The organism is Streptomyces sp. NPDC001732 (assembly GCF_053596315.1).
The window spans coordinates 113,910-168,785 of record NZ_JBSFFY010000016.1 but is presented as its reverse complement, the minus strand read 5'-3'; the positions used below and the strand labels follow the sequence as shown (position 1 = coordinate 168,785).

The window sequence follows — 54,876 nt, the reverse complement described above, 5'->3', positions numbered from 1 at the left end:
GCCACCGGCCTGGTCATCTCCGCCCTCCCCGGCGCCGGAGCCCTGTTCTGGACCCTGCCCGACGACAAGCTCCCCTCCTGGCTGCGCGACTCACGCACCGCGATGAAGGAGACCGGCAAGGCCCTGGTCGCCTGGGACGAATGGGGCAAGAACCCCGCACGCGCCGCCGGAGCGGTCACCTTCAACGTCCTGACCACCGTCTTCACCGGCGGCGCCGGCGGCGCAGCCGCCGGAGCCGGCAAGGCCGGCGCCGTCGCCAAGGTCCTCTCCGTCGCCGGCAAGACCGGCAAGTTCATCGACCCGATGACCTACATCGCCAAGGGCGCCGGCACCGGCCTCTCCAAGATCGGCGACATCACCAAGGGCCTCAAGGGCATCGGCACCATCGACATCCCCAAACTCCCCGACGGTTCGGTGCAGTTGCCCGATGGCCGCCTCCTGGATCCCAACGGGAACCTGGTCGCCCCGAACGGCGTGGTCGACACGACTCCGATCCCGCACGACACGGTCCCCGGCACCTCGGGCCTGCCGAAGTCCTGGCAGATCCAGCAGCCGGTACCGGCGGGCGTGCATACGGGGAACGGCATCCCCGACATGCCGTCGTACCCGCCCGGCGGCGGTTTCGACAACGTGTCGTACGGGCCGGGGAACCACGTCCCGGGCGGCAACCACGTCCCCGCTGTCAGCAGCCACGTTCCCACCGACCACTTCCCCACCGCTCCGGGGCACAACCTGCCGCCCAACGGGTTCCACGCCCCCGGCCACGACCTGCCCGGCAGCACCCCACACGCACCGGACACCCCGCACACCCCGTCCCACGACGGCCCCAACGGCCCGCACAACGACGGCCCGCACAACGGTGGGCACGACAACCCGTACGGCGGGCACACGGACGACGCGGTCGGCCACACCGACGACGCGGCGCACACGGGTGACCACGGCAACCCGGGCAACCACTTCGACCCGCACGGCACCGCCGACGACCTCGCGCACGGCGCCGACGACGGCACGCCGCCCGGCCACCACGACCCGGACGGGGCGGGCAGCGGCGGTTCGGGGAGCGACTTCACGTACAAGCCGCACATGTCGGCCGACGACTTCGACGACCTCACGACGGCCGAGAAGCACCGGGTCGCCGCGGCCGAGCTCACCGAGGGGACGGTTCCGTTCGCCGACGACTTGGCGGCGATCGAGTACGGCCGGGACTACTGGAACGACTACGTGGACAATCTGGACCCGTCCGCGAAGCAGGCCCTCTGGGACTACACCGGCGAGACGTTCCCGTCGTACCACGACATGAACGGCCATCTGCGCGGCACTCCGGGGTACGGGCCGAAGCCCGAGGTGCTGCACGACATCGCCGAGATGGACCGGGTCATGTCGACGCGTCCGGTGCCCGACGACATCATGGTCGTCCGGGGTACCGGTCTGGGCCACCTCAAGCTGGACTCCCCGCTCGACATGCTGGGCCAGACGTACCCGGACAAGGGCTACACTTCCACGTCCCTCGGCAACCACCCGGTGTCCGGCTTCGCCGGCAAGGAGGCGATCCTGCACCTTCGCGTGCCGAAGGGAACGCCCGCCCTGTGGCTGGAGAAGGTCTCCAAGTTCGACGTGTCGGAGCGGGAGCTGCTCCTGGCCCGCGGTTCCGAGTTCAAGGTGACCCGCGTCTTTATGGAGAATGGCCAGGTCCAGGTCTACGGCGAAGTCCTGCCGCCGAACAAGGGAGTGGCGCACTGATGAGCAGCGAGCAGCGGCCCAATCCGCGACTGAACGAGGATCTGATGTTCAACGCGGCGCCCGGGGGGCCGCCGCGCTACGGCTCCGGGTCCCGTGGCCCTGTCCAGTACCTGACGGTGGCGGACAGGGCCGGTGAGGTGATCGGCTACGTGTGGGCGAACGACGAGGACGACGCCGCTGGGTGGCTGGTCCGCAAGGCGGGTGGCGACGAGGCGTTCAACAAGGGTGCCAGGTGGGCCCGGAAGCTCCACGACGCGAAGGCCCGGGGGCTGGCTCCGACAGCGGCCCTGGCAGAGATGATCAAGGAGTCGGATCCCGCGAAGAGCAGTCACGTCGTGCCCGGCTCCCTGACCGAGGCGCCGAACGCCGATGCGGTCAGGAGCCTCGCCGACGCGAGCTGACCATGACGCGTGAATCGGGCGCACCCCGTTACCGCAGCACGACCGACAGGCCGGTCCACCACCTCACCGTCGCCGATGCCCGGGGCGAGGCCATGGGCTATCTGTGGGCGAACGACGAGGACGACGCGGCCGGATGGTGTCTGCGTCCGGCCGGTGACGCGGCCTCGGTCGGCGAAGGGGTCGGGTGGTCCCGGAAGCTGGACGAGGCCAGGGCGCGCGGGCTCGTGCCCACGGCCGCTCTCGCCGAGCTGGCCGGCGGTTCCGCACCGGGTCCCGTCGGCCGGATCGTGCCGGGCTCCCTGGCCACGGCCTCCTCGCTGGAGGCCCTGAAGGAGCTGGCCCGTGTCGTGACCGGGGCCGACGACCGGCGTCTGCTGGAGCGGCTCGACCGTGAGAACGCCGACGCGTGGCGCGAGTTGCGGGAGGCGTACGCCGCGCTCACGGACGAGGACCGCGACGTGCGGTGGTCCGAGGGCGGGAAGCAGCCCGACGGCACCCGGCGGATGAGGTATCCGCTGTACGGCGAGCGGCTCCGGCGGCTGGTGGGCGCGCTGTCCGCCGTCGGCGCGGTGACGCCCGCCTACCTGTGGCAGGACAATCCGCCGCCGGTCGCGCCCGGCGACGGCTGGCTGAGTCCGGCCGACGCGGTGCGCGCGGCCACGGCCGTGGTGCGCGGGGAACGGTTCTGCGACGGGACGATCGCACGGGCGGCGGGGGACGGCCTTCTCGACGCCGTGGCCGAGTCGTTGTGCGCCTGGTACGAGGCGGTGGCCGACGGCTCGCATGATGGTTCCCGACACGTACGGAATGCCTGTTCGCGGTAATCGCTCGTGCTCCGACCCGGGTTGTACCGGCCGATCGCGCATGCTCTATGTTTCAGGAGTTAATCAGGGGGATTCCCGTATGGTGCGCCGTCGGCCGGGCGACCGGGACCGACGCGACGTACGACCGACGCGACGTATGACCGACGCAACGTACGACTGAGACAACGGACGACGAGACGAATGGCACGGGATTACGACAGCCAGCTCCTGGAGTCGGTGGCGGTCCGCCGGCGCAGGATGCGGGACGCGCTGCTGTTCGGCGCGCAGCGGGCACGGCGCACGGCCGACGAGCGGCTCGGGAAGGTGTTCGCGGGAATCGCCATCACCGCCGTGCTGTGCGCGGGGTGCGTGGGATGGTCCTTCATCCAGAACATGATGGAGAAACAGAAGGCCGAGCAGCAGAAACAGCAGCGCCAGGAACAGCAGTACCAGCAGCCGACGAAAACGGCGCAACCGGATAAAACCGGGGAATCGACGAAGAATCCCCAGTGAATCGCTAATTCCGGAAAATAGATAAAGAGTTCCCCGCAAAAGGGGACGGAGAAGGCGCTAGTAGCATGGGCACGCCAAGCTGCCCGACTCCTCAAACGTCGCGATGATAGGTTCCCGTCAAGTGGTGAGCACAGCAACGACTTCCCGAGCGCAGCTCAGCCGGGTGACCCTGGTCGGTGAGCGACGCCGGGCCGATATCGTCCTGCCGTCCGATACTCCGATCGGGCAGCTGCTGCCGGACATTCTGCAGTTGCTGGACGACCGGGCTGCGGCACGCCCGATGACTCGGCAGTTGATCACTTCGGACGGTTCCGCGCTGCCGCACGACAGCACGCTGTCCTCGGCGGGGATCGCGGACGGTGCCGTGCTCCGGCTCGTCCGGGCCCACTCCGCACCCCCCGCCCCGGTGGTGCACGACGTCACCGATCTGGTGGCCGACGACCTCGATCTGCAGACCTGGCGCTGGCGCCCCTCCGCTCGTCGGACGAGTGCGGGCGTGGCCTCCGTGACCTTCGCGGTGGTCGCCGCGCTGCTCGCCCGCCGCGAGTTCGCCCTGGACGCCCTGAGCAGCGTCCTCGCGGTCGCCACGCTCGTACTGCTGGCGGCCGGTGCGCTCATCGCGAAGATCGGCCGGGGGAACCGGGGGCTGGCGACCGCGCTCCTGCTCGCCTCCGGCAGCCTCGGCATCCTCACCGCCTGGACCGCCGCGGACGCCTACGACTGGGCGGGCACGGCGCGGCTGGCCGCCGTCGCCGGGGCGCTGGCCCTGACGCTGGTGCTCCTCGGCTACTTCTCGCCGCTCGGCCGCGGCGGGCTCATCGGGGCCGCCGCCACCGCCGTGATCACCGTGGTGTGGGAGGCCGTCGCCGCCGTCCAGGACGATCTGGCCCGGCTCGGCGCGGTGATGGCCGTCTTCTCCGTCGTACTGCTCGGTCTGCTCCCCCGGCTCGCGCTGGCGGCGTCCGGGCTCACCGCGCTCGACGACCGCCGCTCCGGCGGCACCTCCGTCAGCCGGCACCAGGTGGGCAACGCGCTGGCGGCCACCCACCGCGGTCTCGCTCTGGCGACCGTGGTCACGGCGGTCTCCGCAGCGGCCGGCGGCTGGCTGCTCACCCTGGCCGACAAGCCGTCCGTGTGGACGGTGGCGCTCCCCTCGCTGGTGGCCCTCGTGCTGCTCTCGCGGGCGCGGGCCTTCCCGCTGGTCGCCGAGGTCGTGGCGCTCTTCGCCGCCGCGGCGGTCCTGGTCGTGCGTCTCGTCATGCTGTGGATGCAGCACGCCGGGGGCGCCGGGCCGCTCGCCCTGCTGTGCGTGGCCGCGGTGCTGCCGCTGCTCGTCCTGGCGGTGCAGCCGCCCGAGCACGTTCAGGTCCGGCTGCGGCGCATGGCCGATCTGGTCGAATCCATCGGTGTGGTGGGGCTGTTCCCGCTCGCCGTCGGTGTGTTCGGCGTGTACGGACAGCTGCTCAACAAGTTCTGAGTCGACTCGCAGGTGCTCCCGGCGGGGCAGCAGGGCGAAAAAGAAGGGCAGACATGCCGAACGAAGACAACTGGCAGGGAGATGTGCTGCGCGCCATGAGGAGCGGCGGCCCCGCCCGGGAGGGCGCGCAGGACCCCGGCGGCCAGGGATACGGCACCCCCGCGCAGGGCCAGGTCCAGGGGCAGCAGGCGTACGGCACTCCCGTGCAGGGCCAGGTCCAGGGACAGTCTGCGTACGGCGCCGCCCCCCAGGACCAGGCGCACGGTACCCCCGCGCAGGGCCAGGCGTACGGCGCCGCCCCCCAGGACCAGGTGTACAACGCCCCCGCGCAGGACCAGGCGTACGGCCAGGGCGGTCAGGCGTACGCCCCCGCGTCCGGTCACGGCGTTCCCGGGCAGAACGCCCCGGCCGCCGGTGCCGGGCAGGCGTACGGGACGCCCCAGCAGCAGGCCGGGTACCAGGAACAGCAGCAGGCCGCCGCGTACGCCGGATACCAGGAGCAACAGCAGGCGCACCAGCCCCAGCAGCACGCCGGATACCAGGGACAGCAGGCACATCAGCCCCAGCAGCAGGCCGGGTACCAGGAACAGCAGCAGGCCGCCGCGTACGCCGGATACCAGGAACAACAGCAGGCGCACCAGCCCCAGCAGCACGCCGGATACCAGGGACAGCAGCAGGCCGCCGCGCACCCCGAGTATCAGGGACAGCAGCAGGCGGTGGCCGCGCAGGCCGTCGGGCAGCCGCAGCAGGGCCGCCCTCAGGCCCCGGCGCAGTCCGCCGCGTACACACCGGGCAGCCGTTCCCACCAGACCCCCGACTCCCGGCCCGTCGTGGACCGGAGCCTGGCCGCGGTCGGGCTCAAGGCCCGGCGCGGGGAGCCGTTCGCGGCGCGGGCCGCGCGGGCCCTGCGGGTGAGCGTGTCCTCGTCGGCCGCGCGCGAGGTGGCCAGGACCACCGCCACCGCCGAGACGCTCCAGCAGCCCGTGACCACCGGCCGGCAGATCGCCGTCACCTCCATCCGGGGCGGCGCGGGCAAGTCCACCGTCGCCGCGCTGCTCGGCACCACCTTCGCGCACTACCGCCAGGATCCGGTCCTGCTCGTCGAGGCCGACCCGGCGCTCGGTTCGCTGCCGCTGCGGCTCGGCGCCGAGACGCTGCGCTGGACCACCGGTGACCTGGCGGGCATCATCGAGCCGCAGATGTCGCTGCTCGACATCACCGGCTACCTCGTCCAGCTCCCCGGCAACGCCTGGCTGCTGCCCGGCAGTCAGGGCCAGATCGGCGCGATGCTGGACAGCAGGGCGTACGAGCGGGTCATGGTGTCGCTGCGCCGTTACTTCGGCGTCACCGTCGTGGACTGCGAGACGCTGCCCGCCGAGGTCGCCCGGGTCGCGCTCTCCGCCGCCCAGGCCCGGGTGCTGGCCGCTCCCGCCACGCTGGAGGGCATCACCAGCACGTACGCGGTGCTCCAGTGGATGCAGTCGCTGCCCCGGCAGGTGATCGCCGGCACGGTCGTCGTGCTCAGCGAACTGGTGCCGCACCCCGGGCTCGACCTCGACGAGGCGACGAAGAAGCTGGAGGCCACCGGGGCGAGCGTCCGGGTCCTGCCGTACGACCGGCACCTGGCGGCCGGTGGCGAGATCCGCACCGAACTCCTGGCGCACGCGACCAGGGAGGCCGCCACCCGGCTCGCCGCGGACGTGTTCCGGCTCTCCCAGCAGCAGCACTGATCACTTCACCGATCGGCAGCACCACCGTTCCCCCGATGCCGATGCCGAGCCCGACCCCGAGTGACGGACGACGATGAGTACCCGACTGATCCACCGCCCGGCCAGGACCACCCGGCCGCCGGCCGCCTCCGAGGCGCGCACCATCGAGGCGCCGCCGAACCTGCCCGAGGGCAAGTCGGGCAACATCGCGATGTCGTTGTTGCCCGTCGCCGGTGTGATGTCCTCCGTCGTGATGATGACGGTCGTGCGCAACAGCCAGTTCGCCGGGCTCGGGGCGATCATCCTCGTCGTCACCGTCATCGGCTCCGTCGCGCTCGTCTTCTCGCAGCGCGGCAAGGCCCAGCGCACCCGTCGCACCCAGCGCGAGGCCTACCTCGCCTATCTGGAGGACCTGCGCGAGGAGTTGTCCGTCGAGGAGCGCGAGCGGGCGGAGCGGGCCGATGTGCTCAACCCGCCGCCGCACGCCCTGTACGACATAGTCCGCGACCCGGCCCGGCTCTGGGAGCGCCGCCGGCTCGACGGCGACTTCCTGCGGGTGCGCGTCGGCACGGGCGAGATGCCGGTGCGTGACCTGAAGGTCGCCCAGCAGGGCTCCTCGGTGCTCTCGCCGCCCGACACCTTCATGCTCAACGAGGCGTCGGCGCTGATGGACCGCTTCCGTACCGGCACCGAACTCCCGCTCACCGTCCCGCTCGACCGGGTCGGCAACATCAGCGTCATCGGCCCCCGCGAGGACTGTCTGCGCGTCGCGCGCGCCCTGCTCGTCCAGACCGCCGCCACCCACGCCCCCGACGACGTGGCGATGGCGCTCGCCGTGCCCGGTGACCGGCTGGCGGACTGGGAGTGGGCCAAGTGGATGCCGCACCTGCTCGACCCCGAGCAGTTCGACGGCCCGGTCGCCGCCCGCCGGATCGCCCCGTCCGCGCCCCAGCTCGCCCGCCAGATCGGCCCGGAGCTGCGCCGTCGTGCCTCGTACGCGGCCGAGGTGCGGCGCGGTCTGTCCGGCAAGGACGCGCTGTCCATGACATCCCGGCTGCTCGTCGTCACCGACGGGCACGGCGAGGACGCCGTCGACCTGCCGCGCCCCGACGACGCGGTCGGGCTGCGCGAGATGGGCGTCAGCGTGCTGCACCTGCTCGAACAGCGGGTCCAGGAGCCGGGGCACGTCAGTGTCCGGATCACCGTCGACGGCGACGGGGTGGTCATCGAGGACCTGCGCGAGCAGGAGCCGATCAGCGCCCACGGCATCGTGGACGAGGTCGGCATCCCGTTCGCGGAGGGCCTGGCCCGGATGCTGGCGCCGATGCGGCTGTCCGCCGAGTCGCTGGTGGACGCCCCGCTGTCCGGCCCCGTCGACTTCGCCGATCTGCTCGGCATCGACGACGTGGCGCAGCTCGACCTGTCGTACCTGTGGGCGCCGCGCGGCGAACGTGCCTTCCTGCGCGTGCCGATCGGCATCAGCGACTCCCACCAACCGGTGCTCCTGGACCTGAAGGAGTCCTCCGAGCTGGGCATGGGCCCGCACGGGCTGTGCGTCGGCGCCACCGGTTCCGGCAAGTCGGAGCTGCTGCGCACCCTGGTCCTCGCCCTGGTGGCCACGCACCCGCCGGAGGACCTCGCCCTGGTCCTCGTCGACTACAAGGGCGGCGCGACCTTCGCCCCGTTCGCGGAGCTGCCGCACGTGGCCGGTGTCATCACCAACCTGGAGAACCAGGCGGGTCTCGTCGAGCGGGTGCACGCCTCGCTCGCCGGTGAGGTCAAGCGCCGCCAGCAGGTGCTCAAGGACGCGGGCAACGTCGCCGACATCGGTGACTACGCGGCGCTGCGCGCGGACCGGCGGCCCGACCTGGACCCGCTGCCGCACCTGTTCGTGGTGATCGACGAGTTCGGTGAACTGCTCACCGCGAAGCCGGACTTCATCGACCTTTTCCTCTCCATCGGCCGCATCGGCCGCTCCATCGGTGTGCACCTGCTGCTGTCCAGCCAGCGCATCGAGGGCGGCAAGCTGAAGGGCCTGGACACCTACCTCTCGTACCGGCTCGGGCTGCGCACCTTCTCCGCCGACGAGTCCCGCACCGTCCTGGACACCACGGACGCCTTCCACCTGCCGCCGCTGCCCGGCTTCGGCTACCTCAAGGTGGACACCAGCCACTACGAACGCTTCAAGGCGAGCTACGTCTCGGGCGCGTACCGGGGCCCCGTGCAGCGGGACGATGAGCAGGACGCCGGGCCGCTGGCCCTGGAGTACGAGGCGTTCAACACCCTGGCCGAGCCGGAGACCGCGGCCGAGGAGCCGAAGGTGCGGCGCCGGGAGACCGGGCCGACCGAGATGGGCGTCATCGTCGACCAGCTGCGGGAGGCGGCCGGTCCGGTGCGCCGCATCTGGCTGCCGCCACTGCCCGGCGCCATCGCCCTGGACAAGGTCGCCGGGCCGCTGGACGTGGGCCCGCGCGGAATGCAACTGGCCGGGCGCAAGGGCCCGTTGCAGGTGCCGCTCGGTCTGCTCGACGACCCGACGAAGCAGTGGCAGGGCCAGTGGTACCTGGACCTGACGGTGGCGGGCGGGCACGTCGCGATCATCGGGGGGCCGCAGTCCGGCAAGACCACGCTGCTGCGCACGCTCGCCCTTTCGCTCGCGCTCACCCACACCCCGCAGGAGGTCGGCGTCTACGGCCTCGACCTGGTCGGCGGCGGGCTCCAGGCGGTGTCCGGGCTGCCGCACGTCGGCGGGGTCGCCGGCCGTGCGGACCGGGAGCGCGCGGGCCGCACCGTCGAGGAGGTGCGGGGCATGCTCGCGGTCCGCGAGGAGCTCTTCCGCGAGTACAACATCGACTCCGTGGAGCAGCTGCGCTCCCTGCACGCGGCGGGCCGGCTGCCCCAGTTGGCCTCGGCCGAGATCGTGCTGATCATCGACGGCTTCGGCGCGCTGCGCGACGACTTCGACGAACTGGACGACGCCGTCGTCGACATCCTCAAGCGCGGTGGCGGCTACGGCATCCACGTGGTCGCGGGCATGCTCCGCTGGAACGACGTGCGCATCGCCACCCAGTCGAACTTCGGCACCCGGGTCGAGCTGCGGCTGAACGACCCCAGCGAGTCGAGCATCGACCGCAAGCTCGCCCAGACCCTGTCCCCCGACGAGCCGGGCCGCATCCTCACCGACGGCAAGCTCTTCGCGCAGGTGGCGCTGCCCCGTACGGACGGTCTGGCGGACGCCTCGGACCTGGGCGCCGTCCTGGAGCACACCGCCCGCACGATCCGCGCCACCTGGAGCGGCGAGGTCGCCCAGCCGGTGCGGATCCTGCCGCACGTCCTGGAGCCGCACCTGCTGCCGGGGCCGGTCGCCGAGCCCAAGCGGGTGCCGATCGGCCTGGACCAGACGGCGCTCGCGCCCGCCCTGCTCGACCTGTTCCACCACGACCAGCACCTGCTGGTCCTGGGCGACAGCGAGTGCGGCAAGACGAACCTGCTGAAGACCGTCGCCCGCGGCCTCATCGAGCGCTACGGCGAGGAGGAGCTGGTCTTCGCCGTCATGGACCCGAGGCGCGGGCTGCGCGGCGCGATCCCCGAGGAGTTCCGCGGCGGTTACGCGTACAACCCCAAGATGTGCGCGGGGCTGGCCGCCGGGATCGCCACCGAGCTGGAGAAGCGGCTGCCGGACGACCGGGCGGACACCGAGGACCTGGAGCCCGGCAGCTGGGGCAGCGGTCCGCGGATCGTGATCCTCGTCGACGACTACGACGTGCTGACCACGGCGGGCCAGGCGCCCCTCGACCCGTTCCTGCCGTACATCCCGTCCGCCGTGGACATCGGGCTGCACTTCGTCCTGACCCGCCGCGTGGCGGGCGCCTCGCGCGGCATGTACGACCCGCTGATGCTGGGGCTGCGCGAGTCGGGGGCCTCGGCGCTCCTGATGGCGGGCGACCGCAGCGAGGGGCAGCTGTTCCCCGGCGTGTACGCGAGCCAGCAGCCGCCGGGACGCGGCGTGTTCATCCGCAGGGGCCAGCCCAACCGCCTCATCCAGACCGTGTACACCGCGGAGTGACGCACCGGGGGCGGTCCCGCACCGACGGGCCGCCCCATCGCGCCTCCGCCCCCCGGACGAAGAAGGAACGGCCGACCACATGACCAAGGACGTCATCGCCCTCACCCCGCGCATGCCCGACCCGTTGACCGTGCTCGCCGGTCTGCTCTCGGGCGGCCCCGACAAGCTGGTGGGGACGACGGGCGAGGACGCCGTCGTGCAGCTCTGCGACGAGGAGGGCCGGCCGCTCGTCTCCGTCGAGGCGCCGATGCTGGTGCAGGTCGCGGGCGAGGCGGAGCGGCTGCTCGGGACGACCGCGCCCCCGGTTCCGTACTGGTGGACGGAGGCCCGTGCCACCACCGGTGTCCAGGAGGCCGAACTGCTCGCGGGGACCTTCGCGGCCCGGGTCGCCACGCTGGCCGGGGGCTCCGCCTGGCCACCGGAGGCCGCACGCTCCCTGGGGGTGGTGAAGAGCGAGGGCGTGCACGCGGTGCCCACGCCCGCCGCCGCGCAGCCCGCCGTCGACGCCCTCACCGACAAGGTGGCCGTCATCATCCAGGACCGTCCGGTGATCGCCATGACGGCCTGGCTGGCGGACGCGTTCCGGGCCGCGGCCAATGCGGAGCTGGGCATCCAGATCGTCACCTCACCGGGCGCCATGCTCTCCCCCGCAGTGCGCAACAGTCTGAGCGGCTGGCCGTCGCGGTGGGTGGTGCAGGACGAGAAGGACGGCTACTACGACGGCCTGTCCGGTGCCGTACTGCGCTGGCAGCACGGCATGTTCGCGCCGGTCGAGTCGGCCGATGCCACCCCCCACGACCTGCGCACCCCGGTGGCCGCCGCCTACGGGGAGGTCACGGACACCGGTGAGCGTCAACTGGCCCTGACGTTCCGTACGGTCCACCCGGCGGACGACCGGCTGGTGCTGGGCGGGGCCCTGGAGTCGGTGTGGCGGGAGCTGACGGGCGCGGAGCCGGCCGGCTGGGGCACCGCGGAGCCCGCCTCCCTGCCCTGGTCGCTGCGGCGACTGACCGATGTCGCCTTCGAGCGGGCGCCCGAGCCGACCTGGTTCGTGGTGGTCGGCGGTCCGGACCGGCCGGGTCTGGCCACGGTCCGCGTCAGCCGTACGAAGGGCGGGGTGGAGGAGGAGGTCACGCTGGCGTTCGGCTACGGCCCCGGCGAGGAGCCGCCGTTGGAGGCCCTGCCCCGGGCGGCCGAGGTGCTGGCGACCCGTCATCATCTCCAGTCGATGCTCGTCCAGATCCGCAAGGCCCGCCGCGACCTGGCCGTTCCATCGCGGTTCGAGGGACCGGGCGTCCCGGTGGCGTTCGTGCTCGGCGCGGAGGAGGTCCGCGAGATGCCCGGCGACCGCGCCCGGCGCACCCCGCTGTCCGAGCCGCCGGTCCAGCTCGGCCCGGCGTCCCGTCCCGCGCTGTACTACCCGCTGCCCGGCGACCCGGCGGACCTGTCGGGCTGGCAGGACTTCGAGCGTCTGATGCGGCATCTGAAGGGCGCCTGAGCACGCCGGGCGCGCGGCCGGGCAGGTCCTGAGCGGCGCGCGAAGGGCCCCCGGGACGGAACGGAACCCGTCCCGGGGGCCCTTCGACATGCCTTTTTGCGCCATTGTGCGAGCGCCGGTCCGGCCGGTGAATGATCGCTCCGGCAAGACACGAACCGCTCAAAGCTGTTCACTGGATTCCGGCTATCAAGCAATTTCGGTCACAAACGACTTCCCTCCGTCGTCCACACAGGGTTGACTGGGAGTCACGCATGGTGATGCCACCGTCCTGCGCCAAGGGCGATTGCCACCACGGGCCCCGCGGGCCCGGCCCCGATGCCCCGAAACCCGGCAGAGGAGAGTGAGCAGGGATGACTGCTGCGTCTCGCACGGTGCGCCTTTGGCCCCGGTCGCCCGGGGCGGGCGGCCCGGCCCCGCGACACTTATCCGGCGCAGGCTCCGAATTCGGCCGGATATTCGCCCTTACCGTTCATCCGTACCGTTTCCACGAGGGGCACCAATGAGCCAGATCGCGCTGCCGACGTTTCATATGCCGTTCCAGAGCACCGGATGCAACCCGGGTATCGAGGAGACCAGGGAGGCCGTGTGGGAATGGGCCGAATCGAGTGGCCTCGTACTCTCCCCCACGGCGCGGAAGAAGATGATCCGGACCAGACCCGAACTCTGGATCTCCCTCATCTTTCCCAAAGTCTCGCAGCAGCACCTCGATCTTTTCTGCCAGTGGCTCTTCTGGGCCTTCCTCGTCGACGACGAGTTCGACGACGGGCCCGCCGGACGTGATCCGCGCATGTGCGAGGCGGCGATCGACCGCCTGGTGGCCGTGCTGGACGGCGGGCCGCCGCACGGGGCCATGGAGCACGCCCTCGTCGGGCTCAGGGCCAGGACGTACCGGGACCGCTCGGCGGGCTGGATCCGGCAGTTCCGACGGGACACGGTCGCCTGGCTGTGGACCTACTACGCCGAGGCCGTGCAGCGGGCCGCCGGACAGGTGCCGACCAGGGCCGAGTTCGTGAAGCACCGCCGGGACTCGGTGGCCATGCAGCCCTTCCTGGACCTGCACGAGATCGCCACCGGGATCGACCTCCCGGAATCGGCCCGGAGCCTTCCCGCGTACATCGCCCTGCGCAACGCCGTGACCGATCACTCGGGACTGTGCAACGACATCTGCTCCTTCGAGAAGGAGGCGGTGCTCGGCTACGAGCACAACGCGGTGTGCCTCATCCGGCGCGAGCACGGACTGACGCTCCAGGAGTCCGTCGACGAGGCCGGGAAGCAGCTCGCGGACATAGCGGAACGGGTGCGGCGCGCCGAGCGGGAGCTGACCGAGGAGATCGCGGCGGCCGGCATCGAGGGCCCCACCCGGATCGCGCTGGAACGGTGTGTGCGGGACTACCGGGGCCTGGTCCGGGGCGACTTCGACTACCACGCCCGCGCGGAGCGCTACACCCGTCCCGACCTGACGGAGATCGACGAGCGGGACTCCCTGTCGGAGTTCTTCGCCGCCTGACCGAGCGCCGCCCGTCCCGCCCGACCGGCCGGGACGGGCGGTGGGTTCGGCGATGCGGCCGATGACGGTGACACGCCCGCGGTGGCGGCGGTGTGCTTCCGCGGCGGGTCGAGCGCGGTACACCGTACTTCCCACGACCGCACCACAACACACCGCACCGCACCGCACCACAACACACCGCACCGCGCCGCATCGCACCGCACCGCAGAAGGGCCGAAGCCGTCCCATGACCGCCGCACCCCCTCCCGCATCCGGGACGTCGCCGCAGGCCGAAACGGTTCACGGAACCGTGCGTGGAACACTGGAGCGGGGCGTCCGCGTCTTCCGCGGCATCCCGTACGCCGCCGCCCCGGTGGGCGTCCGCCGCTTCCGGGCGCCGGAGCCGCCCGAGCCCTGGAAGGGCGTGCGGGAGGCGGTGGCGTTCGGCCCGACCGCGCCCAAGCGGCCGTACTCCCCGCCGCTGGACCGGCTGCTGCCCGATCCCGAGGTGCCGGGCGACGGCTGCCTCAACCTCAATGTGTGGACCCCCTCCCCGGCCCGTACCGGGCTGCCCGTCCTCGTCTGGATCCACGGCGGTGCGCTGCTGCACGGTTCGTCGGCCGTGCCGCTGTACGACGGGGCGGCGTTCGCCCGGGACGGGGTGGTCCTCGTGTCGGTCAACTACCGCCTGGGCGTCGAGGGGTTCGGGGTGTTCCCGGACGCGCCCGCCAACCGGGGGCTGCTCGACCAGCTCGCGGCGCTGGCCTGGGTGCGGGACAACATCGCGGCGTTCGGCGGCGATCCGGGCCTCGTCACGGTGTGCGGCGAATCGGCGGGGGCCGTCGCCGTCGCCGCCCTGCTGGCCGCCCCACGGGCGAGGAACCTGTTCCGGCGTGCGGTCCTGCAGAGTGGTGCGCCGACCGCGCTGCGGCCGGACGAGGCCCGCGGCACGACGGAGCTGGTCGCGAAGCGGCTCGGGGTCCCGGCGACGGCCGCGGCGCTGGCCGCGGTGGACCCGGCCGGTCTGCTCGACGCCCAGACCGGGGTGACGGCCGGAGGTTCCCCGCTGACCGGCGGGAATTCGTTCCAGATCGTGGTGGACGGCGATCTGCTGCCCCGCGATCCGCTCGAAGCGTTGCTGGACGGCGCCGCGGACGACGTCGATCTGCTGATGGGCTCGAACAGCGAGGAGTACCGGCTCTGGTTCGTGCCGAGCGGTCTGGCGGAGCGGCTGTCCCCGGACGAGCTGCGGTCGGCCCTGCTGAGGTTCGAGGTGCCGCCTGCCACGGAGCGCGTCTACCGCGCGAACCGGCCCGGGGCCGCTCCGGGCGAGTTGCTGGGCGCGCTGGCCACCGATCTGCTGCTGCGGGTCCCGCTGAACCGGCTGGCCGACGCCCGGACCGGCGCCCCGGGAAGCACCCACGTCTACGAGTTCGGCTGGCCGTCGCCCGTGCTGGGGCTCGGCGCCTGTCACGCGCTGGAGATCGGCTTCGTCTTCGACACCCTGGACCGGCCCGACGCGATCGCCCTGGCCGGTGCGGACGCCCCGCAGGAGCTGGCCGACGCGATGCACGCGGCGTGGGTGCGGTTCGCGTCCTGCGGCGATCCCGGCTGGCCGGGCTGGGACGCCACCCGTCCGGTGATGGGCTTCGGTCCCGGCGCGCCCGCCGTGGTGCGCGCCCCGCGCGACGAGGAACTGCGCGGCTGGGCGCCGTACCGGCAGAGGTCCTGACGGGCGGCGCGGCGGGCGGCCCCCGGCCCGTGGAGCCGTGGCCCGTGGGCCGGGGGTCCTCCGGGGCCGTCAGCCCTTGTTCTGCGCCGCCCAGAACTCCTCGAACGTGAGCAGCCCGTCGCCGTTGGCGTCGTGCGAGTTGATGACGGCCTGGGCCACCGTCTCGGTGACGTAGGGGTCGCCGAGCTGAGCCATCACGCTCTTGTACTCGGCGGCCGAGATGAGCCCGTCCCCGTTGAGATCGAACCGCTGGAATGCCGTGCGCGCCGACTCGATGTCCGCCACAGTTCCGCCCTTCGTAATACCTGGTCATTGCCCGACCGATTGCCTGACTGACGGAGGTCAGATTAACGGGCACGACGGCCGGCGGTCGCGGGCGGCCCGCCGTCCGGCCCGGACGCGGCGGTCCGGGCCGGGCGGGGACACCACCGGGCGGGCGGGACGGCGGTGGCGGTGCCCGGCCGTCAGCGGAAGACTCCGGTGTGGCCGAGCGAGTAGCGGCCGGGCTGCGGGTAGACGGCGAGGCCGTGCGGGCCGCTGTCGACCGGGATGCGGGCGAGCTGCTTGCCGGTGGCGGTGTCGATCGCGTACACCTCGGCGTCGTAGCGCCCGCTCAGCCACAGGACCTTGCCGTCCGCCGAGACCCCGCCCATGTCGGGGCTGCCGCCGCCGGGCAGGCGCCATTTCTTCGCCAGTTTGCCCTGCGCGAAGTCGAAGACGGAGATGGAGCCCTCGCCGCGGTTGGAGATGTACATCTCCTTGGAGTCGCGGCTGACGTAGAGCCCGTGGGCGCCCTCGCCGGTGCGCAGCAGCTTCGGGGTGGTGAACTTCTTCCCGTCCAGCACCCAGATCCCGTCGGCGATCATGTCCGCGATGTAGAAGGTCTTGCCGTCGGGCGACAGCTTCACGTCCTGCGGCATCGCGCCCTGGAACGGCAGCTTCTGCTGTCCGACGATCTTCATCTTCGCGGTGTCGACCTTGAGGAGTTCGCCGGAGAACTCGCAGGAGACGACGAAGTACCGGCCGTCGGTGGAGAAGTCGGCGTGGTTGACGCCCGCGCAGTCGACCGGGACGGCCCTGACGGTCTTCATGGTGTGGGCGTCGCGGAAGACCAGTTCGCGGTCCATCGAGGCCATCACCACGGCGTATTTGCCGTCCGGGGTGAAGTAGAGGTTGTACGGGTCTGAGACGGGCACCGTGCGGCCGGTCTTCCCGGTGGCCGGGTCGATGGCGGTGAGGCTGTCGCCGAGGTCGTTGTTGACCCAGAGGGTCTTCAGGTCCCAGGACGGGACGACGTGCTGCGGCTGACGGCCGACCTTGATGGTCTCGACGACCTTGTACGTGGCGGGGTCGATCACGGACACGGTGTCGGAGTTGGTGTTGGGGACGTACACCCGGGACGGGAAGTTCTTGACGACGGGCGAGAGCCGGCCCGCCCGGTCGGCCGCGTAGACGTCCTTGGCGTCGAGCACCGGGGGCATGCCGGGGAGTCCCGGCGACACGGGCGGTGTGACGCTCCTTGAGGCGGTGGGCGGTGCGGGGGCCTCACTGCCGACGGCCTGGACGTTCGATTTTCCGGCCGGTGTGCCGCAGCCGGAGAGCAGGGCCAGCAGGACGCCCCCGAGCAGGGTCGCGGTGTGCTTGGTGGAGGGAAGCATCAGGTCAACAGCTCCGTGGTCGTCACCGCGCGCAGTCGGCGGCGGTCGATTTCGGCGAGGAGGAGGGGCAGCGCGGCGACCGTGTCCGCGTAGCCGAAGTGCAGGCTCACCACCGATCCGTTGCGGATCTCCCCGGCCACCTTGCGGGTCACGGCCGCGGCGCCGGGAGAGGTGAAGTCGAGGGAGTCCACGTCGTACGAGAGGACATGCGGGTAGCCCGCCCGTGCGGCCAGCCGCCGGACGAGCGGGGTGGCGTACCGGGCGCGCGAGGGCCGGAACCAGGTGCCGATGGAGCCGGTGAGCCGGCGCAGCCGCCGGGCGCAGTCGTCGATCTCCGCGTACGCCTCGGCCTCGCCCATCGAGGAGATGTCGGCGTGGTGCTGGGTGTGGTTGCCGAGTTCGTGGCCGCCGTCGAGGATGCGGCGGGCCAGGTCGGGTTGTTCGTCGAGCCAGCTGCCCACGGCGAGGACGGTGACCCTGGCACCGGCCCGTTCGGCCCGGGCGAGCAGGGTCCGGGCGATGCCGGGATCGCCCTCGCCGTGGAAGGTGAGGGCGACGCGGGCGCGGTCGCGGGGGCCGTGGTCGATCTGCGCCGGCTGTCCGGGGAAGCGGCGCGGTGTCGGCGCGGGGCCCGGGGAAACGGACCGGGCGGCGGTACGGGGGTTCTTCGGGCTCGTCCCGCCACCGGTGCCGGTGCCGGCCGGGACGTCACCGGTGCCGGCTCCGGCCGGGGTGTCGCCGGTGCCGTCGCGGCCCGAGCATCCGGCGACGAGGGTACCGCCGAGGGCGGTCCCCGCTCCCGCGCGCAGGATGCCGCGTCGGTGCACCGGAGGGTCGGAGGCTTTCATGTGCAGACACACTAGGCACAAAATGTGACAAACCCAGCAATGAAGACATATGGCTGCAGCGAATGAATCATTCGCCAGATCCCATAGATATTCACGCTTTTACAGGCAAGTGACTCATCACACCTGCGATTCAGCCGCAAGTTGTTACGTTAAGTAGGTAAATACCCTTTTTGCACCTTTGGCGGAGAGGTCGCCCGTCTGCCATAGTCGGTGACACGACCCGCACCGACCCGAGCCAGGTCGTCACAAGCGGCCGTGAACACACCCCCCATTTCACGGCCCCCACACAGAAGCCCCCGAAGCGCCCCACCACGGCGGACCGGGGGCTTCCGTGCGTCCGGGACTCAGCGGTCGGAGATCCGCATCTCGAACCAGGTGGTCTTGCCGCGCGGCAGCAGGTCCACGCCCCAGCGGTCGGAGAGCTTGTCGACGAGGAAGAGGCCCCGCCCGCTGACGTCCATCTCCCGGACCGGCATCAGACAGGGCAGTCCGCGCGAGGGATCGCGCACCTCGATCCTGATCCAGCCGCGACGGCGCAGCATCCGCAGCCCGAAGACCCGGGCGCCGGTGTGCCGTACGGCGTTGCCGACGAGTTCCGAGACGAGCAGCACGGCGTACTCGGCGGTCTGCGGGGAGAGCACCCACTGACGCAGCATCACGCACGAGGTGAGCCGGCGCGCGGCGGCCGCGGACTCCGGGCGCGAAGGAAGCCTGACCTCGTCCTCTGTCGGGTTCCCGAACAACTCCAATGCCTTGAACGCCTGTTCGTCCTCGATCGTCGGCATCCGCCGCGCCGCCGTCGAACCGCTGTGCGGTCGCGGCTGTTCCACACCCTCCAGGCCAGCCATGGACACCATCATGACCTCCGGAGAGACGCTCCGGGGCCGTTCCGGAGGAATCCGTACCCCCGGTTACAACGTTCCGCAGTGATCGAGAGTCATATGCCAAAGGCATGAAACACCCGACTACACCTATGCTGACCTGCACTGATGCCGGGTCCGAGCGGGGTTGCCGGGCTTCCCGGAAAGCCGGGTCCCGAGACGCGCCCGGGACCCGGCCGATCCGCCCGCACGGATGAACCCGCACCGGCCCGCACCCAACTGACGCTCAGTCAGAGGAACTTGGCCTTGCCCGGACCCTCTTCCACGAAGCTGCGCATTCCGCGCTCCCGGTCCTCGGTGGCGAACAGTCCGGCGAACCAGTTCCGCTCGATCGTGAGCCCGGTGTCGATGTCCGTCTCCAGTCCGGCGTCGACGGATTCCTTGGCGGCGCGCAGTGCGAGGGCCGGGCCCTTCGCCAGCTTGGCGGCCCAGGCGTATGCCTGCTCGTACACCTCGGCGGCGGGCACCACCCGGTCCACCAGACCGATCGTCAGCGCCTCCTCGGCCCTCACGTGGCGGCCGGTGAAGATCAGGTCCTTGGCCCTGGAGGGGCCGATCAGCCGGGCGAGGCGCTGGGTGCCGCCCGCGCCGGGGATGAGACCGAGCAGGATCTCCGGCTGGCCCAGCTTGGCGTTGTCGGCGGCGATCCGGAAGTCGGCGCAGAGGGCCAGCTCGCAGCCGCCGCCCAGGGCGTAACCGGTGACGGCGGCCACGACGGGCTTGGGGATGCGGGCCACGGCGGTGAAGGAGTCCTGGAGCGCCTTGGACCGTACGACCATCGCCGTGTGGTCCATCGCCTGCATCTCCTTGATGTCCGCGCCCGCCGCGAACACCTTCTCGCCCCCGTAGAGGACCACGGCGCGCACGTCCTCGCGCCGGGTCGCCTCCTCGGCGAGTTCGCGCAGCCGGTCCTGGGTGGCGACGTCCAGGGCGTTCATGGGCGGACGGTCCAGCCGGATCGTGCCGACGCCGTCGAGTACTTCGAGATTCGCTGTCATGGGAGGCAGGTTAGACCGGCTGGGAACGGCCGAGCGGGCCCGGTGCCATGGATCACGGCACCGGGCCCGCTCGGCCTCGCGTACGGGGGGACTACTTGGTCCACTCCGCCCAGCTCATGTTCCAGCCGTTGAGGCCGTTGTCCGGCTGGATCGTCTTGTCCTTCGAGTTCTTCACGACCACGACGTCGCCGATGAGCGAGTTGTCGAAGAACCAGGCGGCCGGGGTCTTCTTGCTCCAGGCGCCGCGCACGTCCTGCAGACCGACACAGCCGTGGCTGGTGTTGGTCGAACCGAAGATGCCTGAGCCGCCCCAGTAGTTGCCGTGGATGAAGGTGCCCGAGGTGGACAGGCGCATCGCGTGCGGCACGTCCTTGATGTCGTACTCGCCGCCGAAGCCGACGGTGTCACCGTTCATCCGGGTCACCTTGAGCTTCTCGCTGATGACCATCTGGCCGTTGTACGTGGTGGTGGCCGGGGCGCCCGCGGAGATCGGGATGTCCTTGATCTCGCTGTCGTCGCGGACGACCTTCATCCGGTGCGTGCTCGCGTCGACCGTGCTGACCTGCTTGCGACCGATGGTGAAGGAGATGGTCTTGGCCTGCTTGCCGTACACGCCCGGCCGGCCCTCGACGCCGTCGAGGTTGAGCTTCACGGTCACCTTGGTGCCCGCGGCCCAGTAGTTCTCGGGGCGGAAGTCGAGGCGGTCGTTGCCGAACCAGTGGCCCGCGATCTCCACGGACGGCTCGGCCGTCACCTTGATGGCCTTCTCGACGGCCTCGGGGTCGGTGATGCCCCGGGTGAAGTGGATCGAGACGGGCATCCCGACGCCGACCGTGGAACCGTCCTCCGGGGTGTACTGCCCGATGAAGGTGTTCTGCGGGACCAGCGTGGTGAAGCTGGTGTCCTTCGCCGACTCGCGGCCCTTCGAGTCCTTGGCGACGGCGTGGACCTTGTACTTGGTCGCCGCGGCCAGGTGCTGGTCGGGCGTCCAGCTCGCGCCGTCGGCCGCGATCTTGCCCTCGACCTCGGTGCCCTTGGGGTCGGAGACCTTGACCGTGGTCAGCTTCCCCTGCTCGGCCGAGACCTTGAGCGCCCCGTTGGTCGCGACGGAGTCTGCGCCGTCCTTGGGCGTGACGGTCACCACGGCCTGCGAGGCCGAGGTGTCCTCGGCCTTCCCCGCACCCGTGCCGCCCGTGCCGCCCGCGCCGCCTCCCCCGCCGCACGCCGTCACCAGCATCAGCAGCGCCCCCAGTGCCAGAGCCGACAGTCCGGTGGCTCCTCGCCCGCCCCGCTTGCCGTTCGCCCCGGCCGATGTCCCCGATATCGGCTGCCCGTTCAATGTGGTCGTCTCCCCTCACACGGCCTGGCCCCGCCATGGCCCTGGGAGCCCTGAGGCTCCCTCCCCCGCGCGCTGCATATGCACGCTCAGCGAAAGATAATCACACCGGACATGTGGAAATGACCCCCTGGATGTCACCGTTCAGTCCCAAGTTCACCGTGGTGTGAGGGACGGGGCCCGGCAAGGGGTCCGGGCCTCGGCTCGGGCCGAGGGGGCCGGGGAGGAGTCGAGGAGGGCTCCGGGGAGGGACCGGGGAGAGGTCTGGGGAAGGGCTGGGGAGGGAACCGGGGGAGGGCCGGGGAGAGGCCGGGCCCCGGTTCGGCACGGGGCCCGGCCCCGGTTCAGCGCAGGGCCGAGCCCGCCTTCCAGTGGGCCCAGTCCAGGTTCCAGCCGCCGAGGCCGTTGTCCGGCGCGACCTGCTTGTCCTTGGAGTTGACGACCTCGACCACGTCGCCGATGAGCGTCCGGTCGAAGAACTGACCGGCCGGGGTGGTGCCGCTGCCGCCCTTCACGTCGAGCAGCCCCACGCAGCCGTGGCTGACGTTGTCCGAGCCGAACACGTCCTCGTCCGACCAGTAGTTGCCGTGCAGGAAGGTGCCGGAGTCGGTGAGCCGGAGGGCGTGCGGGACGTCCTCGATGTCGTACTCGCCGCCGAAACCGACCGTGCTGCCGTCCATCCGGGTCACGTCGTACATCTCACTGACCACCATCTTCCCGTTGTACGTGGCCGTTCCCGGGGAACCCGCCGTGATCGGGACGGTGGAGACGAGCCTGCCGTCGCGGCGCACCTCCATGACGTGCGCGGCCGCGTCGACCACGGACGTCTGGGAGCGGCCCACCACGAAGGTGATCGTCTTGTCCTGGGTGCCGTACACGTGCGGCGCGCCCTCCACGTCCCGCAGCCCCATCACGACGGTGACCTTGGTGCCCTCGGCCCAGTAGTTCTCGGGGCGGAAGTCGAGGCGGTCGGCGCCGAACCAGTGCCCCACCACCTCGACCGGCGGGTCGGCCGTCACCCGGATCGCCTTCTGCACGGCCGCGCGGTGGGTGACCGGGCGGTTGAAGTCGAACGAGACGATCATTCCGGTGCCGACCGTGGACCGGTTCTCCGGCTTGAAGTGGCCGATGAAGCGGTGTTCGGGCACCGCCGTGGTGAAGGTGGTGTGGCGGGCCGCGCGGTTCCCGGACTCGTCCACCGCCACCGCGTCGACGCTGTACTTGGCGGCGAGCCCGAGCCGGGCCGCCCCCTCGCCGGGCGCCCAGGACCGGCCGTCGTCCGCGATCCGGCCCGGCACCTCCCGGCGCTGCGCGTCCTCGATCCGGGTCACCCTGACGCTCTGCAGCCGCCCGTCCGAGACCTTCACCTCCACCCGGTCGTCCGGGCCGACGTTCTTCGCGCCGTCCTTCGGGGTGATCAGGATCGCTTCCTGCGGCAGGCGGGCCTTCCCGCTGAAGATCGATCCGACGCCGGCGCAGCCGCTCAGTACGGCCAGCACGGCGAGCAGTCCTGCCCAGGCCGGCACTGCGGCCGGGCCTGCCATCGCTCTCTTCGCTACGTGGTTCACGTCCCCCCAAACGACCGGGGCCGGTCGGGGAAACGTGGGTACGGCCTCCCGGGTGCACGGGCGGCGGGACACGCCGTACCGAGGACCGGCCCGGTGCCGCCGTTGCCGTTGCCGTTGCCGTTGCCGTTGCCGTTGCCGTTGCCGTTGCCGAGTGTCCCGGAGCGGGCCGCGCGGGGTCAGCCGAGGATGCCCCGGTCGTAGCCGACCGCGACGGCGGCGGCCCGGTCCTTGGCGCCCAGCTTGGCGAAGATGTGCGTGAGGTGGGTCTTCACGGTGGCCTCGCTGATGAACAGCTCGGCGGCGATCTCCCGGTTCGACGTGCCCTTCGCGACGAGTTCGAGCACCTCGCGCTCGCGGCCGGAGAGCGATTCGCCGCCCGGGGCCACCGGGGTGCGGACCCGTGAGACGAGACGGGTCGCGACGGTGGGCGAGAGCACGGTGCGGCCGTCGGCGGCGGCGCGGACTGCGGTGAACAGCTCGTCGCGGGGCGCGTCCTTGAGGAGGTAGCCGGTCGCTCCGGCCTCGATCGCGGGCAGCGTGTCGGTGTCGGTGTCGTACGTGGTGAGGACGAGCACCCGGGAACGGGCGGCGCGGGCGGTCAGTTCGGTGATGGCGGCGACCCCGCCCCCGCCCGGCATCCGCAGGTCCATCAGGACGACGTCGGGATCGAGCCGGGTCACCAGCTCGACCCCCTCCACCCCGTTCGACGCCTCCCCCAGCACCTCGAATCCCGGGGCCGAATCGAACATGCCGCGCAGGCCGTCCCGTACGACGGGGTGGTCGTCGACGACGACGAGTGTGATGACGCGTGCGGTTTCCTCTGCCATGGCAGGCCAACCGTACTGGTCACCGGCGGTTCGGGACCAGGTCCTTTCGTTTAGGCCCGGACGGAACACACCCTAGAGGGGTACCCGAACGCTGACCGCGGTGCCGCGACCCGGTTCGGTCTCCACCTCGACGGTGCCCGCGACGCGTTCGGCGCGGGCCCGCATGCCTCCGAGGCCGAACCCGCCCGCGCCCCGGTACGGCGGCAGGGCGTCCGGGTCGAAGCCGCGGCCGTCGTCCCGTACGTCCAGGGTGAGTTCGTCGCCCATGAAGGACAGCGTGACGCCGACCCGGGACGCCCCGGCGTGGCGGCCGGTGTTGGCGAGGGCCTCCTGCGCGATCCGGAGCAGGGTGGCGGCCATCTCGTCGTGGACCGGCTCGACGGTGCCGGTGACGGTGAACCCGGCCCGCACGGCGTGATGTTCCGCCCAGTCGGTGACGGTCTTCTCCAGGGCGCCGGGCAGGTCGTCGTGTTCCAGTGCGGCGGGGACCAGGTTGTGGACGGAGCGGCGGGCCTCGCCGAGGCTGTGCCGGGCGAGGGCGGCGGCGCGGTCGAGGTGCTGCCGGGCCAGTGCCGGGTCGCTGTCGCCGACCGAAGTCACCACCTGGAGCTGGGCGATGATGCCGATCAGCCCCTGGGCGAGGGTGTCGTGGATCTCGGCGGCGAGTCGGCGGCGCTCGTCGGCGACGCCCGCCTCGCGTGCCTGGAGCAGGAGTTGGGCGTGCAGTCCGGCGTTCTCCGCCAGGGCCTGTTCGAGGCGGGCGTTGGCCGACTCCAGTTCGGCGATGGTGTCGGTCTGGGCACGGGCGTGGTCGGCCTCGTGGTCGCCGATCTTGGCGAAGACCATGGTGAGGGTCCCGTGCAGGGCGAACAGGACGCCGAAGGCGACCCAGTTCATGAGGGAGGCCGGCGGCAGTCCGCTGCCGCTCTGCGAGGCCGCCATGATCACGGCCACGGCCAGCAGCCCGGCGCGGAAGGCGCGTTGCGGGAGCAGTCGGCCCGCGTCGAAGTAGCCGAGGATGGCGTACATCGAGAAGAACGGGTTGCACCAGGTCAGTCCGAAGGCGAGGAGGGTACGGACGACGAAGTAGCACTGTGCCGCCCGCGATCTGGGGGGACGGGACGGCCCGGTCCGCCCCCACCAGAGCTGGAGGAGGAGTGCGCACGGGATCAGCACCGCGGCGGTGTACACCTTCGAACGGGACATGATGAGCTCGGCGGTGATGGCGGAGACGACGGTGGCCAGGCCGAGCAGACCGTACGGCCCGTGCCTGAAGAACCGTTCCCACCACTGCTCGGCGGTCGTCGTGCCGCCCGTGACCGGACTTCCGCCCACGGCCGACCCCGCCGCACCCGCCGCGGCGGTCGCACCCGTCGTGGCGGTCGGGACCACCGCTGCCGTCACGACCCCGGCCGTGCCCTTCGGGGCCACCACGTCCCCCGTCTCCTCCGCGCTCCCCGTGTTCATGGCGACAGTGTCCCCGAGCCGTCCCTCGACGGTCAGCCCCGCGACGGTCGGCCCTGCGGCGGCCGGCCCTGCGGCAGTCGGTCCCGTGGCGGTCTCACTCCCACCGGAACAGCCGGGTCGCGAGCAGCGTCACCAGGCCCGTCCACAGCACCAGCACGCCGAGGGACACCCAGCCGGGCCAGCCGCCGGACATCGCCCGGTCCATCGCCTGGGAGGCCGCCCCGAGCGGGGTGAACCGGACGATGTTCCGGAGGGTGTCGGGCATGGACTGCACCGGGATCCAGACCCCGGCGGTGAACATCATCACGAGGTAGACGATCGAGCCGATGGCGGTGGACGCCTTGGCCGTCCGGGCGAGGGCGCAGAGCAGCGAGCCGAGGGCGAGGACGCTCGCCGTCGCCAGCAGCAGCGCCAGGACGTAGCCGAGGAACTGTCCGGGCAGGCGTACGCCGAAGGCAGCCCGGCCGACGCCCATGGCCAGCGCGGCGGAGCCGAGCGCCGCGGCACCGTGCAGGGCGATCTGCGCAGCGAGCAGCGCGGACGGGCGTACCGGTGTGGTGGACATCCGGCGCAGGATGCCGCGTTCGCGGTAGCCGGTGAGGACGGGCGGCATGGCCTGGAGCCCGGCCATGATCATGCCGAGCAGCACCGCCACCGGTACGTACAGGTCGATGACCCGGCGTCCGCCGAGCGCTTCGTCGGGGTCCCGGAAGGACGGGATGAGGCCGAGGATCGTCATCAGGGCGGTCGGGAAGACGAGGATCCAGAACAGGTTGCCGGGTTCGCGGAGGAAGAGCCGTGTCTCGGCCCTGAGGACCGCCCTCCACGCGGAGGCGGGGGCGGACGTCCGTGCGGACGTCGGCGCGGGCTTCGGTGTGGACTTCGGCGCGGGCGTGGTTCCGGCCGGGTTCGCCGTGGTCATCTCAGGCCGCCTGTTCTGTGAGATCGAGGAAGGCGTCGTCCAGCGTCGCCTCGGAGACGCGGAGCTGGTGGGCGGTGATGCCGCGGCGGGCCAGCAGCGAGATCACCGCGTTGACCGTCTCGTCGGTGCCGTCGATGACGATCCGTCCGTCCTTCCGCGTCACGGAGACCGCGCCGGGCAGCGGGGTCAGCTCGGCGTCGGCGAGCGGCTGCGAGGGGGTGAAGGCGATGACGGTGGAGCCGGCCGCCCTGCCGATCAGGCCGGACGGGGTGTCGAGTGCGACGACCCGGCCCTTGTCGATCACGGCGATCCGGTCGCAGAGCCGGTTGGCCTCCTCCATGAAGTGGGTGACCAGGAGGACGGTGACGCCGCTGTCGCGCACGTCCTCGATCAGCTTCCAGGTGTCCCGGCGGGCCCGCGGGTCCAGTCCGGTGGTCAGTTCGTCCAGGACCACCACCCGCGGGTTGCCGATCAGGGCGAGCGCGATGGACAGCCGCTGCTTCTGACCGCCGGACAGGGCGGCGAACCGGGTGCCGTACTTGGTGTGCAGCCCGAGCCGCTCGGCGAGTTCGTGCCGGTCGGCGGGGTCCGGGTGGAAGGAGCTGTACAGCTCCAGCGCCTCGGCCACGGTGATCTTGGGCTGCAGTTCGGTCTCCTGGAGCTGGGCGCCGAGCAGCCGGGTGACCCGGTCGTGGTCGGCGACGGGGTCGAGACCGGCCACGCGGACCGTCCCCCCGTCGGGAACCCGCAGTCCCTCGACGCATTCGACGGTGGTGGTCTTGCCCGCGCCGTTGGGGCCGAGGATGCCGAAGATCTCGCCCTCCTCGACGGTGAAGCTCACCCCGTCGACCACCCGGCGCCCGGCGTACGCCTTGTGCACCCCGTCCACTTCGATGATTGCCATGCCCACGAGAATCGCGGCGCGGGGGCCGGCGCACCATCGGCCATCACGCTCGAAGCGGCATCGGCCGATCGGTTGATACGGGGTACGACCAGAGGGCTGCGACCAGGGGTTTCGAAACCCCGCTGCCTCCGAACGGCCGGAAAACCACATGAGCGAGGTCAGGGGCGAACCGTAGGCTCGCCCCTGATGCCCGAAAAAAACGTAGAGCCCGCGAAACGGTCCGCCACCCGTACTCTGCTGCGGCTGTGGCCGTATGTGAGGCCGGTGCGGGTCCGTCTGTTCAGCGCCGCCGCGGTGGCGATCGTCGCGTCCTGTCTCGGCCTGGTGATCCCGCTCGTACTGAAGTGGATCGTCGACGGCCCGGTGGCGGACCGTGACCCCGGGGGCGTCTGGCTCGGCGCGTTGTACCTGCTGTTGCTGGGCATCGCCGAGGCCGGGCTCTTCGGGGTGCGCCGGTGGCTGGTGGCCCGTCCGCTGGCCGGGGTGGAGGCGACCATGCGGGCCGATCTGTACCGGCGTCTGCAACGGCTGCCGATCGCCTTTCACGACCGTTGGGCGTCGGGGCAGTTGCTCTCGCGCGGCACGACGGACCTGATGCTGCTGCGCCTGTTCCTGGCGTTCCCGCTGACCTTCCTCCTGGTCAACGGGGCGACGATCCTGGTCGGTTTCGTCATTCTGCTGAGCCAGCAGTGGATGCTGGGGCTGGTGCTGCTCGCCCCGTTGGTACCGCTGATGATCCTCTGCTCGGTCTTCCAGACGAAGTACTCGGACGTGGCGCGCAAGGCGCAGGACCAGGTCGGCGATCTGACGACGGTCGTCGAGGAGAGCGTGCTCGGCATCCGCATCATCAAGGGCTTCGGCCGACACCGCAGCCAGGCGCTCGCCTTCCGCACCCTGTCGCAGCGGCTGCGCACCACGGAGCTGGGCAAGGCCCGTCTCCTCGCGGGCATCTGGGCCAGCATGACCATGATTCCCGAGCTGGCCATCGGCGCGGCGCTGGTCCTCGGCACGGTCCAGGTCGCGGACGGCGGGCTCTCCGCGGGCACCCTGGTCGCCTTCCTCTCGACGGCGCTCGCGCTGCGCTGGCCGATCGAGTCGATCGGCTTCCTGCTGGCGATGAGCCAGGAGTCGGCGACGGCGACCGAGCGGTACTTCGAAGTGATGGACGCGGCCGAGGAGGACGACACGGCCGCGCCCGCCGACCCCAATGACACCAACACCAACACCAACGGCAACAACGGCGACCACCTGCGGCAGGATGCTCCGGACCGGGGCGAAATGGTCTTCGAGGGCGTGGAGTTCCGTTATCCCGACGCGGAGGCCGGTTCCGTGCCGGTGCTGTCCCGGATCGATCTGCGGGTCAGGCCCGGCGAGACGATGGCGCTGGTGGGGGCCACGGGTTCGGGCAAGACGACCCTCACCACCCTGGTGCCGCGGCTGCACGAGGTAACGGCGGGACGCGTCCTGCTGGACGGTACGGACATCACCACCATGCCCCGCGAACGGCTGCGCGAGCTGGTGTCGGTGGCCTTCGAGGAACCGACGCTCTTCTCGGCGAGCGTCGGGGAGAACGTCCTGATGGGCGCCGAGGGTGCCGGGGAGGACGAGTTGCGCCGGGCCCTCGCGGTGGCCCAGGCCGATTTCGTCCACGACCTGCCCGAGGGCGTCGACACCCAGGTCGGCGAACAGGGGCTCAGCCTCTCCGGCGGGCAGCGCCAGCGGCTCGCGCTGGCCCGTGCCGTGGTCGGCCGGCCGCGCTTCCTGGTGCTCGACGACCCGCTCTCCGCGCTGGACGTGCACACGGAGGCGCTGGTGGAGGCCGCCCTGCGCCGGGTGCTGGCTCAGACCACGGCGATCGTGGTGGCGCACCGGCCCTCCACGGTGATGCTCGCGGACCGGGTGGCGCTGCTGTCGGGGGGCCGGATCGCCGCCGTCGGCACGCATCAGGAGCTGCTGCGCGACAGCGCGGAGTACGCCTGGCTGATGTCGGGCGCCGAAAACGGACCGGGAACCTCCCCGGAGGCCGCCCCGTCGGGCCCGGAGCCCGCCCCACCCACACCGGACCCCACCCCGCCGATCCCGGAGACCGCCCAGGCACCCGCCCCCTCGTCCCCGGAACCCGATCCCGCCCCGTCCGCCGAGGGCCGTCTCGTGCCCGACGCCCCCGCCGAGAAGGGCAGCACCCGATGACCACGACGACGACGGGGCGGACCGGCCGGCCCGAGGCGCCCGACGAGTCCGAGGAACTGTCCCCCGTCGAGGACGGGGACCGGTTCGACCGGGACGACCTGCCCACCCCGCCGGGAGCGACCCGGGCCCTGCTGATGTCGCTGCTGCGCCCGTTCCGGGCGCGGGTGGTGGTGGCCGCGCTGTTGCTGCTGGTCCAGCAGGTCGCGATCCAGGCGGGCCCGCTGCTCGTGGCGTACGCCATCGACCGCGGCGTGCCCGCCTTCCGGGACGAGGACTACGGGCCGCTGATCGCGGTGGCCATCGGGTACGCGCTGTGCTCGGTGACGGCCGGGGCCATGGAGTACACGTTCATCCGGGCCTCCGCCCGGATCAACCAGGATGTGCTGCTCGATCTGCGCGGGCGCATCTTCCGTCACTCGCAGGCGCTGAGCGTGGACTTCCACGAGCGCTACACCTCGGGCCGACTGATCTCCCGTTCCACGACGGACGTGGAGTCGCTGCGCGAGCTGCTCAGCGAGGGGCTCCAGGAGCTCGTCATGATCGTCCTGTCCTTCGTCTCCATCTCGTTGACGCTGCTCTGGCTGGACTTCGGCCTCGGCGCGGTCGCGGTGCTGTCCTTCGGTCCCCTGTATCTGCTGGTGCGGCTCTTCCAGCGGCGGGCCGGAATGCTGTACGCGGAGCGGTCGACGGCGATCGCCGCGGTCATCGTGAAGTTCGCGGAGACGATGAACGGCATCCGCCCCGTCCGGGCGTTCCGCCGCGAGACCGTCAACGACGCGCACTTCGACGAGCTCAACAACACGCACGAGTGGTCCAACGGCAGCGCGATGCTGGAGATGGCGCGTTACGTCGTCGGCTCCCGGCTGGTCGCGAACACGGCGGTCGCCGGGATCGTGCTGTGGGGCGCGTACCGGGTGGCGTCGGGCACCCTGGCGCTCGGTGTGCTGGCCGCGGCCGTGCTCTATCTGCGTCGGCTGTACGACCCGATCGACCGGCTCGGGATGTTCCTCAACTCCTACCAGTCGGCCGCGGCCTCGCTGGAGAAGATCGCGGGGCTGCTGGCCCAGACCCCGTCCGTCCCCGAACCGTCGGACCCGCGCGAGCTGCCCGCCCGCTCGGGCGAACACCCGGGCCGCGAGGTCGTCTTCGACGGAGTGCGCTTCGCCTACCGCACGGGGGGCGAGGTGCTGCCCCGCTTCGACCTGAAGATCCCGGCCGGTCAGACGGTCGCCGTGGTCGGTTCGACGGGGGCGGGCAAGTCGACGCTCGCCAAGCTGCTGGCCCGCTTCTACGACCCGACCGACGGCCGGGTGCTGCTGGACGGGGCGGACCTGCGGGACCTGGCCGTGCCGGAGCTGCGCCGGGGCGTGGTGATGGTGACGCAGGAGGCGTTCCTGTTCTCCGGGACGGTCGCCGAGAACATCGCGATCGGCAGCCCGGACGCGACCCGCGAGGAGATCGAGCAGGCCGCCAGGGCGATCGGCGCGCACGACTTCATCGCGGGGCTGCCCGAGGGGTACGACACAGACGTGCGCAAGAGGGGCGGCCGGATCTCGGCCGGCCAGCGCCAACTGGTCGCGTTCGCCCGCGCCCTGCTCGCGAACCCGGCCGTGCTGATCCTCGACGAGGCGACGAGCTCCCTGGACGTCCCCGGCGAACGCGCGGTGCAACAGGCCATGAACACGGTGCTGCACGGCCGCACCGCGGTGGTGATCGCCCACCGCCTGTCGACCGTGGAGATCGCGGACCGGGTCCTGGTGATGGAACACGGCCGCATCGTGGAGGACGGCACCCCAACCGCCCTCATCGCCGGCACCGGCCGCTTCGCGGGACTGCACCGGGCCTGGCGGGAAAGCCTGAGCTGAGGCAGGTCGGCCGGGCCGGGGGCCGTCAGCCGACGCGTTTCAGCCCGCCGGAGGTGGTGACCGGGGCGTCGGCGCTCATCTGGAGGGAGTCCTTGCTGTACGACTGCTGCTGCACGCGTACGGTCAGAACGGTGCCGCAGGCGCGGTCACCGTTGCCGAACATCGGAGCGGCGTCGAGGTAGGCGTACCAGCCGTCGGTCTCCAGGCGGTTGAGGCTGAGCCGGTACCGGCAGGTCGCGGAGCCGTCCTGGTCGTCGATGTCGCCGACGAGCGTGCCCACCTCTTCGCCGACCCGGCCCGCGTGGAGTTCGAGCTCGTTGTTCCAGCCTTCTGTCGAGTTCTCGCTGTATCCCACGTCCTTCCAGCGGCCGACGAACGGGGCGGGAAGAGCGGCGGGTTCGTCGTCCGGGAGGAAGCTCCGGATGCCGAAGGCCGACGCGGCGAGCATCACGGCGGCCCCCGCGATCAGCCATGGGCCCTTCTTCTTGGCCCGAACCGCCGCGGGCCCCGGCTCCTGCCCCACTCCCGGCTTCGGCTCCGGCTTCGGCTTGGCTTTCTGCTCCGACTTCGGCTTCGCCGCCTGCTCCTGCTCCTGCTCCTGTTTCGGCCGGGTGATCGCTGTCACCGTGGCGGCGTCCGCCCCCGGTGCCGGTGCGGGGCCCACAGCGGTGGGTGAGTGTGTCGGCACGGGCGCCCGTACGGACGGCTCCTGATCCGGCAGCCCCGACTCCGGCGGCCCGGACTCCAGTCGCCCCGACTCCGTTGGCCCGGAGTCCAGTTGAAGCAGTTCGACGGCCCGACGGCCGATGTCGTCGGTGACTGCCGGGGGCAGCCACCGGGAGGAGGGCCCCAGCAACGCACCCACCCCCTCCTCACCGGCCAGGGCCTGTACGACCTCCGGCAGGGCCGGACGTGCGGCGGGATCCTTGGCGAGACAGGCGGAGACCAGCTCCCGTACCGCACCCGGTGCGAACCCGTCGAGCCGCGGCTCGGCATGAGCGACCCGGTAGAGCAACTGGGCCGCGTTGTCGCCGGAGAACGGCCGGCAGCCAGTGGCCGCGTAGGCGAGCACGGTGGCGAGCGAGAAGACATCCGTGGCGGGGCTCACGGCCGTTTCGCCGGTGACCTGCTCGGGGGCCATGAAGCCCGGCGAACCGACGACCACACCGGTCGTGGTGAGCCTGGTGGCCGGCTCGGCGGCGCGGGCGATCCCGAAGTCGATCAGGTGCGGACCATTGAGCGTGAGCAGTACGTTGGACGGCTTGACGTCGCGGTGCACCAGCCCGTGCACATGCACGGCGCCCAGGGCCTCGGCCAGCCCGACTCCCAGCGCGCGCACGGCCCGTTCGGGCAGAGGGCCGTGCTCCTGCACGGCGCGCGCCAGGTCGCTGCCCGCCATGTAACCGGTCGCCACCCACGGCACCTCGGCCTCCGGATCGGCGGCGAGCACGGGGGCGATGCGGTCGTGGTCCGATCGCCCGCTCACCAGTCGCGTCGCCGCCACCTCGCTCGCGAACCGCGCCCGGAACCGCTCGTCGGCCGCGAGGTGCCGGTGCACCACCTTCACCGCGGCAAGCCGTCCCCCCGGGCTGCGTCCCAGATAGACCCGCCCCATACCGCCGTGCCCGAGCACCCCCAGCAACCGGTACGGCCCCACCTCCGCCGGATCGTCCGCGTCCAGCGACTCCAACGCCCGCATTCCCCTGCCCCCGCATCCAGGACGACCGTCGTGCCGTTTCTGCGCCAGTCACCCTACGGCGAACAGAGTTGCCCGCGCAGAAGAACTGTCACGCGGAGATCGCGGCCTGACAGGGCAATTCCAGGGCCGTCCCCGCCGTCAGGCGGAACCGAACGTGTCGGCGGCGGGGCGTCGTCGGCCATTGGAGTCGTCCGCATGACAGCACCGGTGATCCGAGCGGTCGAGGCGGACGGGACGGCCCGGGACGACCCGTCCGAGGGGAGGCTGTACGACCTGCCGGCCGACATGAACCTCACCTGGCCGTTCGTCGTCGTGAGCCGGCTCGACGCGGAGCCCGAGGGCCGGCACTACATGCAGGTGTACCTCAGCGACGACCTGAGCCATCAGGTGGAGTACCGCGAGGGAGGGTCGGACCGGCACTTTCGGGCAGGGGGTGCCCCGCGACCGGGGGATTTCTCGACGGAGCCCGTGGCCAAGGTGGTTCAGGACTGGGCCTTCGGACGGCCCGGCCGGCGCGAGGCCCTTTCCTGGGTTCCGTGGTCGCCCGAGGAGTCGTGCGCCCGCCACCACCCCCTCGCGCCCCCGCACCCGTAGGCTGAATTCCGTACGCGACGGACAGGGAGGCTGCGGTGGCCGGGACGACGTTGGCCGAGGTGAGGGCCGAGCTGGCCGGGCTGGAGGACCCGAAGGTCCGCGCGGTGAACGAGAAACACGGCGACGACCACGGTGTGAACCTCGGCAAGCTGCGCGCGCTCGCGAAACGGCTGAAGACGCAGCGGGAACTCGTCCGCCCGCTCTGGGAGACGGACGACACCGCGGCGAAGCTGCTGGCGATCCTGATCTCCCGCCCGAAGGAGTTCGTGCGGGAGGAGCTGGACGCCATGTTGCGTGAGGCACGTACCCCCAAGGTGCACGACTGGCTCGTGAACTACGTGGTGAAGAAGAGCCCGCACTGCGAGGAGTTGCGCCTGTCCTGGTCCGCCGACCCGGACCCGGTGGTCGCGAGCGCCGGTTGGGAGCTGACCGCCGAACGCGTGGCGAAGAAGCCCGAGGGCCTCGACCTGGCCGGGCTGCTCGACACCGTCGAGGCGGAGATGAAGGACGCCCCGGACCGCCTGCAGTGGGCGATGAACCACTGCCTGGCGCAGATCGGGATCGACCACGCCGCGTACCGCGCCCGCGCGATCGACATCGGTGAACGCCTGGAAGTGCTCAAGGACTACCCGACTCCCCCGGGCTGCACATCACCGTACGCGCCCGTCTGGATCACCGAGCTGGTGCGCCGGAAGCAGGGCTGAGGAAACGGCTCGACGGTTCGACGGCTCGACTGTCCGGCGGGTGGCGGGTGGTGGGTGACGGGTGACGGATGGTGGACAGCTGACGGCGAGGGGCGGGCCGGCCCCGTCTCGACAGCCCGGCCCGGCCCCGGCACGGCAGTCCGGCGAACGACGCCCCTCCCCCCGTCACGCGTCCCAGGCGACCGGGAGGCTCTTCACCCCGTAGATGTCCGCGGTCTCCGGACGCAGGGCGACCTCCTCGGGCGGTACGGCCAGCCGCAGCGTGGGGAATCGGTCGAGCAGTGCGGGGAACGCGACCCGCAGCTCGACGCGGGCCAGTTGCTGCCCCAGGCACTGGTGGATGCCGTGTCCGAAGGCGAGGTGTCCGACGCTCTGCCTGCCGAGGTCGAGCACATGGGGATCGGCGAAGCGCTCGGGGTCGCGGTTGGCGGTGTTGTACGACAGGATCACCGGCGAACCGGCCTCGATGACCTGCCCGCCCACCTCGACGTCCTCCAGCGCCGTCCTCATGAACGTCTTGGCGACGGCGAGGTACCGCAGCAGCTCCTCCACGGCCCGGTCCGTCAGCCCGGGATCGGCGCGCAGCGCGGCCAGTTGTTCCGGGTGGCGCAGTAGTGCGAAGGTGCCGAGGGCCAGCATGTTCGCGGTGGTGTCGAGCCCGGCCGCCAGCAGGATCAGGGCCATCCCCTGCAGTTCCTCGTCGGTCAGGTCGCTGTCGGTGAGGTCGCTGAGCACGTCGTCGGTGGGGTTCGCGCGTTTGGCGGCCACCAGCTCCGCGAGGTAGTGCTGGGTCGCGGTGTAGGCCGCCACCAGTTCCTCGTCGCTCGCCTCCCCGTTCATGAACGAGTAGACCTGCTCCTGGAAGGAGCCCCGGTCCTGGTACGGCACCCCCAGCAGCTCGCAGATCACGACGGCGGGGACGGGGTTGGCGAACGCGGTCACCAGGTCCGTAGGCGGCCCGGCCTCCTCCATGGCGTCCAGGTGCTCGGTGACGATCTGCTCGATGCGCTCGGTGAGCAGCCGCATCCGCCGTACGGTGAACCTGCCCACCAGCGGCTTCCGGTAGCGGCTGTGCCGGGGTTCGTCCATGAGGAGGAACTCGCCGGGCGGCGCCGGGGGCGCCTTCATGTCCCCGTAGTCGATGGTCGGATGGATCATCAGCTCCTTGCGCGAGCTGAACCGCGAGTCGGCCAGGACCGTCCTGACCAGGTCGTATCCGGTGACCAGCCAGCCGGGCCTGCCGCCGGGGAAGGTGTAGCGGCTGATCGGGCCGTGCTTCCGGGCGTCGACCAGCTCCGTCGGCGGGTCGAAGGGGCAGCCGGGCCGACGCGCCGCCGGCATCGTCGTGACGGTGTGCAGCAATTCATCCATGACCATTCCCCCGTCTCGCGATATTACGCGTTTTACGATGCTCGAAAGCTACGCCGCCTCCTGAAAGCATGTCAATTACCGGAATTTCGTTTGTGCAGGTCAGAGTGTGCAAATTGATGCAATGACGCTGAGCTCGAATGCAATACGGCGTTGCAATGGATGACGGCAAAAGCAATACTGACGGCATGCCAGGAGGACGGTTGACCCAGCAGGACCGCCGGCGCATCGCGGCCGGAATCGCCGAGGGGCTCTCCTACGCCGAGATCGCGAGGCGGCTCGACCGGCCGACCTCGACGATCAGCCGGGAGGTCGGACGCAACGGCGGCCCCGGCGACTACCGGCCCCAGCGGGCGCAGCAGGCGACGACCCTGCGGGCGCGACGCGGCACCCCCGCGCCCCCACGCCCCCCAGCATCTGCGCACGCGGCCGGACCGTCGGGCGACGGCGGGGCGAAGGAGGAGATCCTGGAGATGGCGGTCCGGGCGGGGCTGCCGAGGATGACGGCGCGCGTGCACCTCGACCTGTTGCAGTCCGAGGACGGCAGGCGCACCGCGGCCGAGCTGACCCGCAGGCTGAAGGTCAGCCCCGCTTCCGTCTCCGTGTCCGTGAACTACCTCGTCCGGCACGGCTACGTCCGGCGCGAGCGCGATCCGAAGCGGCGCCGCGACGTCTACGTGATCGACGACCAGGCCTGGTACCGCTCCGTCGTGATCAGCGCGCGGCAGACGCTGGAGACGGCGCGGGTCGCGATGGCCTCGGCGGAGGAGTCCGCGCCCGACGACCCCGTGGGGCAGCGGATGGCCAGGACGGGGGCGTTCCTGGAGCGGATCAGTCTGGACATACTGGAGTCGGCCGACCGCTGGCGCACCCTCCTGACGTGAGGGGGCAGGTATGGCTCAACCCTGGTCGTCCGGATGAACTTTGACGTCACGTCAAAGACGGTCCGGTACCACCTTCGCCCCCGGCGTCGGCCCTGTTCCCGCCTCCGCCCCCGCATCCGGCTCCGGCTCGGCGGGACGGGTCGACGTGCGGCGAGGGAGCAGCAGCGGGGTCGCCAGCAGGAGCACCCCGGCCAGCCCGATGGCCGTACGCGGGCCGAGCAGCCCGCCCAGCACTCCCCAGAGGGCCGTCAGGAGCGCGGTCGAGCCCTTGGCCGTCACCGACCAGGCGGTCAGGGTGCGGGTGACCCGGTCGGCCGCGGTGCGTTCGAGCCGGTAGGTGGCGCAGACGGGGTTGAAGATCCCGCAGCAGAGGATGAGGCCGAGTTCGACGCCGATGACCAGCAGCAGCCCTCCGGTGCCGGGGCTCAGGAAGGCCAGGCCGATGGGCCAGATCGCGCGCAGGGTCCCGCTCCCGGCCAGGACCCGGTGCTGTCCGAACCGGGTGACGAGCGGTCGGGCCAGTCGCGAACCGATCAGTCCGCCGATCGCGGGCGCGGCGAAGGCGAGGCCGTACTGCCACGGGGCGAACCCGAGCCGGCCGAGCATCAGGACGGCCAGCAGTGGCTGGGTGGCCATCACCAGACCGTTGAACAGGGTGGTGTTGAAGAACAGCGGACGCAGTGTCGCGTCGGCGAGGACGTACCGCCAGCCGTCGAGCAGGTCCCCGGCCCGCATGCGTGCGGCCTTCCGGTGCTCGGGCCGCGGCTCGTGCCCGCCCGCAGCACGGATGCCCAGGGCCGAGAGCAGGTGGCTGACCGCGTCGGCCGCCACCGTCGCCACCGGACCGAGGAGCCCGATCATCGCGCCGCCGAGCGGCGGTCCGACGATCGTGGTCGTCCAGGAGGTGGACTCGAACCGGGCGTTGGCGACGAGCAGGTCCTCGGCCGGCAGCAGTGTCTTCAGGTACGCGCCGGAGGCGGCACGGAAGGTGATGTCGGCCGCCGCGACGACGACCGAGACCAGCAGGAGCTGGAGGAAGCTGAGCACACCGAGCGCGAACGCGGCGGGGATCGTCAGCAGCGCCGCGAACCGCACCAGGTCCGTCGCGATCAGCACCTGCCGCTTGCGGCGGAACTCCACCCACGGACCGAGCGGCACCGCCACGGCCGCGCCCACCGCCGCCCCCGCCGAGGAGAGCGCGGCGACCTCGGCCGGTCCGGCGTGCAGCACCTGGACGGCGATCAGCGGAAACGCGCCGAAGGCGAGCCACGTGCCGAGCGCGCTGGTCCCGTACGCCCCCCAGAGCCACCCGAACCGCCGCCCCAACCGGTGCCCGCTCCTCATACCCGACACCTTTCGCCCCTCGCCCCTCGCCGCCCGCCGTCCGCCGTCCGCCGCCCGTCACTCGTTGTCCGTCACCCGCCCGCACAACCGATCCGCGACCGAAGGCATCAAAGCGAACACCGCACCCGGGGATCAAACAACCGAATGACCACCGGGCCACAACCAATGGTTGTGACCGTAGGGTGCCGCCATGGATCTCGAAGCCGTCCGTACCTTCGTCGCCGCCGCCGACGCGGGGCAGTTCCAGGAGGCCGCCGCCGAGCTGTCGGTCACCCAGCAGGCCGTCTCCAAGCGCATCGCCGCGCTGGAGCGCAACCTCGGCGTGCGGCTGTTCACCCGCACCCCGCGCGGCGCCGGGCTCACCATCGACGGGCAGGCGTTCCTGCCCCACGCGCGCGAGCTGCTGCGCGTCGCCGAGCGCGCGGTCACGTCCGTGCACACCGGCCGCCGTCCACTGCGTGTCGACGTGATCAACTCGCGCGGCGCGGCGACGGGCCTGATGCGCGACTTCCACCGCACGCATCCCGGGATCGACCTCGACGTGGTGATGCTGTTCGACATCGAGAAGGCCGTCGCCGCGATCCGCTCCGGCACGATCGACGCGTCCTTCCGCGCCGTCGCCGCGCCCGGTCGGCCCCTGCCCGAGGACATCGAGTCGGTCCGGGTCCTCGACGAACCGCTCCAGCTCCTCACCGGCCCCGCCCATGCGCTGGCGGGTGCCCGGTCGGTGACCGTCGACCGGCTCGTCGGGCACCGGATCTGGATGCCCGGCATCGTCCCCGGTACCGAGTGGGGCGCCTACTACGACGACCTCGTCGCCGAGTTCGGCCTCACCATCGAGGCCACCGGCCCCAACTTCGGCTCCGACGCGCTGCTCGACACCATCGCCGACACCCCGGCCCTGGCCACCTTCATGGGCGGGCGGACCCGCCTCGTCTGGCCCGCCGGTCACGGTCTGCGACTCATCCCGGTGACCGACCCGATGCCCGTCTACCCGCACTCGCTCCTCTGGCACCGCGACAACCCCCACCCCGCGTTGGCCACTCTCCGCGCCCACCTCGCCGCCGCGGCGACCGGCCACGACGCCGCCGGGACCTGGACGCCGGACTGGGTGGTTCCCCTCTGAACGGGGCAACCCCGAACAGGGCAACGGGACGACGGGGGCACGTGTGCCCCGGTGGCGCCGGAGGTCACGGGGCGGCCGGATGCCAGGGCGCGTCGGCCCGGGTGGGCAGTGCGTCGGAGGCCAGCCGGAGCGCGAACACGGGCTGCTCGACGCCGGGGACGGGGACGGGGCCGAGGTAGTGGTGGCCGGTCATGTGGCACCAGGCGGGCAGGTCGAGAGGGGCGGCCGGGTCGGTGGCGACGACGTGGACGACGGTGCCCGGCTCCGCTTCGTCGATCTGCTTGCGCAGGCGCAGCAGAAGGGTGACGCAGAGCAGGCCGGTGCCGTCGACGGTGATGTCCGGCGCGGGGATCTCGGGGTTCTCGGAGATCTTGGGGTTCTTGGGGTTCATGGCTGGCTCATCGGCGGTAAGCGGTGGTGGCGACGGCGGGCAGGAGGGCGAGGGAGAGAATGCCACCGGTGAGGGCGAGGGCCGGGTAACTGGTGGCGGCAACCATGATGCCGGAGGCCATGCCGCCGGAGGCTCCTGCGACGGCGATGGAGACGTCGACCATGCCCTGGGTCTTGGCGCGGTCGGCGAGCGGGACGGTGTCGGTGATGATCGCGGTGCCGGCCACGAGGCCGAAGTTCCAGCCGAGGCCGAGCAGGGCGAGGGCGAGCGCGAGGAGGGCGACGGAGTCGCCGGGCGCGACGGCGGCGAGGAGGCCGGCGCTCAGGAGGGTGAGGCCGGAGGCGGCGGCGATCTTCATGCGGCCGTAGCGGTCGACGAGCCAGCCGGTGAGCGGCGAGGGCAGGTACATGGCGCCGATGTGGATGGCGATGACGAGGCCGGAGGCGGCGGTGCCGTGGCCGTGGTCGTGCATGTGCACCGGCGTCATGGTCATGATCGCGACCATGACGAGCTGGGTGAGGATCATGACGAGCGCGCCGATGACGACGCCGCCACGGCCCTCGCTCGGGTCGGTGGTGGCGGCCGGGCCGGTCGCGGCGTCGGCTTCCTCGGCGCGGGCGACGGCGCGGGCCAGGAGCAGCGGGTCGGGCCGCAGCCACAGGGCGAGGACGAGTGCGGCCAGGGCGTAGGCGGCGCCGGAGAGGATGAAGGGTCCGGCAAGCCCGGGTATGCCGAGGTGTTCGGCGAAGGTGCCGGTGGGGGCGGCGAGGTTGGGTCCGGCGACGCCGCCGAGGGTGGTGGCGACCAGGACGGTGGAGACGGCGCGGGCGCGGTGACCGGGTGCGGCGAGGTCGGCTCCGGCGTAGCGGGCCTGGAGGTTGGTGGCGGTGCCCGCGCCGTAGACGAACAGGGCTGTGAACAGCAGGGCCGGGTTGTCCAGGACAGCGGCGGCGATGACCCCGGCCGAGCCGATGGCGCCGGTGAGGTAGCCGGTGGCGAGGCCGGGGCGTCGGCCTCTGGCCTGGGAGATGCGGCCGACGGCGACGGCGGCCAGCGCGGATCCGGCGGTGAACAGGGCGCTGGGCAGCCCGGCCAGGCCGGTGGAGCCGAGCATGTCCTGGGCGAGGAGCGCGCCGACGGTGACACCGGCCGCGAGCCCGGCACCGCTGAGGATCTGGCTGGCGACCAGGACGGCGAGGGTGCGGCGCTGCACCTCGGCACGGGAGGACGTAGGGGAGGACGGGTCGGCGGCGATGGCCGGGCCGGTGCCGGTGCCGGTGCTGGTCACGGGGCGGCCCTCATCAGCGGATGTCCCGGATATCTCAGGCATCCCAGATGTCCCGGATATCGAGGACGAGGTACCCGTCGAGACGGCGTACGCGGTCGCCGTCGGGGTCGGGCGGAAGCACATGGCCGAGCTGTTCTGCGCGGACTTCGCCGATCCACTGGTCGTGCTGGTACTCGTGGTTGATGAGCGTGGTGAGCAGGTGGGTGGCGACGATCGTGAGCTGCTCGGGGGCCGCGACCCGGCCGGCGGAGATGTCGCCCATGCGGGCGTGCACGCGTTCGGCGACGGTGTCACGGAACGCGGTGAGCCGTTCGACGGTGGGCAGGGCGCCGCGGAACTGTTCGGGGTTGGCCGAATCCATCAGGGCGTCGAGGGCCGGGTCCGGGCTGGGCTCGGCCGCGGTGAGGTTGCGGACCATGAAGTGGGCGACGTGGGCCTGGTGGCCCAGGTGCCAGCCGATGGCGCTGGAGTTCTCGTGCGGACGCCAGGTGACCTCGTCCGGGGTGAGGTCCCTCCACAGGTCGTCGGTGTAGGCACGGGCGCGGTCGTACTCGCGCAGCAACGTGTCGATCCGGTGCATGGTTTCGCCTTTGCTTCGGGTGCGGGAACGGCAGTTGTCACGGTGACCGCACTGGGGCATGAACACTCTCCTCGGCCAAGAAGTCGGCCAAGAAGAATGAAAGATCCAAAAATATCGAAAAGGAACAGAAAAGAACGGAAGGGAAGCAGGTGCCACCGTAGGGTGCCCTCCGCTCCTCCGGTAGAGGATCATGAGGGATGGGGGTATAAGCGACGGCTATGACCAGGAGGAGGACGGCATGAACATCGAGGGGCTGCGCTACGCCAGGGCCGTCTCCCGGACCAAGTCGTTCAGCTCGGCCGCCCGAGCCTATGGCGTCACCCAGCCCGCCCTGTCCAGCGGCGTCGCACGGCTGGAACGGGAACTGGGCGTGACGCTGTTCGAGCGCTCGCCGCGCGGGGTCAGGCCGACACCGGACGGGGCACGCGTCCTGCCCATGATCGACGAGGCCCTCGGGGCTCTCGACGCGGTGATCGCCGAGGCCCAGCGGCTGGCCCGTCCGGTCCCCGACACGATCCGCATGGGCCTGTCTCCCCTGATCGGGGCCGATCTGGTGGGCCGCGCCTTCGACGCCGCCCGCAGCCTGGACCGCCCTCGCGACCTGGTCCTGCGCGAGGCGGATCTCGCGCACCTGCGCAAGGACCTCCAGGAGGGCCGCCTGGACATCCTGCTGGTGCCCGCCGTACAGGCCACGCCCAATTTCCGGCACCGCGTCATCGCCCGCGAGCCGGTCGTGGTGATCGACTCCACCACGTCCCGGGCCGGCCATCCGGTCGAGCTCGACGCCGCAGCCGACGCCGCCTACATCCTCGTGCCCGACACCTGCGGGCTGACCGCCTTCACCACCGAACTCTTCCGCAGCCACGACCTGGCGCTGCGCGCCTACCCCGGCGAGGCGTCCAGCTACCGCGTGCTGGACGAGTGGGCGCGGATGGGGGTGGGTGCCGCGCTGCTGCCCCGGTCCAAGACCACCGACGCGCACCCCGGCCCCCGCCCCCTCGTCCGGGCCGGGGCCCCCGTCGAGATCGCCTACGAGGCCGTCTGGGACAGCAGCGCTCCTCTCGCCACCGACCTGGAGGACTTCGCCGCGGCCATCGCCCAGGCCGAGGACCCGCCGACCGACCGCGCGCACCACCCCGCCGGGAACGGGAATCCGGGCGATTGACAACGGTTGTTGCCAACGACCATCGGCAATGGTTACTGGCAACGGTTATGACTCCATCACCCCGGCGCCGCCGCCGAGCCGTGCGGCACGGGTCCTGAAGCGCGCCCCGGGCCGGAGAGGGCCTATCCTCTGCCGGTCAACCACGTTCTGTTAGCAGGAGGTTCGTTCCCTGATGACTACGTCGTCCCGTGACTCGATGCTGGAGCTGTTGTCGGCGGACGGGCCTGATCCGGACCACGCGGAGGCGATGATGCTCTACGGCCGACTGGTCGGAACGTGGAACATCAGCAACCGGTACCGGTTCGGCGACGGCCAGTGGCGTACCGCAGCGGGCGAGTGGCGTTTCGGCTGGGCCCTGGGCGGGCGGGTGGTGCAGGACGTGCTCTTCTGCCCGGAGTTCCACGGCCGGTACCCCGGCACCACCGTCCGCATGTACGACGTCACGACCGGACTGTGGCAGATCACATGGATCTCGCCGAAGCTTCCTTCGTACTTCTCCCAGGTCGGCCGGTCCGACGGCGCGGGCGGGATGATCCAGGACGGCATCGACTCCCAGGGCAGGCGCTCGCGGTGGACGTTCACGGACGTCACGCCGACTTCTTTCCACTGGCAGGGATTCAGCGCCGCCCCCGACGGCGAGTTCGAGTTGTTCCAGGAGATGCACGCGACACGCCGCTAAGGGGTGTCCCGTAATGCCTGGTGGATCAGCGCGCGGCGTCGGATGCGGTGCATCGCAAGGCGGAGGGGCGCCCGCATACTGGATGTATTCGGGCGTTCCGACAACGCGGCGAGGATGGGGTCTCCCCTGCTCGAGCGCAGCCGAGAGCTCGGGGAAGTGGCTGTCGTCGTGCGCCCGCCAGGTATTGCGGGACACCCTTGGGCGGGCATTCATCACGGCATCACCGTGGCATCCATCGCAGCACCGCCCGGCGGGGAGGCCCCGGATCACGCTCGCTGGACCCGGCGGTCAGACGGCGCCGGACTCTCCGGCCTTGACGCCCGCCATGAACGAGGCGGCAGAGGCGTTCAGTACGGGGCCGTCGAACCGGGCCGAGGCGCGTGCCACCGCCTGTTGCGGGGTGAGGAACGGGCCGACGTGGGTGACGATCGACCGGCCCGCTCGGGCCGTGCCGACCGTGTCGCCGGTGCCCTCGGGCGTGTGGTGCACCTGTACGCCCTCGGCCGGCGCCCGGTCGCTCTCGGCCTCGCCCAGCAGCACGTCGCACCCCGTTGCCGGCTCCGTGAGGCTCGCGCACGGAGCCGTTTCCCCGGAGTGGACCAGCGATCGTCCCCCGGTCTCGACGGGACCGGTCACGGCCGCCGTCCGAACTCGCCCGGGTGGTCACGGACCCACCGTGCGAACGCGCCGGGCTGCCGGCCGGGCGGGACTTCGAAACACGCCCTGGTCGGCGGGGGGTTGCGGTGTGCGGGTTCCGGAAGCCCGGTCGGCCCCGTCCGGTGTCCACAGGCGGAGCTTCTCCGGGTTGCGGACCACCCAGATCCGGGTGGCACGGCCGCCGGAGGCGTCGAACGCGGCCACGGTCGCGGTGACACCCCCGTGCTGGGCGATCAGACCGGGCGCACCGGCCACCGAACGCTCCAGGAGCCGCAGCCCCGGCGCCTTGTCGGCGATCGCGATCATGTACTGGGCGATGCGCGCGCCTCCCTCGACCGGGCGCAGTACGGTGCCGGCCAGGCCGCCGCCGTCGGCGGTCATCACGGCGTCGGGGTCGAGGAGGCCGACGAGGGCCGTGATGTCCTTGGCCTCCCACGCCTCCTTGACGTGCCGCACCACCCCGGCCCGGTCCGCCGTCGTCATGGTCGCCGGGGCGCGCTCGGCCCGCACCCGCCGCCGGGCCGAACTCGCCAGCTCCCGGCAGGCCCCCGGGGTGCGGCCGACGACCCCGGCGATCTCGGGAAAGGAGTAGCGGAACACGTCGTGCAGCACGAACGCGACCCGTTCGGCGGGCGTCATGGCTTCCAGCACGACGAGGAAGGCCATGGTCACCGACTCGTCCAGGGTGATCTGGTCGGCGGGGTCGACGGCGCCGGTGCCGCGTGCGCCGGCCCACTCCTCGCGGTCGGGCAGCGGTTCGGGCAGCCATGCGCCGACGTACCGCTCGCGCCGGGCCCGTGCCGAGCCGAGCACGTCCAGGCAGATGCGCCCGGTCACCGTCGTCAGCCAGGCGCCGGGAGACACGACGGCCTGCCGTTTGCCCTGCGGCTGCGCGTACCAACGGGCGTACGCCTCCTGCACGGCGTCCTCGGCCTCGGCCACCGAACCGAGCAACCGGTAGGCGATGTTGATCAGTTGGCGCCGTTCACCGGCGACTTCCGTCACGCTCCACCCGGCTGTTCCCCCACCCATCACCGCTCCCCCCTGGCCCGCAGCTCTCGCCTTGCATTTCGCGGGCCTGCGTCGTCGAACCGGTGAGACCTTATCGATCGACTGCTTCGGGCGCTTCGGGTACTTCCGGCGCTTCCGGGCGGACAAGGGGACGGCATCATGACCACGACGGCAACGACGACCACGGCAACTACGACTGCGGAGCCGACGGCCGCGGCACGGCGCGCCGCCACGTTCCTGCGGGCATCGGTCGCCCTGCAGACCCTGACCATCTTCCTCCAGGCGGTCAGCGCCGGCGTGCTGCTGTCCTCGTCACATGGTGAACTCCTGCACGGCATCGGGGCGCGCGTGATGTACGGGGCGTCGATGCTGTACCTGCTCGCCGCGGTGCCGGCCTGGCGGCCGGGCGGCGGTTCGCCCCGCCCCATCGGCTATGCGTCCGGCTTCCTCGTCCTCGCCTCGGCGCAGGTCGTCCTCGGCATCGCGCACGTCCCGTCGGTCCATGTCCCTCTGGGCGTCCTGATGTTCGGCCTGAGCGTGCTGGTACTGGTCCGCCGGGACACGGGAGCGGCACGCGGCTGAGAGGGGCCGCAACGTCAGGGGAGCCGGAGTCGTCGCTCCGTCAGGGACGTTACGAGCGGCCGGGTTTCGAGGGCGGCCGGGTTGCAAGAGGCCACCGGATGCCGGCACCCCGGCGGCCGGGCTTGAAGTCGCCGCCCGTCGCTCCGGGCGGTGTACGGGCGCCGTACACGAACGGGGCGGTCCGGGGCAGCGAAACGGAGGCATCGATGCCGGGCCACGCAACCCGGCCTTGATGGAAAGAAATCAGCCACATCCCTATGCCATCTCGGCCAGTCGGGAACGACCCCCTCCCCGCCCTCCGTTCGAACACGAGGGGCCGGGGTCCGACCTCGCCCCGCTCTTTGAATTCCGCCGGTGGGAGACGCTGTACACCATCACGGTGGTGACTCGTGAAACGTCCGCTTAACGAACATGACCTATCCGGCAACGAACGAATTCCGGCCAAGTTGTTGACGCGCTCCTGACAGAACCGCCCTCCGGCTGACAATCTTCACCCCGTTCTGCGCACTTCTCGTTCTCCATCGGACGGCTCACCGGCCGCCGTGACCCCCCATCGCAGAAGGAGTCCGCGTGAGATCCACGCCCAGCCGCCGCGCCACCGCGACCGGCGCTCTGATAGCCGCAGCAGCCCTCCTCGCCGTCGGCGTCCAGACCGGTACGGCCACTGCCACCCCCGGCAGCAACAACTCGGCGGTACCGGCGTACGCCGGCGTCGACCAGGGTTCCCTGGCCAAGCAGCTTTCCCCGTCCCAGCGCGCCGAGTTGATCCGCGAGGCCGATGCGACCAAGGCGGCCACGGCCAAGGAGCTCGGTCTCGGCTCCCAGGAGAAGCTCGTCGTCCGGGACGTCATCCAGGACAACGACGGCACCACGCACACGCGTTACGAGCGCACCTTCGCCGGACTCCCGGTGCTCGGTGGCGACCTGATCGTCAAGGAGTCCAAGGCCGGCAAGACCCAGGCCGTCACCAAGGCCTCCAAGGTGACCAGCGGTCAGCTGAAGGCCGTGGACCTGAAGGCGGACGTCGCGCCCGCCAAGGCCGAGAAGCAGGCCCTCGGCCTCGCCAAGGCCGACGGTTCGAAGAAGACCGAAGCCGACCGGGCCCCCCGCAAGGTGGTCTGGATGGCCCAGGGCAAGCCGCAGCTCGCCTACGAGACCGTCGTCGGCGGCCTCCAGCACGACGGCACGCCCAACGAGCTGCACGTCATCACGGACGCGGCCACCGGCGCGAAGCTGTACGAGTGGCAGGGTGTCGTGAACGGCACCGGCAACACCCAGTACAGCGGCCAGGTCACCCTCGGCACCGCCCCGTCGTACACGCTGACCGACACGGGCCGCGGCAACCACAAGACGTACAACCTGAACCACGGGTCGTCCGGCACGGGGACGCTGTTCACCAACTCCACCGACACGTGGGGCAACGGCAGCCCGTCGAACGCCGAGACGGCCGGTGCGGACGCCCACTACGGTGCGGCCGAGACCTGGGACTACTACAAGAACGTGCACGGCCGCAGCGGCATCCGCGGTGACGGTGTCGGCGCGTACTCCCGCGTCCACTACGGCAACGCCTACATCAACGCCTTCTGGCAGGACAGCTGCTTCTGCATGACGTACGGCGACGGCGAGGGCAACAACAAGCCGCTGACCTCGCTCGACGTGGCCGCGCACGAGATGTCGCACGGCGTCACCGCCGCCACCGCCAACCTCGTCTACAGCGGTGAGTCCGGTGGCCTCAACGAGGCGACCAGCGACATCTTCGCCGCCGCGGTCGAGTTCTACGCCAACAACGCGTCCGACAAGGGCGACTACCTCATCGGCGAGAAGATCGACATCAACGGCGACGGCACCCCGCTGCGCTACATGGACAAGCCGAGCAAGGACGGCGCGTCCAAGGACGCGTGGTACTCGGGCATCGGCAACATCGACGTCCACTACTCCTCGGGCCCGGCGAACCACTTCTTCTACCTGCTCTCCGAGGGCAGCGGCGCCAAGGTCATCAACGGCGTCTCCTACGACTCCCCGACCTCGGACGGCCTGCCGGTGACGGGCATCGGCCGTGCCAAGGCCGAGCAGATCTGGTTCAAGGCGCTCAGCACCAAGTTCACCTCCACCACGAACTACGCGGCGGCCCGCACCGGCACCCTCGCCGTGGCCGGTGAGCTGTACGGCACGACCAGCGCCGAGTACAAGGCCGTCGGCGACGCCTGGGCGGCCATCAACGTCGGCACCCGTGACGGCGGCACCCCCAACCCGGGTGGCAAGGTCTTCGAGAACACCACCCCGGTCGCCATCCCGGACGGCGGCGCGGCCGTCACCAGCTCGGTCAACGTCACCGGTGTCACCGGCAACGCGCCCAGCACCCTCAAGGTCGACGTGGACATCACCCACACCTGGCGCGGTGACCTGGTCATCGACCTCGTCGCCCCGGACGGTTCGACGTACCGTCTGAAGAGCGCCTCGATCAGCGACTCCGCGGACAACGTCAAGACCACGTACACGGTCAACGCGTCGTCCGAGGTGGCCAACGGCACCTGGAAGCTCAAGGTCCAGGACATCTACTCGGGCGACTCGGGCAAGATCAACAGCTTCAAGCTGACCTTCTGATCCCCGGAACCACCCGAACCACCCGAACCACCCCGCCGGGTACTCCCCGGTGACCACTGCCCGGCAGGAGCTCACGCCCCTGCCGGGCAGTTCCATGTCAGCGCATCAGCACGCCCGCGCCGTCCCCCGCCGCCTCCGCGGGCAGCGCCACCAGGCCCAGTTCCGCGCCGCTCACCAGCAGCGGATGGGCGGGCAGCACCCGCACCGTGTAGCCGTACGGCCCGGTGCGGTCGAGGGCGAGCGGCCCCTCGTAGAGCCAGCGGCCCTCCAGGTCCTGGCCCCCGACCGGCTTCAGCGGGAAGGTCCGGGCGTCCGAGATCCCGTCGGCGGCGTCCACCCGGCCGGCCACCGCCTGCACCTCGACGTCGTCCGGCTCCAGCACGCCGAGGGCCACCCGGACCCGCAGCGTCAGCGACGAGCCCAGCTCGGCCGAACCGTCCGCGGCGGTGGGTGCCACCGCCTCCACGTGGTCGATGCCTACCCGCGGCCAGGCCACCCGGACCCGGGCCTTCCAGTCGGCGAGCCGCCGCGCCGTGGCGGGGTCCAGCGCCCGCCGGGCGCGCGCGGCCGGCGCGTACAGCCGCTCCACGTACTCGCTCATCATCCGCCCCGCCAACACCTTGGGCCCCAGCGTGCCCAGGGTGCGACGGACCATCTCGATCCAGCGTTCCGGGAGCCCGGAGCCGTCCCGGTCGTAGAAGCGCGGCGCGATCCGGTCCTCGATCAGTGCGTAGAGGGCGCCCGCCTCCAGGTCGTCGCGACGGTCCTCGTCCAGGGCCGCTCCGTCGGCCGTCGGGATCGCCCAGCCGAAGTCCGGCTCGAACCACTCGTCCCACCAGCCGTCGAGGACCGAGAGGTTGAGGCAGCCGTTGAGCGCGGCCTTCATGCCGCTCGTGCCGCACGCCTCCAGCGGGCGCAGCGGATTGTTCAGCCAGACGTCGCAGCCCGGGTAGAGCTTCTGCGCCATGGCCATCCCGTAGTCCGGCAGGAACACGATGCGGTGGCGCACCCGGGGGTCGTCGGAGAACCGCACCAGCTCCTGCACCAGCCGCTTCCCGCCGTCGTCGGCGGGGTGGGCCTTGCCCGCGACGACGATCTGGACCGGGCGGGTCGGGTGGAGCAGCAGCTCCCGCAACCGGTCGCGGTCGCGCAGCATCAGCGTCAGCCGCTTGTACGAGGGGACCCGGCGGGCGAAGCCGATCGTCAGCACGTCCGGGTCCAGCACGTTGTCGATCCAGCCGAGTTCGGCCGCCTCCGCGCCCCGGGTCCGCCACGAGGCGCGCAGCCGCTCGCGCACCTCGGTGACCAGCCGGGCGCGCAGGGTCCGCCGCAGGTCCCAGAGTTCGCGGTCCGGGACGGCGGCGGCGAGGTCCCGGCGGCCGGGCGTGCCGTCGCGGGGATCGCCACAAGGGCCGCCGCGGGGGTCGTCGTAAGTGCCACCGCGGGGGTCGCCGTGGCGGTCGTGCAGCCGGAGGATCTCCGGCGCGACCCAGGTGGGCGCGTGGACGCCGTTGGTCACCGAGGTGATGGGCACCTCGGCCGGGTCGAAGCCCGGCCACAGTCCGGCGAACATCTCCCGGCTGACCGCGCCGTGGAGGGTGGAGACGCCGTTGGCCCGCTGGGCGAGCCGCAGCCCCATCACCGCCATGTTGAAGAGTCCCGGCTCGCCGCCCGGGTAGGTCTCCGTGCCCAGTTGCAGGACGCGTTCGACGGCCACGCCCGGGAGTTCTCCGTCGTCGCCGAAGTGCCGGGCGACGAGTTCGCGGTCGAAGCGGTCGATCCCGGCGGGCACGGGGGTGTGGGTGGTGAAGACCGTGCCCGCCCGCACGGACTCCACCGCGGAGTCGAAGTCCAGTCCGGTGTCGGAGAGTTCACGGATGCGTTCGAGTCCGAGGAAGCCGGCGTGCCCCTCGTTGGTGTGGAACACCTCGGGCTCCGGGTGTCCAGTGAGACGGCAGTACGTCCGCACCGCCCGCACGCCGCCGATGCCGAGGAGCATCTCCTGGAGCAGCCGGTGCTCGCTGCCGCCGCCGTAGAGCCGGTCGGTCACCTCGCGTTCGCCCGGCGCGTTCTCCTCCACGTCGGAGTCGAGCATCAGCAGCGGTACGCGTCCCACCCGGGCCTGCCAGATGTGTGCGTGCAGCGACCGGCCGCCGGGCAGGGCCAGCACCACCCGGCTCGGGGTGCCGTCGGCCTCGCGCATCAGGGCGACCGGAAGCTCGTTGGGATCGAGCACCGGATAGTGCTCCTGCTGCCAGCCGTCGCGCGACAGGCTCTGGCGGAAGTAGCCGTGCCGGTAGAGCAGGCCGACGCCGATGAGGGGGACGCCGAGGTCGCTGGCGGCCTTGAGGTGGTCGCCGGCGAGGATGCCGAGTCCGCCGGAGTACTGGGGCAGGGCCGCGGTCACCCCGAACTCGGGCGAGAAGTAGGCGACGGCGGACGGGAGTTGTGCTCCCCGGCCCAGCCGTTCCTGGTACCACCTGGGTCCTTCCAGGTAGTCGCGGAGGTCTTCGGACACCTCCGTCAGCCGGTGCAGGAACTGCTCGTCCCGGGCCAGCTCGGCGAGCCGGCCGGCGGACGCGGCACCGAGCATCCGCACGGGGTCGCACTCCGCCGACCGCCGGATCTCCGGGTCGATGGCCTGGAAGAGCTCACGGGTCTCGGCGTGCCAGGACCAGCGCAGGTTGCGGGCGAGGTCGCTGAGCGGTCGGAGGGGGTCGGGGAGGACGGGGCGCACGGTGAATCGACGGATGGCCTTCACGTGTCCCACCTTTACAGGGCACATGCGGATACGGGCGGACGCACCACGGTGTGCACCGCTCCGTCACCCTCGGCGACGGTGACGGCCCTGTGGCCTTGCGGCGCACTGGTCGGCGCTCGGCGCATTCGGGTCGTCACACATACGCCCGAGTGGTTCACAAATCACCGGATCGGCCCATCGGGAACCGTGGGAAAGATTCTCCCGGACATGTGCCGAGCACGCCCCGAGCGCACTCCGAGAAAATCCCGGACACCAGGCGAACACCACTCGAATGCGACGCAAATACAGCACGAATGCAGCAGGAATACGGCAGGAATTCAGCGAGGACTCGGCAGAGATCGGCGGGAAAACGAGACGTCCACATCCACCGGAGTGCATCCGGTTCACCTCCGCGAAGCACATCCGTACCCCCGCCTTTCGAGTGCCATTCGAGTGAATGCGGACAGGAGCGGCCCTGCCCACGCACCATCAGTCGTCCGTGGAGCGGCTAGAAAGGACGGAAACCAGTCGGTCGCGGTGCGCGTATTCCGCCCTCCGCCACTGTGTCGCGCCCCGTTCGATCCGAGCCCCAGTCCCCAGGTGATTCCATGATCGGTCGCATTCCCGTCCTCGACGTCCGCCCTCTCGTCGATTGCGGCAGAAGGCCCGCCAAGGCCGTTGCGGGTGAGACCTTCCAGGTCACCGCGACCGTCTTCCGCGAGGGCCATGACGCCGTCGCCGCCAATGCGGTCCTGCTGGACCCGAGCGGGCGCCCGGGGCCGTGGACGCCGATGCGCGAACTGGCGCCCGGCACGGACCGCTGGGGCGCCGACGTCACCCCCGCCTCCGAGGGCCGCTGGACGTACGTGGTCGAGGCCTGGAGCGATCCGGTCACCACCTGGCGGCAGCAGGCCGGGGTCAAGATCCCGGCGGGGATCGACACCGCGCTCGTCCTCGCGGAGGGCGCCGAGCTGTACGAGCGGGCCGCCTCCGGCGTACCCAAGCGGGACGGGCGCGAGGCGGTGCTGGCCGCCGTCGACGCGCTGCGCGACACCTCCCGTCCGGCCGCCGCCCGGCTGGCCGCGGCACTCGCCCCCGGGGCCCTGGCCGCGCTCGACCGCCATCCGCTGCGCGAGTTGGTCAGCGCCTCGCCCCCGCTCCCGCTGCTGGTCGAGCGCAGGCGGGCCCTGTTCGGCTCCTGGTACGAGCTGTTCCCCCGCTCGGAGGGCGCCAGGACCGAAACGGCCGCGGCGTCGGGGAAGACCGGACCGGGACCGGCCGGGACCGGCCGGGGCGGGACCGGACCGGCCGGGGCCGAAGCGCCCCCGGAGCGGATCGTCAGCGGCACCTTCCGCACCGCCGCCGAACGACTGCCCGCGGTCGCCGCGATGGGCTTCGACGTGGTCTACCTACCGCCCGTGCATCCCATCGGCACCACCCACCGCAAGGGCCCCAACAACTCGCTCTCGGCCGCCCCCCACGACGTGGGCGTGCCGTGGGCCATCGGCTCGGCCGAGGGCGGCCACGACGCCGTCCACCCCGACCTGGGCACGCTCGACGACTTCGACCATTTCGTCGCGACCGCCCATCGGCTGCGCATGGAGATCGCACTCGATTTCGCGCTGCAGTGTTCTCCCGATCACCCCTGGGTGGAGAAACATCCGGAGTGGTTCCACCATCGCGCGGACGGCTCGATCGCCTATGCCGAGAACCCTCCGAAGAAATACCAGGACATCTATCCGATCGCCTTCGACAGGGATCTGCGCGGACTGGTCGACGAGACCGTGCGCATTCTCCGTTTCTGGATGGACCACGGAGTCCGGATCTTCCGGGTCGACAATCCGCACACCAAGCCGGTTGTCTTCTGGGAAAAGGTGATCGCCGAGATCAACGGGACCGACCCGGATGTGATCTTCCTGGCCGAGGCGTTCACCCGCCCCGCGATGATGAAGACGCTCGCCGCCGTCGGATTCCAGCAGTCGTACACTTATTTCACCTGGCGCAACACCAAACAGGAAATCACCGAGTACGTCACGGAGTTGTCGGGGGAAACCGCTGCCTTCATGCGGCCCAACTTCTTCGTGAACACCCCGGACATCCTGCCGGGCCACCTCCAGGACGGAGGCCGGCCGGCCTTCGAGGCGCGCGCCGTCCTCGCGGCGACGCTCTCCCCTTCCTGGGGGATGTACGCGGGATACGAGCTGTGCGAGAACACCCCGTTGCGGCCCGGCAGCGAGGAGTACCTGGACTCGGAGAAGTACCAGATCCGCATCAGGGACTGGGAGTCGGCGGAGCGCGAGGGCCGTTCGCTGGCCCCGCTGATCACCTCGCTCAACCGCATCAGGCGCCGCAATCCGGCGCTGCAGCAGCTGCGCGACGTGCACTTCCACTCCACCGACAACGACGCCTTGATCGCGTACAGCAAGCGCTCGGGTTCGAACACCGTTCTGGTGGTCGTCAACCTCGACCCGCACCACACCCACGAGGCCACGGTCTCGTTGGACATGCCGCGACTCGGCCTCGACCGGCACGATCGCGTGCCGGTGCGCGACGAGCTCACCGGCGACACCTATCACTGGGGCAGGACCTTCTACGTGCGTCTGGAGCCCGGCGTCACGCCCGCGCACGTCGTCGTCCTGCGACCGTCCCCGCCGACCGGAGGGTCACCCACACCATGATCGTCAATGAGCCCGTCCACGACCTGTTCGAGGACACCCCGGCCAAGGACCGCGATCCCGACTGGTTCAAGCGCGCCGTTTTCTACGAGGTCCTCGTCCGGTCCTTCCAGGACTCCAACGGCGACGGCATCGGCGACCTCAAGGGCATCACCGCCAAGCTGGACTATCTGCAGTGGCTGGGCATCGACTGTCTCTGGCTGCCGCCGTTCTTCAAGTCTCCGCTGCGCGACGGCGGTTACGATGTCTCCGACTACACGGCCGTGCTGCCGGAGTTCGGCGATCTGGCCGACTTCGTCGAGTTCGTCGACGCCGCGCACCAACGCGGGATGCGCGTGATCATCGACTTCGTCATGAACCACACGAGCGACCAGCACGAGTGGTTCCAGCAGTCCCGCACCGACCCGGACGGCCCGTACGGCGACTACTACGTCTGGGCCGACGACGACAAGCAGTTCCCGGACGCCCGGATCATCTTCGTGGACACGGAGACGTCCAACTGGACCTTCGACCCGGTGCGCAAGCAGTACTACTGGCACCGGTTCTTCTCCCACCAGCCCGATCTCAACTACGAGAACCCGGCGGTGCAGGAGGAGATCCTGGCCGCGCTGCGCTTCTGGCTGGACCTCGGCATCGACGGCTTCCGCGTGGACGCCGTGCCGTACCTGTACCAGCGGGAGGGCACCAACTGCGAGAACCTGCCGGAGACGCACGAATTCCTCAAGCGGGTCCGCAAGGAGATCGACGCGCACTACCCGGACACCGTGCTGCTGGCCGAGGCCAACCAGTGGCCGGAGGACGTCGTCGACTACTTCGGCGACTTCCCGTCCGGCGGCGACGAGTGCCACATGGCGTTCCACTTCCCCGTGATGCCGCGGATCTTCATGGCCGTGCGGCGCGAGAGCCGCCACCCGGTCTCCGAGATCCTGGCGAAGACGCCGGAGATCCCGCAGAACTGCCAGTGGGGCATCTTCCTGCGCAACCACGACGAGCTCACCCTCGAAATGGTCACGGACGAAGAGCGCGACTACATGTACGCGGAGTACGCCAAGGACCCGCGGATGCGGGCCAACATCGGCATCCGGCGCCGGCTCGCCCCCCTGCTGGACAACGACCGCAACCAGATCGAGCTGTTCACCGCGCTGCTGCTGTCGCTGCCCGGCTCCCCGATCCTCTACTACGGGGACGAGATCGGGATGGGCGACAACATCTGGCTCGGCGACCGCGACGCCGTGCGCACCCCGATGCAGTGGACGCCCGACCGCAACGCGGGCTTCTCCTCCAGCGATCCGGGGCGGCTCTACCTCCCCACGATCATGGACCCGGTCTACGGCTACCAGGTCACCAACGTCGAGGCGTCGATGGCGTCGCCGTCGTCGCTGCTGCACTGGACGCGGCGGATGATCGAGATCCGCAAGCAGAACCCCGCCTTCGGTCTCGGCTCGTACAACGAACTGCCGTCGTCGAACCCGGCCGTGCTCGCCTTCACCCGGGAGCACGGGGACGACCTGGTGCTGTGCGTGCACAACTTCTCGCGGTTCGCGCAGCCGACGGAGCTCGATCTGCGGTCGTTCGGCGGACGCCATCCGGTGGAGCTGATCGGTGGGGTGCGCTTCCCCGCCGTCGGACAACTGCCCTATCTGCTGACGCTCGCGGGACACGGCTTCTACTGGTTCCGGCTGCGCAAGGACGCATCGCCGAACTGACCCGGCACCACGTCGCACCACCGCGACCGCGGGGCGGTTCCCGCCGCCCCGCACAGGGCAGTCCCCCGCGCCGGAACCCGCGCCGGACCCTGCCGGGCCCGTCCGTCGTCCCGGTCCCCCGGGTCGAGTCCGTACGGACCATCCTGACCCGACACGTCCCGCACAGCCGGACAGCAAATGCCGCAATCCG

Annotated in this window: 42 protein-coding genes; 22 read left to right on the top strand and 20 right to left on the bottom strand. The window is 71.3% G+C overall.

The features are described 5' to 3' along the window. From ACWCXX_RS18575 to ACWCXX_RS18530, 10 genes are all read left to right on the top strand, one after another. On the top strand, positions 1-1,740 hold a 1,740-nt coding region (locus ACWCXX_RS18575), incomplete at its 5' end, for an ADP-ribosyltransferase (RefSeq protein ID WP_451128447.1). Continuing rightward, complete coding sequence (locus ACWCXX_RS18570; RefSeq protein ID WP_451128445.1) at positions 1,740-2,141, top strand: hypothetical protein; 402 nt, start codon at positions 1,740-1,742, stop codon at positions 2,139-2,141. The genes ACWCXX_RS18575 and ACWCXX_RS18570, both read left to right, overlap by 1 nt. Before the next feature lie 2 nt (positions 2,142-2,143). Further along, entirely contained in the window at positions 2,144-2,965 is an 822-nt protein-coding gene (locus tag ACWCXX_RS18565) for a DUF6508 domain-containing protein (RefSeq protein WP_451128443.1), read from the top strand. Between the two features lie 180 nt (positions 2,966-3,145). Further along, on the top strand, positions 3,146-3,457 hold the full coding sequence (locus tag ACWCXX_RS18560) for a hypothetical protein (protein WP_148839336.1): 312 nt from the start codon (positions 3,146-3,148) through the stop codon (positions 3,455-3,457). A 103-nt stretch (positions 3,458-3,560) separates the two neighbouring features. Continuing rightward, the gene (eccD, locus tag ACWCXX_RS18555; protein ID WP_451128441.1) at positions 3,561-4,934 is read left to right on the top strand and encodes a type VII secretion integral membrane protein EccD; all 1,374 of its coding nucleotides are present in this window, start codon (positions 3,561-3,563) and stop codon (positions 4,932-4,934) included. Between the two features lie 53 nt (positions 4,935-4,987). Next, positions 4,988-6,664 (top strand): MinD/ParA family ATP-binding protein, encoded by a 1,677-nt coding sequence (locus ACWCXX_RS18550; protein ID WP_451128439.1) that lies wholly within the window; start codon positions 4,988-4,990, stop codon positions 6,662-6,664. A 73-nt stretch (positions 6,665-6,737) separates the two neighbouring features. Further along, the gene (gene eccCa, locus ACWCXX_RS18545; RefSeq protein WP_451128437.1) at positions 6,738-10,709 is read left to right on the top strand and encodes a type VII secretion protein EccCa; all 3,972 of its coding nucleotides are present in this window, start codon (positions 6,738-6,740) and stop codon (positions 10,707-10,709) included. A 79-nt stretch (positions 10,710-10,788) separates the two neighbouring features. Next, positions 10,789-12,207, top strand: coding sequence for a DUF6177 family protein (locus tag ACWCXX_RS18540; RefSeq protein ID WP_451128435.1), 1,419 nt, complete (start codon positions 10,789-10,791; stop codon positions 12,205-12,207). A gap of 499 nt (positions 12,208-12,706) precedes the next feature. Then, entirely contained in the window at positions 12,707-13,714 is a 1,008-nt protein-coding gene (locus tag ACWCXX_RS18535; RefSeq protein WP_451128433.1) for a terpene synthase family protein, read from the top strand. Between the two features lie 226 nt (positions 13,715-13,940). Beyond that, on the top strand, positions 13,941-15,425 hold the full coding sequence (locus tag ACWCXX_RS18530) for a carboxylesterase/lipase family protein (protein WP_451128431.1): 1,485 nt from the start codon (positions 13,941-13,943) through the stop codon (positions 15,423-15,425). 69 nt (positions 15,426-15,494) lie between these two features. On the opposite strand, the gene ACWCXX_RS18525 is transcribed toward ACWCXX_RS18530, so the two are convergent. The 11 genes from ACWCXX_RS18525 to ACWCXX_RS18475 all read right to left on the bottom strand — a co-directional run bounded on the left by ACWCXX_RS18525 (position 15,495) and on the right by ACWCXX_RS18475 (position 26,834). Next, a complete protein-coding gene (locus ACWCXX_RS18525) occupies positions 15,495-15,710 on the bottom strand; it encodes an EF-hand domain-containing protein (RefSeq protein ID WP_451128429.1) in 216 nt (71 codons plus the stop codon). A 179-nt stretch (positions 15,711-15,889) separates the two neighbouring features. Further along, positions 15,890-17,083, bottom strand: a complete 1,194-nt coding sequence (locus tag ACWCXX_RS18520) for a YVTN family beta-propeller repeat protein (protein WP_451128427.1) — start codon at positions 17,081-17,083, stop codon at positions 15,890-15,892. Next, positions 17,083-17,931: a polysaccharide deacetylase family protein gene (locus ACWCXX_RS18515; protein WP_451128425.1), complete on the bottom strand. Its 849-nt coding sequence runs from the start codon at positions 17,929-17,931 to the stop codon at positions 17,083-17,085. Before ACWCXX_RS18515 ends, ACWCXX_RS18520 begins: the two co-directional genes overlap by 1 nt. Positions 17,932-18,275: 344 nt before the next feature. Beyond that, the gene (locus tag ACWCXX_RS18510) at positions 18,276-18,791 is read right to left on the bottom strand and encodes an ATP-binding protein (RefSeq protein WP_451128423.1); all 516 of its coding nucleotides are present in this window, start codon (positions 18,789-18,791) and stop codon (positions 18,276-18,278) included. A 251-nt stretch (positions 18,792-19,042) separates the two neighbouring features. Then, positions 19,043-19,810, bottom strand: coding sequence for an enoyl-CoA hydratase/isomerase family protein (locus ACWCXX_RS18505; RefSeq protein WP_451128421.1), 768 nt, complete (start codon positions 19,808-19,810; stop codon positions 19,043-19,045). A 91-nt stretch (positions 19,811-19,901) separates the two neighbouring features. Then, positions 19,902-21,149, bottom strand: a complete 1,248-nt coding sequence (locus tag ACWCXX_RS18500; RefSeq protein ID WP_451128419.1) for a L,D-transpeptidase — start codon at positions 21,147-21,149, stop codon at positions 19,902-19,904. Between the two features lie 341 nt (positions 21,150-21,490). Beyond that, a complete protein-coding gene (locus tag ACWCXX_RS18495; RefSeq protein ID WP_451128417.1) occupies positions 21,491-22,714 on the bottom strand; it encodes a L,D-transpeptidase in 1,224 nt (407 codons plus the stop codon). A gap of 176 nt (positions 22,715-22,890) precedes the next feature. Then, positions 22,891-23,541: a response regulator gene (locus ACWCXX_RS18490; protein ID WP_451128415.1), complete on the bottom strand. Its 651-nt coding sequence runs from the start codon at positions 23,539-23,541 to the stop codon at positions 22,891-22,893. Between the two features lie 72 nt (positions 23,542-23,613). After that, the gene (locus ACWCXX_RS18485) at positions 23,614-25,008 is read right to left on the bottom strand and encodes a sensor histidine kinase (RefSeq protein ID WP_451128413.1); all 1,395 of its coding nucleotides are present in this window, start codon (positions 25,006-25,008) and stop codon (positions 23,614-23,616) included. Positions 25,009-25,102: 94 nt separating this feature from the next. Continuing rightward, complete coding sequence (locus ACWCXX_RS18480) at positions 25,103-25,930, bottom strand: ABC transporter permease (RefSeq protein ID WP_451128411.1); 828 nt, start codon at positions 25,928-25,930, stop codon at positions 25,103-25,105. 1 nt (position 25,931) lies between these two features. Continuing rightward, a complete protein-coding gene (locus tag ACWCXX_RS18475; protein WP_451128409.1) occupies positions 25,932-26,834 on the bottom strand; it encodes an ABC transporter ATP-binding protein in 903 nt (300 codons plus the stop codon). Positions 26,835-27,020: 186 nt separating this feature from the next. Here ACWCXX_RS18475 and ACWCXX_RS18470 point away from each other — a divergent pair, with 186 nt between their 5' ends. Continuing rightward, on the top strand, positions 27,021-29,024 hold the full coding sequence (locus ACWCXX_RS18470; RefSeq protein ID WP_451128407.1) for an ABC transporter ATP-binding protein: 2,004 nt from the start codon (positions 27,021-27,023) through the stop codon (positions 29,022-29,024). Beyond that, complete coding sequence (locus ACWCXX_RS18465) at positions 29,021-30,889, top strand: ABC transporter ATP-binding protein (RefSeq protein ID WP_451128405.1); 1,869 nt, start codon at positions 29,021-29,023, stop codon at positions 30,887-30,889. The genes ACWCXX_RS18470 and ACWCXX_RS18465 overlap by 4 nt, the downstream gene beginning before the upstream one ends. 25 nt (positions 30,890-30,914) lie before the next feature. Here ACWCXX_RS18465 and ACWCXX_RS18460 read toward each other — a convergent pair whose 3' ends face one another. After that, the gene (locus ACWCXX_RS18460) at positions 30,915-32,588 is read right to left on the bottom strand and encodes a serine/threonine-protein kinase (protein WP_451128404.1); all 1,674 of its coding nucleotides are present in this window, start codon (positions 32,586-32,588) and stop codon (positions 30,915-30,917) included. A gap of 195 nt (positions 32,589-32,783) precedes the next feature. Here ACWCXX_RS18460 and ACWCXX_RS18455 point away from each other — a divergent pair, with 195 nt between their 5' ends. After that, positions 32,784-33,182 carry a hypothetical protein gene (locus ACWCXX_RS18455; protein ID WP_451128403.1) on the top strand — a complete coding sequence of 133 codons (399 nt, stop codon included), beginning with the start codon at positions 32,784-32,786 and terminating at the stop codon, positions 33,180-33,182. Positions 33,183-33,217: 35 nt separating this feature from the next. Then, entirely contained in the window at positions 33,218-33,886 is a 669-nt protein-coding gene (locus ACWCXX_RS18450; RefSeq protein ID WP_451128402.1) for a DNA alkylation repair protein, read from the top strand. 165 nt (positions 33,887-34,051) lie between these two features. Here ACWCXX_RS18450 and ACWCXX_RS18445 read toward each other — a convergent pair whose 3' ends face one another. Next, positions 34,052-35,257 carry a cytochrome P450 gene (locus ACWCXX_RS18445; RefSeq protein WP_451128400.1) on the bottom strand — a complete coding sequence of 402 codons (1,206 nt, stop codon included), beginning with the start codon at positions 35,255-35,257 and terminating at the stop codon, positions 34,052-34,054. Positions 35,258-35,457: 200 nt separating this feature from the next. On the opposite strand from ACWCXX_RS18445, the gene ACWCXX_RS18440 reads away from it, so the two are divergent. After that, a complete protein-coding gene (locus ACWCXX_RS18440) occupies positions 35,458-36,138 on the top strand; it encodes a MarR family transcriptional regulator (RefSeq protein ID WP_451128399.1) in 681 nt (226 codons plus the stop codon). Between the two features lie 51 nt (positions 36,139-36,189). On the opposite strand, the gene ACWCXX_RS18435 is transcribed toward ACWCXX_RS18440, so the two are convergent. Beyond that, positions 36,190-37,482 carry an MFS transporter gene (locus ACWCXX_RS18435; RefSeq protein ID WP_451128397.1) on the bottom strand — a complete coding sequence of 431 codons (1,293 nt, stop codon included), beginning with the start codon at positions 37,480-37,482 and terminating at the stop codon, positions 36,190-36,192. Positions 37,483-37,672: 190 nt separating this feature from the next. Here ACWCXX_RS18435 and ACWCXX_RS18430 point away from each other — a divergent pair, with 190 nt between their 5' ends. After that, on the top strand, positions 37,673-38,608 hold the full coding sequence (locus ACWCXX_RS18430) for a LysR family transcriptional regulator (RefSeq protein ID WP_451128395.1): 936 nt from the start codon (positions 37,673-37,675) through the stop codon (positions 38,606-38,608). A gap of 64 nt (positions 38,609-38,672) precedes the next feature. On the opposite strand, the gene ACWCXX_RS18425 is transcribed toward ACWCXX_RS18430, so the two are convergent. The 3 genes from ACWCXX_RS18425 to ACWCXX_RS18415 are packed head-to-tail and all read right to left on the bottom strand — an operon-like array spanning position 38,673 to position 40,867. Then, a complete protein-coding gene (locus ACWCXX_RS18425; protein WP_451128393.1) occupies positions 38,673-38,999 on the bottom strand; it encodes a sulfurtransferase TusA family protein in 327 nt (108 codons plus the stop codon). Positions 39,000-39,006: 7 nt separating this feature from the next. Then, positions 39,007-40,287: an MFS transporter gene (locus tag ACWCXX_RS18420; RefSeq protein WP_451128391.1), complete on the bottom strand. Its 1,281-nt coding sequence runs from the start codon at positions 40,285-40,287 to the stop codon at positions 39,007-39,009. Between the two features lie 34 nt (positions 40,288-40,321). Then, the gene (locus tag ACWCXX_RS18415) at positions 40,322-40,867 is read right to left on the bottom strand and encodes a DinB family protein (RefSeq protein WP_451128389.1); all 546 of its coding nucleotides are present in this window, start codon (positions 40,865-40,867) and stop codon (positions 40,322-40,324) included. Between the two features lie 190 nt (positions 40,868-41,057). On the opposite strand from ACWCXX_RS18415, the gene ACWCXX_RS18410 reads away from it, so the two are divergent. Together ACWCXX_RS18410 and ACWCXX_RS18405 are read left to right on the top strand one after the other, a co-directional pair. Next, positions 41,058-42,032, top strand: coding sequence for a LysR family transcriptional regulator (locus tag ACWCXX_RS18410; RefSeq protein ID WP_451128387.1), 975 nt, complete (start codon positions 41,058-41,060; stop codon positions 42,030-42,032). Positions 42,033-42,204: 172 nt separating this feature from the next. Continuing rightward, positions 42,205-42,711: a hypothetical protein gene (locus ACWCXX_RS18405; RefSeq protein WP_451128385.1), complete on the top strand. Its 507-nt coding sequence runs from the start codon at positions 42,205-42,207 to the stop codon at positions 42,709-42,711. A 288-nt stretch (positions 42,712-42,999) separates the two neighbouring features. On the opposite strand, the gene ACWCXX_RS18400 is transcribed toward ACWCXX_RS18405, so the two are convergent. Together ACWCXX_RS18400 and sigJ are read right to left on the bottom strand one after the other, a co-directional pair. Beyond that, complete coding sequence (locus ACWCXX_RS18400; protein ID WP_451128383.1) at positions 43,000-43,251, bottom strand: hypothetical protein; 252 nt, start codon at positions 43,249-43,251, stop codon at positions 43,000-43,002. 123 nt (positions 43,252-43,374) lie between these two features. Next, a complete protein-coding gene (gene sigJ, locus ACWCXX_RS18395; RefSeq protein ID WP_451128381.1) occupies positions 43,375-44,400 on the bottom strand; it encodes an RNA polymerase sigma factor SigJ in 1,026 nt (341 codons plus the stop codon). Between the two features lie 138 nt (positions 44,401-44,538). Here sigJ and ACWCXX_RS18390 point away from each other — a divergent pair, with 138 nt between their 5' ends. Further along, positions 44,539-44,961 carry a hypothetical protein gene (locus ACWCXX_RS18390; protein ID WP_451128379.1) on the top strand — a complete coding sequence of 141 codons (423 nt, stop codon included), beginning with the start codon at positions 44,539-44,541 and terminating at the stop codon, positions 44,959-44,961. Positions 44,962-45,531: 570 nt separating this feature from the next. Continuing rightward, positions 45,532-47,565, top strand: coding sequence for a M4 family metallopeptidase (locus tag ACWCXX_RS18385; protein ID WP_451128377.1), 2,034 nt, complete (start codon positions 45,532-45,534; stop codon positions 47,563-47,565). A gap of 97 nt (positions 47,566-47,662) precedes the next feature. Here the strand turns inward: ACWCXX_RS18385 and glgP are convergent, their stop codons facing one another. Next, the gene (gene glgP, locus ACWCXX_RS18380) at positions 47,663-50,326 is read right to left on the bottom strand and encodes an alpha-glucan family phosphorylase (protein ID WP_451128375.1); all 2,664 of its coding nucleotides are present in this window, start codon (positions 50,324-50,326) and stop codon (positions 47,663-47,665) included. A gap of 587 nt (positions 50,327-50,913) precedes the next feature. On the opposite strand from glgP, the gene ACWCXX_RS18375 reads away from it, so the two are divergent. Together ACWCXX_RS18375 and treS are read left to right on the top strand one after the other, a co-directional pair. Next, a complete protein-coding gene (locus tag ACWCXX_RS18375) occupies positions 50,914-52,983 on the top strand; it encodes an alpha-1,4-glucan--maltose-1-phosphate maltosyltransferase (RefSeq protein WP_451128373.1) in 2,070 nt (689 codons plus the stop codon). Beyond that, entirely contained in the window at positions 52,980-54,686 is a 1,707-nt protein-coding gene (gene treS / locus ACWCXX_RS18370) for a maltose alpha-D-glucosyltransferase (RefSeq protein ID WP_451128372.1), read from the top strand. The genes ACWCXX_RS18375 and treS overlap by 4 nt, the downstream gene beginning before the upstream one ends. Positions 54,687-54,876 lie beyond the last annotated feature (190 nt).

Coding starts and splice junctions, on each gene's coding strand:
- ACWCXX_RS18570 (WP_451128445.1), top strand. CDS start 1,740: ATGAGCAGCGAGCAGCGGCCCAATCCGCGACTGAACGAGGATCTGATG.
- ACWCXX_RS18565 (WP_451128443.1), top strand. CDS start 2,144: ATGACGCGTGAATCGGGCGCACCCCGTTACCGCAGCACGACCGACAGG.
- ACWCXX_RS18560 (WP_148839336.1), top strand. CDS start 3,146: ATGGCACGGGATTACGACAGCCAGCTCCTGGAGTCGGTGGCGGTCCGC.
- eccD (WP_451128441.1), top strand. CDS start 3,561: ATGATAGGTTCCCGTCAAGTGGTGAGCACAGCAACGACTTCCCGAGCG.
- ACWCXX_RS18550 (WP_451128439.1), top strand. CDS start 4,988: ATGCCGAACGAAGACAACTGGCAGGGAGATGTGCTGCGCGCCATGAGG.
- eccCa (WP_451128437.1), top strand. CDS start 6,738: ATGAGTACCCGACTGATCCACCGCCCGGCCAGGACCACCCGGCCGCCG.
- ACWCXX_RS18540 (WP_451128435.1), top strand. CDS start 10,789: ATGACCAAGGACGTCATCGCCCTCACCCCGCGCATGCCCGACCCGTTG.
- ACWCXX_RS18535 (WP_451128433.1), top strand. CDS start 12,707: ATGAGCCAGATCGCGCTGCCGACGTTTCATATGCCGTTCCAGAGCACC.
- ACWCXX_RS18530 (WP_451128431.1), top strand. CDS start 13,941: ATGACCGCCGCACCCCCTCCCGCATCCGGGACGTCGCCGCAGGCCGAA.
- ACWCXX_RS18520 (WP_451128427.1), bottom strand. CDS start 17,083: ATGCTTCCCTCCACCAAGCACACCGCGACCCTGCTCGGGGGCGTCCTG.
- ACWCXX_RS18515 (WP_451128425.1), bottom strand. CDS start 17,931: ATGAAAGCCTCCGACCCTCCGGTGCACCGACGCGGCATCCTGCGCGCG.
- ACWCXX_RS18510 (WP_451128423.1), bottom strand. CDS start 18,791: ATGATGGTGTCCATGGCTGGCCTGGAGGGTGTGGAACAGCCGCGACCG.
- ACWCXX_RS18505 (WP_451128421.1), bottom strand. CDS start 19,810: ATGACAGCGAATCTCGAAGTACTCGACGGCGTCGGCACGATCCGGCTG.
- ACWCXX_RS18490 (WP_451128415.1), bottom strand. CDS start 23,541: ATGGCAGAGGAAACCGCACGCGTCATCACACTCGTCGTCGTCGACGAC.
- ACWCXX_RS18485 (WP_451128413.1), bottom strand. CDS start 25,008: ATGAACACGGGGAGCGCGGAGGAGACGGGGGACGTGGTGGCCCCGAAG.
- ACWCXX_RS18480 (WP_451128411.1), bottom strand. CDS start 25,930: ATGACCACGGCGAACCCGGCCGGAACCACGCCCGCGCCGAAGTCCACA.
- ACWCXX_RS18475 (WP_451128409.1), bottom strand. CDS start 26,834: ATGGCAATCATCGAAGTGGACGGGGTGCACAAGGCGTACGCCGGGCGC.
- ACWCXX_RS18470 (WP_451128407.1), top strand. CDS start 27,021: ATGCCCGAAAAAAACGTAGAGCCCGCGAAACGGTCCGCCACCCGTACT.
- ACWCXX_RS18465 (WP_451128405.1), top strand. CDS start 29,021: ATGACCACGACGACGACGGGGCGGACCGGCCGGCCCGAGGCGCCCGAC.
- ACWCXX_RS18460 (WP_451128404.1), bottom strand. CDS start 32,588: ATGCGGGCGTTGGAGTCGCTGGACGCGGACGATCCGGCGGAGGTGGGG.
- ACWCXX_RS18455 (WP_451128403.1), top strand. CDS start 32,784: ATGACAGCACCGGTGATCCGAGCGGTCGAGGCGGACGGGACGGCCCGG.
- ACWCXX_RS18445 (WP_451128400.1), bottom strand. CDS start 35,257: ATGGATGAATTGCTGCACACCGTCACGACGATGCCGGCGGCGCGTCGG.
- ACWCXX_RS18435 (WP_451128397.1), bottom strand. CDS start 37,482: ATGAGGAGCGGGCACCGGTTGGGGCGGCGGTTCGGGTGGCTCTGGGGG.
- ACWCXX_RS18430 (WP_451128395.1), top strand. CDS start 37,673: ATGGATCTCGAAGCCGTCCGTACCTTCGTCGCCGCCGCCGACGCGGGG.
- ACWCXX_RS18425 (WP_451128393.1), bottom strand. CDS start 38,999: ATGAACCCCAAGAACCCCAAGATCTCCGAGAACCCCGAGATCCCCGCG.
- ACWCXX_RS18415 (WP_451128389.1), bottom strand. CDS start 40,867: ATGCACCGGATCGACACGTTGCTGCGCGAGTACGACCGCGCCCGTGCC.
- ACWCXX_RS18410 (WP_451128387.1), top strand. CDS start 41,058: ATGAGGGATGGGGGTATAAGCGACGGCTATGACCAGGAGGAGGACGGC.
- ACWCXX_RS18405 (WP_451128385.1), top strand. CDS start 42,205: ATGACTACGTCGTCCCGTGACTCGATGCTGGAGCTGTTGTCGGCGGAC.
- sigJ (WP_451128381.1), bottom strand. CDS start 44,400: ATGGGTGGGGGAACAGCCGGGTGGAGCGTGACGGAAGTCGCCGGTGAA.
- ACWCXX_RS18390 (WP_451128379.1), top strand. CDS start 44,539: ATGACCACGACGGCAACGACGACCACGGCAACTACGACTGCGGAGCCG.
- ACWCXX_RS18375 (WP_451128373.1), top strand. CDS start 50,914: ATGATCGGTCGCATTCCCGTCCTCGACGTCCGCCCTCTCGTCGATTGC.
- treS (WP_451128372.1), top strand. CDS start 52,980: ATGATCGTCAATGAGCCCGTCCACGACCTGTTCGAGGACACCCCGGCC.